Raw genomic sequence first — 56,439 nt, forward strand, 5'->3', positions numbered from 1 at the left:
ATGCCTTCCAAAGCGGATCCGCATGACGGGGAAAGGCCCGGCCTGCCGGGTATTGCCGGGGCTTCCGCATCCCTTCAGGGAGCCGCATAGGTCGGGCCGTCGCTTTTTCCCGATTTCACCCACGGCGTGCGCCTCGTTTCGCTACGGCATTCTTTGCGGCGGATTCCCTGCGCATAGAAAACACGGCTGTCCATCCAACACGTTACTTTGTGCTGTTATTGCTGTTCTTCTATGCCGTTCCAGTGGGGGCATCCTGCACAGGAATCGGTTGCGGCGGAAAGGGGATGCCGACAGAAGGCGTGTTTTATATTTGACAATAAAATTCAAAATCAATAATCTCCCGGAAGGAAACACTGCTGTGGCGGTTTGTGCCTATGCCGCATCTTATGGGCATCGTGGTTCCGCAGGAGGTTGAGTTGGCTTTTTCGTATAGACGGTGCGCACGGGTGTTGACGCTGGCTGCTGTGTCCGTGCTTGGGCTGGCGCTGCTTGTCCGGGCCCTCGTTGCTTTTGTTGAGGCGTTGGCCGTGCTTTGCCTTGCCGTGGTCGTGGCATCGCTGGTGCTGCCGAGAGGGATCAGGTGGTACTGGCGTCAGGCGCGGCGGGAAATCCCGCGTTTGCTGCGCAGCCTTGGTGATTTGCTGGATACTTCCTCAGCGGAACGGAAAACGGCGGCTGAAGGCCAAGCGGGAACAGAATGATTCGTAAGTTGTATCAGTTGAGAAACGGGCAGAGCGGCTTTGTCGCCGCCGTTGCCGCTACGGGCGAGCGTGCCCAGCGCTTTCGGGACATGGGATTGCTTCCCGGTGTCGGGATTACGGTCATGGGGCGTTCCCCGATGGGGGATCTCCTGTCCCTGCGTGTGATGGGGACTACGCTGGCGTTACGTGTGGCCGACGCTGAGGACGTTACCGTCAGCACGGATGACTGACGCCGCCGAGGCGGGCGCGCTTTTGAGGGGTGTGGGAGAGAGGCATTATAAGGCGTTTTCATGGGGCCATCCCCTTTCAGGATGAAGGGCCGGGCATAATGAAAGGCCGAGCATAAATCTCAAAGGCTCCCCCGCCATGCTCCCTGATGGAAGGCTGCGGCAAAAACAGGGCAATCTCATTTACATTTTTGAATGCTTGCCTATAGTTAATTAAGATTTTCATTATCAAAATAGAGATCGGCAATGGGCCGATCCTCGGCATAACCAAAGAGGAAGTTATGAACAATCGTTTTGGAACGACTTCGGACATGATCATTCAGACAGTGCAGGAAAAAGAAGGATGCGCTTGCCTCGCCATTGATGAGAAAGGGCTGTATCTGACCTCGCCGGAGTATGTGGATCGGCCCCTTGCCGATCCGAACCGTTACGCCGGAAACCGCAAGGATGTGGCAGCCCGGCTGGATGCGTTGAGCCTTGATGCGGCCAGCCTGTTTGAGCAGAACCAGCATCGCATCCCCAAAATTACTGGAGAAGCCAAGAAGAAAGTCAATCCCCTTAAGGCATCCAAGCGCAGCATGAAAGGCTGATGCCCGAAGTGCATTGGCACCCATAAAAGGCGGAAGGGAAACCTTCCGCTTTTTTATTTGGCCCTGTCATAGCATGTGGCCGTTTCATCTCCACCATATGGTGAAACTACCGGCTTTTTCTCCTGTTTTCCGTCGATGGGCTCCATGCTTGGGGCATTTCTTGGTTATTCCTTTGGAACTTCAAGAAAGAAAGCGTCAGCCATCCCCTATGGCATAGCCTTTAGCAAAAACTGGATAAGGGAAACGGCAGATAATCGACAAAGTACATTGGCTGGGGCTGCCGTTTCCTGAAAAGGCGGGGCCGGGGGCTCTGGAAATGCCCGATGAAGCCCGCGCGCAGCCGTTTTTATATCCATGCGCGGAAATTTATGTGCCGCATATAGCCTAGGGAATGGAACATACTGATGGGACAGGCGAAAAAAGCAAAGGGGCCGCATCGGGAACATCCGCCTGAGAAAATCTCTTGTGAGAATCTTTACTAGGGGGATGCAACAGGGTAAGGAATCAGCACGTGATATTGCCGTCCATGAAGATGGAAGGGGAAAGGTTCCGCTCCGCGTAAAGAGAGGCTCTTTTGAAGAGGGGGAATCTATGGCGCATTTTCTCACAGGAGGCATGTCGCGTTTTTGTTTTGAAAATGATTGCGGTGAAAGAAAGCAGCTCTTTTGATGCCTGTTTTTGATGGGATCAAAGCCGCATCAACGGGCTTTCAATGCCCTCAACGGCTTACTCCGGCTGGTGTGGGATTGCGTGTTGAAATGTCATTGCGCTAGGTCGTGCCGTCATTTTTAGGCTGTGTTATAGAAAATGGTTGATGCTTTTTCCTTGAAACCCCAAAGGGATAGCCGGAAAAACGCCTTAGCCGTGGCTCACGCCAAGGGGAAACTGGAAAAAAGGCTGTATTTTTCACCGCACTGTGGAGATGAAACAACCACATCCTAAACAGAGTCTGTTTTATATAATTATTTGAAATTATTAAAAATATTTTTTGCGTCTTAAAAATAATCAAATAATTTCAACATATTATATTAATTAACAACACGGCCTAGGGCCGGCGCATTTGATGGTCGGTATACGGCAACTGTTTTTTAACGTATTACTTGAAGGATGTTTGAACCACCATGAAGTACGCTTGGACGCTGGCGCTCTGTCTGGCGGCCCTGTGCCTTGCCGCCCCTTCCCATGCAGCCCCTCAGAAGGCGTTTCGGGATGCCCATGCGGATCTCATGTGCGCGGACTGCCACACCGGGCGGAAAAACCCGAAGCAGGCCGGGGAAATGTCCTGCGCCAAGTGCCATGACGCAGCGGAGACGGCCAAACAGACCGCCTCCCGTGGAAAGAAAAATCCCCATATTTCCCCGCATTGGGGAACGGAGGTTCCTTGTTGGGTCTGCCACAAGGAGCACGCCGAGGATTTGAATTATTGCCTCATCTGCCATACGTGGTGATGCGGGGCCTCATTATACTGTACGCGGAAACCCGATTTCCGTAAAAAATGGAATAACCCCGGAAGAGATCGCACGCGGCCCCGGCAGGCGCGGCGCTGGTTTTCCCGGCGAAGATCTCCCATCCCCAAGCCTCTGGAGGATGCCTATGTCCAGCGCCCCGGCCTCGCAGCCCGCTACGTCCAGCCCTGAAAAAGGAAGCGAACTGATTTACGGCCTTGAGTCCCACCCGCCTTTCGGCTCGTCCCTGCTGGCCGCCCTCCAGCACATTCTGGCCATGGTGCTCAGCGTCATGGCGCCGCCCGCCATCGTCGCGGGCGCGTTGGGCGTTCCCCCGGAGGCCATCGCCTACCTTGTCAGCATGTCCCTGCTGTTCGCGGGCATAGGGATCTGGTTTCAGGTATCCCGGCCCTTCGGCATCGGCTCCGGCATGTTGAGCATTCAGGCGACGAGCTTCGCGTTTCCCGGCACGCTCATCGCCGTCGGGAGCCTGCTCATGAAGGATCAGGGGATGTCGTGGGAACAGACGCTTTCGACGCTCTTCGGCGTATGCTTCGTCGGCGGGTTCGTGGTCATGGCGGGGAGCCGCATGATGTCGTTCCTGCGCAAGATCATCACGCCCACCGTGGCGGGCATCACCGTTATGATGATCGGCATCTCTCTGGTACGTGTGGGCGCGGTGGATCTCGCGGGCGGCTATGCGGCCAAGGCCGACGGGACGTTCGGAGACGTTTCCAACCTGTTCCTTGGGATGCTCGTCATCCTTTCCATCGTTTTGGCCAACCGCAGCAAAAACCCGCTCCTGCGCATGAGTTCGCTCATTGTGGGCATCCTTGTCGGCTTCGCAGTGGCGGTCGTTATGGGCAAGGTCAACTGGGGCGTCCTTTTCGAGCAGCATACGTGGTTCATCATGCCGGTGCCGTTCAAGTTCGGCTTTTTCGGTTTTGATTTGCACGCCTTCCTTGTCCTGAGCTTCCTTTTCCTCGTCATCGTCATTGAGGCCATCGGCGACTTGACCGCTACGAGCGTCGTTTCCGAGCAGCCCGTGCGCGGTCGCCTGTACCGCAGCCGACTTTCAGGCGGGATCTTGTGCGACGGGCTGATGACCACCCTTGGGGCCGTTTTCGGATGCTTCCCGGTGGCGACCTTTGCCCAGAACAACGGCGTCATCCAGCTCAGCGGCGTCGCCAGCCGCAAGGTGGGCAAGTTCTGCGGCGCGCTGTTTATCCTGTTCGCCCTGTTCCCCGTCATCGTCGTGTTTTTCCAGCTTCTGCCCCGGCCCGTGCTCGGCGGCGCGCTGGTCGTCCTTTTTGGGACGATCGCCTGTTCCGGCATCCGCATTCTGTTGCAGCATGACGTGAACCGCCGCGAATCCATCGTCGTCGCGGTATCCATCGGCGTGGGGCTCATGTCCCTGACCTCCCCGGAAGTTTTTGAACACTTGCCGCGTTTCCTCAAGATATTCTTTGATTCCGCCATCGTCTCCGGCGGGGTCACCGCCATGATCGTCCACCAGCTCCTCCCCAAGGGCATTTGCCCCTATGAGGGCGATGAGGACGATGATGACTGTAACCCCCATTCCGAATTTTTGTTCAACAAGCACGAATAAACCGTAGTTCCGCCGCCGTCCGGCCTTACGGATGGCGGCTGATGCGCTTGGGCATCACGAAAAGGCGAGGTTTCCCCTCGTCTTTTTTATTTGGGGAGGCTGCGCCACAAGAAATGGCTGGCGCTTTCTTGAAATTCCAAGGCCGTGTCATAAAAACGGTTGTCGTTTTTTCTTGAAGTTCCAAAGGAATAACCAGTAAAACGCCTTAGAGCGAATTAATTTGGCTGTGTCATAGGAAATGGCAGATGCTTTATTTTCCGAAATTCCAAGGGAATAACCAATAAAATCCACCAACCATAGAGTCCATTAACGGGGAAATGAGGGAAAAAGTCTCTCTCTCTCTCTCTCTCTCTTTCACCATACTGTGGAGATGAAGCAACCACATTCTATAACAGATCATCAATTTTAATATGTTACAATGTTAAAGTTCAAAACAGGCTCGATCCTGCATTGAGCAGTGTGAATAAATGGTGCTTATGCCTTCGCAGCGGCCGCCTGCTTCCCGCAGTCGGAAGAGTATTTTCAGCGTAAAAACGCTTTAAGCCGTGTTGTTAATTTGATATAACATATTGTAATTAATAAATTATTTTTTTGAGTTATAAAAAGGATTATTTTAATAATTTCAAACAATTATATATCAAACGACGGCACGGCCTCATCAATGATTCCGCCAAGGGGAGAATTGGAGGGGAAGGCTTCATCTCCACAGTACGGTGAAAAATAGAGCTTTTTTTCCAGTTTTCCCCTTGGCGGGATCCACGGCTAAGGCATTTTTCCGGTTATCCCTTTGGAGTTTCAAGGAAAAAAGCATCAACCATTTTCTATAATACGGCCATTCCAAAAGAATAATCAATAAAATGCCCCAAGCATGGAGTCCATCAACGGAAAACTGGAGAAAAAGTCTGTATTGTTGATATGAAACAGCATGCCATGATGAGCCTTTGGAGAAACGGGGCGGCCCGCAAGGGGCGGCTCCTGCGAAAGCCGCAAGATGCGCGGCATTGTGAGGGTGTCCCGCGAGGGAGTGGAGCGCCCCACTTTGATGCGATGTCCCTCCTGCGATAGTAGGGGGCCGAGAGGGAGGGGATCGCCTTCAGCAGAATCAGCGGCGTTTCGGTTTTATGATAATCCGCAATAGTTCAATGCAAAAGCAAAATGTTTCCGCAAAACGCCTCTGTTTTTCAGGGGTGGCCTCTGTACAGCCTTGGGGTCTCCTGTTAGAGCAAAAAAGGATTTTCCCTCACAATCCCTTTTTATCCGGCGTGTTCCGGAGATCCGGGCAGGCCGTGTGGGGCGTCTATGTTTGAATCCAGCTACCCCCTCGTTTTTTTGGCATGGTTCCTTGGAGGCTTCATCAATGGCGTCAGCGGGATGGGGGCGGCGATGGTCGCCTTGCCCATCGTGGCCTGCGTACTGGAAATGGGTGAAGCTGTTCCGGCTACCTGCCTCGTGGCGGTGGCCCTTGCGGTCTATGTGGCATGGATGTACCGCGCCTACGCGCGGGTAGCGCCGATTATCCCCATGCTGCTTGGATGTATCCCCGGCCTTATCGTCGGCGTGTACGTCCTGCGGGTAGTCCCCGGAATTTGGCTGCAGGGCGGCCTGGGAGCGGCGCTGATCGTATATGTGGCTTGGCAGGTGCTGCACCGCGCTGGTGGCGCGCACCCCGAAAGCGTGCGGGGCTGTGCCGTATCCGGGTTTGCGTCGGGCTTCGCCAACGCGGCGATCAGCTTCAGCGGGCCGCCCGTGGCGATTTACGCGCTCTATGTCGGGTGGGACAAGGACACCACACGCGGGACGCTCAGCCTGTATTTTCTCGGCACCAGCATTTGCACCTGTATTGTTCAGGCCGCCGCCGGGCTGTACACTCCCGTGGTGGTCAAGGCCGCGCTTTGGGGGATGCCCGGCGCGTTGATGGGGCTCGCCGTTTCCTTGCCCGTGGCCCGATTCGTCCGGGAAAGCGTTTTTCAGGGCATTCTGCTCGTCATGATTGCCTTCGCCGGGAGTGTTTGCATCATCCGGGCTGTGGAGGCTTTATTCTAAACAGAAGGGGAACGTCCCCGGCGGGCTCCCGGTGATGGTTCAGAGGAGGATATCTATGGAAATCAAGCAGGTACACATTGCGTATTTCAGCCCGACCGGGACGACGAAGCGGACGTTGCGGGCGGTGGCCGAGGGCTTCGGCTGTTCCGAACTTTCCGAAACGGATTGGGCCGACCCAAAAAGCCGCGCCGCGCTCCTGAAAACCGGGCCGCACGAGCTGGTGATCGCCGGGATGCCGGTCTATTACGGGCGCATTCCGTCGCCGTTCCATAAGGGGCTGCCGTTGCGCGGCGAGGGTACGCCGTTCGTGCCGGTCGCGGTGTACGGCAACCGGCATTACGACGACGCGCTTCTGGAGCTTAAAACGCTCGGTGAGGCGGCTGGGTGCGTGACGCTCGGCGCCGCCGCATTCGTGGCGCAGCACTGCCTCAACCCCGACATGGGCCGTGGGCGTCCCGACGCTTCCGATCTCGTGGCCATGAAGCGTTTCGGCAGTGCTCTGCGGGCCAAGGCGGATGGCCTTTCCGGTTCCATGCCGCCTCTGGGCGTGCCGGGGGCTGTCCCGTACAAGGAGTACAAGCCGACGCCGTTCGCGCCCGCGCTGCTGGATGCCGAAGCCTGTATCCGCTGCGGGCTGTGCGCCCGGACGTGCCCGGTTCGGATCATTGATTCCGAGACGTATGCCGTGGCCGAGCCGGAACGCTGCCTGTTCTGCTTCGGCTGCGTGCGCATCTGCCCGGCCGCAGCGCGCGGGCCGCGTCCCGAAGTCGCGCCCGTGTTCGCCGCCCAAATGGCGGGATTGGCGGCCCGATGTACGGAGCGCCGTGAGCCGGAGCTGTTCCTGTAGCGGACGGCTGTTCAACGGCATTGCCATAGGTATCGTGCCGTTCGGCGATTTTCAGCAAAAACTCTTTGGTTCAAATGCACGGCATTGCCATAGGATCATATTGATGGATAATGCGAGAACGAATCAATGCGTTCCTATGGCCTTTCCGTTGGAAGCCCGCACGGTGGAGACGGTTCCGGTGCTTGGCGGCCAGCGGATAAAGGCCCAACCGTCTGCCCCGGCGCAGCCCCAACAAACCGGGGTATCTCGGCGGCCTGCCGAAAACCGGAAGGGGCCGTCGCTCTGGCGTGCGGCTTCCCGTTCCCGTGAGATGGCGCAGGTGGGCCGCATTGCAGGCCGTATGGCGGGCTACGCCGTCATCTGCGGATCAAATCCATAAGCTCGGCCTCGCTCAAGGGCACGTCCGTGCCTTCGAGGACGTCGGCGGCGAGGGCGCGCTTGGAACGGTGGAGCTTGAGGATGGACTCCTCCACGGTTCCGCGCGCGACCAGCCGGTAGACGGTGACGGGGCGCTGCTGCCCAAGGCGGTAGGCGCGGTCGGACGCCTGATCCTCCACGGCGGGGTTCCACCACGGGTCAAGATGGATCACGTAGTCGGCGGCGGTGAGGTTGAGCCCCTGCCCGCCCGCCTTCAGGCTGATGAGGAAAAGATCGCCCTTGCCGGACTGGAATGCCGCCACAGCCGCCTGACGTTCCCGGTCGGGCGTGGAGCCGTCCAGATACTGATAGCCGTATCCGGCGGCATCGAGCAGGCGGCGGGCCTCGGAAAGGCAGCCTACGAACTGGCTGAATACCAGCGCCTTGTGCCTGCCCCGTACGAGTTCTTCCACCAGTTCCATAAAAGCCGAGAGCTTCGCGCCCGTAAGCTTGGTGCCGGGATCGATGAGCGCAGGGGCGCAGCAGGCCCGGCGCAGCTTCATCAGCTCGGTCAGGATGCTGAATTTCCGGGAGGCTCCGCCATCCTCCTGCCCGGCGGCCTCCAGCGAGGCGAGGGCGCTGCGGCGCAGCGCCTCGTAGAAAGCCCGCTCATCGTCGGGGAGATCCACTTCGATAACCTGTTCCGTGCGCGGGGGAAGCTCCGTAAGGACTTCGCTCTTGGTGCGGCGCAGGATGAAGGGCCGGACGAGCGCGCGCAGGGCTTGCCGGGCGGCGGACTGGCCTTCCGAAACGCCCTCCTCCGTGGACGGCGCGGATGCGGCGGCAAACCGTTTCTGGAACGACTGCCGCGTACCGAGCAGGCCGGGATTGATCAGGTTGAAGAGGCTCCAAAGATCCTCAAGGCGGTTTTCGATGGGCGTGCCCGTGAGCGCCACGCGGAAGGCTGCCGGGATCTGGCGGCTGGCCCGTGCGCGGCGGGTGTCGGCGTTCTTGAGCGCCTGCGCCTCATCGAAAACGGCCACCTGCCACTCGCGCCCGGAGAGGCATTTTGCCTCCGTGTGCAGCAGCCCGTAGCTTGCGATGAGCACGTCGCCGGGGCCGAGGGCCCCCACCTGTGCGGCCCGGTCGCCGGGGCCGAAACGGTGCACCGAGAGCGTGGGCGCGAAGCGTCCGAGCTCGTTTTCCCAGTTGTGGCAGACGGATGTGGGCGCAATGATGATCGACGGCCCCATCCCGGCCTGCGCCAGCAGCACGGCGATGGTCTGCACGGTCTTGCCGAGCCCCATATCATCCGCAAGGCAGGCCCCCGCGCCCCAGCGGGCCAGCCGGGACATCCAGACGTAGCCGTCAAGCTGGTAGTCGCGCAGATCCGCCCGCAGCGTCGAAGGCACGGCGGGCGTACCGCCGGGCTGACGGATGCGCCCAAGCCAGCTTTCCCATGCGGCGTCGCCCTTGACCTCCGCCCCGTCGAGCAGATCGCACACCGTATCCGCCGCCAGCGGATGCACCCGGAGGCTTGCGCCGTCGCGTTCGGCCAGCCGTTCCAGCCGATCAAGCTGCTGCCGGAACTGCTTGGTCAGGGCGAGGAACGCGCCGTCCCCAAGGGGCACGAAACGGCCTTTCGACTGCGCGAGGCGTTCCAGCACCTGCGCCATATCCAGCACCAGAGACTCGTTGACCGCAATCTGCCCGTGCAGTTGGAACCAGTCGCGCGAATGGCGCACGTCCACAGAGAGCCGCGTTGCCGAAACCTGCGGGCAGACCCGGAGCTTCTCCCCTTCGGGCCATTCCAGTTCCGGGCCCGCCTCTTCCAGTTCGAGAAGGCAATCCAAGGCTTCTTCAATATCTTCAATGAGCCACGGGCCGATGCCGCCGCGTCCGCGCAGCGTCGGGCAGCGCCGCGCGAGATCCCTCGCCGCGTGGGTTTCCTCCTCGAAATCCCGTTCCGTGCGTACGGTGCGGCCTTCGATCTCCGCCAACGGTGCCGCTGGCCCTTCGCCTGCCGGGAACGCCGGGGTATCGGGCATCCCGAACGGACGCACATACACCGCGGCTTCAATGCCCGTGCCGAGGGGACGCAGCCGCACCAGCAGCCGGATCGATGCGGAGACCTCTTCGGCCCGGATCACCGGGCGCACCACCCCCTCGTCCAGATTCCTGATCAGTTCCAGCACCCGCGGGCCGCCTTCCGTGGGGACGCTCAGCCCATGCTCCCCAAGCAGTTCGGCGGCGCCTTCCAGACGTTCCGGGAGATAATAAAGGATATAGGATCGCGGGGCGGCCTCCACGCACCGCATTTCCCCGCGCGGCATCCACCGCGAGAGCGCAAGGCTGTACCCGTTGCGCTCCTGCCGTACGACCAGTTCCACGGGCTTGCAGGCCAGCGAGATGGGCACGCGATCCGACGCCCGGAGCAGGTTCGGATGGCCCGCCAGCGCCGGAAGCGCCCGGTAGGGATCGGCCTCGCAGGTCGTGCCGTTCCACGACCGCGACCAGCGCAGGGTGGCGAGCACGGAACGATCCTGTTCGGTGAGCCAGTCCAGCGTTTCGGATTCCTCGTGCAGCCGCTTGAGGGAAACGGCGCGCCCGGCGCTCCAGTCCTCGCCTTTGGAAGACTGTTCCAGCGCCTCCACCCGGAAACGCTCGGTATCCACGAGCCATGCGATGCGCTTTTTGGCCTTCTCCTTTCCCACCGGCTGTTGCAGCCTGTGCACCAGCGCCTCGAAAACCCGTTCCCAGTTTTCGCGCCGATCCAGAAAATCGGTAAGCCGGACATGGCGGATGGGGAAGCCCTCGATCCACGCCTTCCACGGCCCTTGCGGGCGGAGGCGGGCCAGCGTTTCCGCGAACAGGCAGGCCGTGAGCGGGAGTATGCCTTTGAGCCGCTCGAACTGGCGTTCCGTGGGGCCGGCGTCGTGCGAACCGTCGTCAAGGCTGGCGTCCACGGCCCGGAAAACTGCCTCGGAAAACGGATCGGACGGCAGATCCTCAATGCGTTTGAGCATGGCGGCCTCAGAACGTCCGTTGGCAAGGCCGAGGAGCGCCTTTGCCGCCGCGAGCCCCTTGTAGGCGGGCTGGCGGGGGGACAGCTCGCGCAGCATGGCGGCGCATTCTTCGCGGAGTTCCGGCTGGTCGGCGCGGATCAGGGCCAGCGCGAAGCACAACCCGCCGGGGCCGGGGAGGAACGCCTTGCGCTTGCCGCTGGCCTTGCGGAAGCGCCTTTGGGCTTCCCGGAGCGGGGGCACGGCGTCCCCGCCTTCCAAAAAGGTGATGATGCCCTGAAACAGGGGGCCGCGGAATTCCGCCCTGTCGAGCAGCAGCGGCACGATCTGGGCGCGGGCTTCCGCGTAGCGCCCTGCAAGCGCATCGAACAAAATCAATCCCGGACAGGGGGGCAGATCCGCCAGCGAGGGGCGCAGCCGCGGCAAAACCTCCATGCAGTTCCGCAGGTTTTTGGTGATTGCCCCCGTTTCGGCGAGCGGGATGAGGTTGTTGGCGATCACATCCAGCCTTATGCGCGGCGGGAGTACGTCCAGCCAGCCCGGATCGGTGGGGGCATCGGCAAACTGCCCGGCGAAGGGGTGGTTGCCGCCTTCCTCCATCGCTTGCGCATCAAGCCGGGCCTTTTCATAGGCCCTGAGATCCCGTTCATAGACGGCAAGGCGCAACCTCAAGGCGGCGGTATGGATGCCCGCCCCCCTTTCCAGCACCTTCCGCACCGCCGGGGCCATGCGTTGCAGGCCCTCCATGCAGAGCTCATGCTCGAATTCCGCAACGACGCGATCCTTGCCGTCGGTAAGCCCTATCTGGTGCAGCGTATGGAGTGCGGCTCTGATGTCCCCGGCGTTCCATGACTGCCCGCGCGGGGGCCGGACACCCGCTTCGCGCAGGCATTCCGGCAAAAGCGAACGCGAGAACCCGCCCATTACGGCCTTGAGCTGGAGCAGCAGCCGGTACGGTTCCGACAGCTCCATGTACCGCTGCCGCAGGGATTTGAGTGGATTCATGGGAGCTCCTTGGGTGGTGGGAAGGGCGGGGGAGGGGAGAAGGCCCCTTTGTAAAGGGGCCTTCTCCCCTCCCCCGAACCCCCTCCCCTCATCCCCTAAACTTTTCGACTTTATCGAATCCCTGTTCCCCGTTTTTGCTGTGGATGAAGAGCCTTTGGGGACGTTGCGGGTGGCTGTAACATAACAGCTGCTCGATAAGGTCATTTCTTGAAATTTCCGATAAAGGACTGATGGAATGTTTCAACTATGAAGGACATCAAAAGAAAAGGCCCGTCATAGGCTGTGTTGTTTCATCTCCGCTCCTAAACTTTTCGGCCTTATCGAATCCCTGTTCCCCGTTTTTGCTGTGGATGAAGAGCTTTTTGGGACGTTGCGGGTGGCTGTAACATAACAGCCGTTCGATAAGGTCATTTCTTGAAATTTCCGATAAAGGACTGATGAAATGTTTCAGCTATGAAGGGCATCAAAAGAAAAGGCCCGTCATAGGCTGTGTTGTTTCATCTCCGCTCCTAAACTTTTCGGCCTTATCGAATCCCTGTTCCCCGTTTTTGTTGTGGATGAAGAGCCTTTGGGGACGTTGCGGGTGGCTGTAACATAACAGCCGCTCGATAAGGTCATTTCTTGAAATTTCCGATAAAGGACTGATGAAATGTTTCAGCTATGAAGGGCATCAAAAGAAAAGGCCCGCCATAGGCTGTGTTGTTTCATCTTTACAGTGTGGTGAAAATGCCGCCTTTTTTTCAGTTTTCCGCTGATGGGCTTCTGGTTGAGGCATGTTATAGGTATTCCTTTGGAACTTTAAGAAAGCATCAACCCTTTCCTGATAAAAAAGTTTATAAAAATATTTCCTTTCACCATGTTATGTGAATATATCAATCGTGTTTCCTGATAATGCCCTGCGGATTTGTAAAATTGTTCAAAAGAGCAATCGGCCAAAAGCGTAATTGGCTGTGGAAGCGGAAGCGATGCCCATCTAGCCGGATACAGTGCCGTTTTATATGGTGAAGGGAATGCCATTCCAAAATGATTACGGTATTTCGTTTTAGAAGAGCACAATATGACTGCATATCGTTTTCGTAAGGCCCTGTCATAGTATGCGGTTGCTTCATCTCCACAGCGCGATGAAAACACAGCCTTTTTCCCCAGTTTTTCCCTTGGCGGAGTCCGCGGTTAAGGTATTTTGTCGGTTATTCCTTTGGAACTTCAAGGAAAAAAGCATCAACCGTTTTCTATGGCACGGCCTTTCCTGAAGGCGGCTATGCCCAAATTTTCAAACGTACCCAACGGCTCTCAAAAACAATTGTTGCGTTTTCTTCGCTCAGGTACAAACGGCGGTCGGCCCTTTACGCCAAACGGAGCCGGCCTGACGCCCGCATACGAAAGTCTTTGGGGTGGGAGAGGGGAGGTTTGGAGGGGAGAGGGAGGGACTTTCTCCAGAAAGTCCCTCCCTCTCCCCTCCAAGTCTTCTCTTCCTTCCGTCCGCCCCTACATCCCGTCCCTCCTCATCAGCTCCGCGAGGCGGCGGGCGATTTCAAAGTCGGCGGGATAGTTGATGTTGAAAAAGGGCAGGGCCTCCGAGCGCGAGTAGGGGACGTGGGTGCGCAGGGCTTCGGGGATGACCACGCTGAACTTGCGGACGCCCTGTTCCCACGCGGCGTCGAACCAAGGCAGGCACGCGGGTTCGTATACCGCGACCAGAGCTTCGATAAACCCCGTTTCCTCTTGCTGATACGTGGTCATGATGGTGCCGGGCAAACGGGTTTCCCGCGCATCGAGCAGGCGGCGAAGCGTCGGGCCGTCCATGAACGGCAGATCGCAGGAGAGAACCAGCAGGGGTTGCTGTAGGCGGCGCAGGGCCGAATAGACCCCGCCGAACGGCCCTTGGCGATCCACCTCGTCGGGGATGGCCTTGAAAGGGGCGGCGTCTTCGGGCGCGCGGCAGGAAACGAACACGCCGTCAGTGAAGCCGCCGAGCAGCTCCACCGTGCGCTCAAGCATGTCCTTGCCGTCGCCGTGAATCGAGAGGCGGAGCTTGTTCCGCCCCATGCGGGACGACAGGCCACCCGCCATGACTATTCCGTACACGATGTCTCCTCGGCGCTGCCTGCCAAGAAGGTGGGGATGCGCTGATATGTGACTCTGTGTATCATATTCTCGTCTGGAGGCAAAACGGTCGCGGAAAAAGGGCTGTCTCGTGATAAAAAGAACAAAAAGGGCTGGGCGAATTCTTTTTTTCAAAAAAAGTTTCTCTGGGCAAGGGACGGAATCGCCGCGGGGATGGAAACCGGCAAAGGGCGGCGGACGGTGTAAAGGTTTTTGAGGGCGGATATCGGCCTTTTCCGAGGCTGCGTCATAGAAAATGGTTGATGTTTTTTCTTATAAAAAGGCTGTATTTTCACCGTGTTGTGGAGATGGGCAACCACATGCCATGACAGGGCCTTTCTGAAAGGGCCTGCCGCAGAATATGCTTCTTTTCTCTCAGCAGTATATTGAAAATACAGATTTTTCTCAAATTTTCCGTTGGATGACCCAGATGCCCCACGGCTGAGGCATTTTATTGGTTATCCCTTTGGAATTTCAAAACATAAGGCATCAATCGCTTCCTGTGGCACAACCTTTTGAAAGGCTCTGTCATGGCATGTGGTTGTTTCATCTCCACAGTACGGTGGAAAACACAACCTTTTTTCCAGTGTTCCCATTGGCGGAATCTAGGGCTAAGGTATTTTTCCGGTTATTCCTTTGGAATTTTAAGGAAAAGGGCATCAACCATTTTCTAGGACACAGCCTCCTGAAACAAGGCGGCTTTCCACAAAAGGAAGCCGCCTTGTTCCATAAACGGGAACCCGCTATGACGGGGTTAGTTCAACGTCTTTTCAGCAACGGCCGGAGCCTTGGGATCCTTTTGAGCCTTTTCGTGACAGGGCAAGCAACCCTTCTGGAACCCTGTGTACTGCTTGCGCTTTTTCATGTGGCAGCCGTAACAGGAGTGATCGCTGTCCTTGGCGTGGAACGCCTTGAAGAGGCTTGGGGCAACGCCGTCGTCGCCACGGGGCACTGAATGGCATTCCTCGCTCGCGCCGCAGGTGACGTACTTGGCGTCGATATCGGAAGGCAGTGCATGGTGGCAGGTCTGGCAGCGGACGCGGCGATGCGACGAGTGGTTGAACACGACGTCCATCTTCTGCTTTCCGCCGGTGGCCTCAAGGATGATGGGGTTGCGGATGGCTTTGCCGACCTCCTTGATATCGCTGACGCCTTTGGGTTTTTCGTCATCATTGGCGAAAGCGGGGACACACAGGAGACAGGCCACGGCAAGGGTCAAAAGTTCCTTTCTCACGTTTACAACTCCGGGTGCTGAGGACTAAGCCACAGGTCGGCGCAGTTTCGCAAAAAGCTGGCGGCGCGTCATCGGGTCGGCGTCGTTCCGGGCGAATACGGCGAACTTGTGGTACAGATTGGGATCTTCTGCATACAAGTATATCACGTGAACAATGCCGTTGTCACCTAATACTGCATTGGGAAAACGTTCTTTAACTTCCGCAAGCCGCTGTTCGGCGAGGTTTTCCATGTCTTCCCGTTCTCCGAAATTCATGCATCCGGTGGGGCAGGACAGGACGCACGCGGGGAGCATGCCCTGATGCACCCGGTCGTTGCAGAAGTCGCACTTGTGGATCTGCTTCGTTTCCGGGTCGATACGCGGGATGTCATAGGGGCAGGCTTCGCGCACGGCCTGTCCGTCGAGCTGGGCGGTCAGGGGCGTGAACAGCACCGCGCCCGTGTTTTCGTCCTGCACGATGGCGCCGTCGATGGTCGAAGCGGTCATGCACGGGGCCAGCTCGCAATGGCGGCATTGTTCAGGGAAGAACAACATACGAAAGTCCTTTCCCTTGCCCACTTCGCGCATGTGTACGGTTTTGTAGGTCACGCTGGACAGATCCGGCGGGTTGGTGTGTCCGCCGCGGTTGGTCGTTTCCTCGGCGGGCAGGTTTTTCCACTGCTTGCACGCGATCTGGCATCCGCGGCAGCCCGTGCAGCGCGTCAGGTCGACAAAAAAGGCTTTCGCCATGATGGACTCCTTTATCGGGGGAAGGGAGGAGGGAAAAGATTGGAGGGGGGAAGGGGAACCCTTCTGGAGAAGGGCTTCCCCTTCCCCCCTCCAAACCTCCCCCTTTCCCCTCCTAAGACTTTTATAAACGGGGCGGGCGGCGTTTGGGGCGGCCCGGCGGGTTTCCCTCGGCGGGGGTCCCCCGGAGCCGCTGTTTTTTGTTACGTGGTGGAAGGGCCGTTGCAAACGGTAATGGCTTTTCCGCCCGGCAAAATTTTTGCCATGAACATTTTTTCGGTTGCCCGGAGGGAGATTTACTAGGGAACCTTTGCCTTTCAGCCGTCCAGTCAACGCGGCTCCCGCCGCGCCGCCTCCCCACCAGTCAAAGTTTTTGCGGATGGGGAGCGAGCCGTTCGGCAGGTTTGGGGGAGGGGGCTTTTTACAAAAAGTTCCCTCCCCCGGTTTCCCCATCCCCTTAAGACTACTCCGGCAAATCCTGATCAGGCATCTTCTCAATGTTGACCATGAAGGCCTTGGATTCCGGTATGGCGGAGTTTGGGTCGCCCACGGCTGCGGTGAGAAGGTTCGCGCTGTCGCCGCCACGCTTGGGCACCAGCCAGCCGAAGTGCCACGGAAGGCCGATCATATGCACGGTCTTGCCGTTGGCGTTCATGGGCTGGAAGCGGTTGGTCACGATGGCCTTGGCAAGCAGGCTGCCGCGCGCGCTGCTGACGCGCACCACGTCGCCGTTGCCGATGCCGCGCTTCTTGGCAAGTTCGGGATCAAGCTCCGCGAAGACCTGCGGTTCGGCTTCCACCAGCCACGAGCAGCGGCGGGTCATGAGGCCCGTCTGCCAATGCTCGGTGACGCGGTAGGTCGTGCCGATGAACGGGAAGCGCTCGTCAGCCACCGCCAGCACTTCGCCGATGGCCTTGAAAGCCACGGGGTTGCTGCGCTGCGCCGAGAAGGCGTGCTTCTCGAAGGGCGATTCCATCGGTTCGTAGAACTCAGGGAGCGGCCCGTCTTCGCGGCCCGGCCCGAAGAGCGCGCCCTGGCCGTCCTTCTGCATGATGAAGGGGTATTTGGTGCCGGGATCGCCGCCGCCGTCCACCACGTCGCCGACCCATTTGCCGTCACGCCACTGGATGACCGGCTTGTCCGGGTTCCACGGGCGGCCCTGCTTGTCCACGGAGGCGCGGTTGTAGATGATGCGGCGGTTCATGGGCCACGCATAAGACCAGTTCGGGAACAGGCCGATTTTTTCCTGCTCCGGCGTCTGCGTCTTGTCGCGGCGGGCCATCATGTTGCCTTCTTCCGTCCACGAGCCCGCATGCAGCCAGTTGCCGCTGGCGGTGGAGCCGTCGGCCTGCAGCATGGCGAAGGCGGGAACCTGCTGCCCGGCCTTGTACTGCCTGCCGCCGATGGTCACGTCGCGCAGGAAGTAGCCGTTCATGACCTTGGCGGTGTTGGCGGGAGAGAACTCATGCCCTTCCATCCACTTGTCGATGCCGAGGCCAAGGATCGGTTCGGGGAAGGCGCCGCCCTGCTCCTGATAGAGCTTGCGGATGGCGAGCATCATTTCGACCATGATGTCGCCGTCGGGCTTGGTTTCGCCGTAACGGTCGGGGCCGGCATAGCGCCACTGCATCCAGCGGCCTGAGTTGGCGATGGAGCCTTCCTTTTCGATGGACGTGCAGCAGGGCAGGAAGAAGACTTCCGTGGCGATCTTGGTCGGATCATTGCCGGGGCCGCGCCAGAACGAACCGGTTTCGTTGTCGAACAGGTTGACGTTCACCAGCCACTTGAGCTTTTCCATGGCCTTGCGGCTTTTGTTGGCGTTCGGGCCGGAGCAGGCTGGGTTCATGCCCCACGCGAACAGGCCGTCGAGCTTGCCTTCGTTCATGCGGTCGAAGATGGACATCCACATGTAGTCGGTCCGCTTCTTGTCGGCGTCAAGGCGCGGGACATAGCTGTAGGCCACGTCGGGCGTCACGCCGGGATAAAGCGACATGAGGTAGCTCGCCACATACTTGGGCCGGTTGCCCCACCAGTTCACGCTCTTGGGATCGCTGGTCTTGGGCGTGGTGGCGTTGTAGTCCGCGAGGGTCGTCAGCGTGGAGGTCGGCACGGGCAGGTAGCCGGGCCAGACGTCCGCGAGCAGGGCCTGGTCGGTGGAACCCTGCACGTTGGATTCGCCGCGCAGCGCGTTGACGCCGCCGCCCGCCACGCCGATGTTGCCGAGCAGGAGCTGGATGATGGACATGGCGCGGATGTTCTGCACGCCCACGCTCTTCTGAGTCCAGCCCATCGCGTACATGATGGTCCCGGCCTTGTCGGGCGCACCGGTGGACGCGAAGGCCTCATAGACGCGAAGGAGGTCTTCCTTGGGCGTGCCGGTGGTTTCGGATACCTTGTCGAGCGTGTAGCGGCTGTAGTGCTTCTTGAGAAGCTGGAATACGCAGCGCGGGTGCGAGAGCGTTTCGTCGCGCACGGGGACGCCCTTGGCGTCCATGTCGAACGCCCACGTTTTTTTGTCGTAGCTCTTCTTGTCGGCGTCGAAGCCGGAGAAGAGGCCGTCGCTGAACCCGAACCGCTCGCCGACGACCGTGGGGCCGTTGGTGCTGTCGACGACGTATTGTTTGAAGTATTTGCCGTTGCTCAGGATATGGTTGATCATCCCGCCGAGGAAGGCGATGTCCGTGCCCACGCGGAGCTGGACATAGAAGTCGGCCTTGCTCGAAGAGTGGGTGAAGCGCGGGTCTACGCTGATGACCTTCGCGCCCTTGTCCTGAGCCTTGAGCACCCATTTGAAGGAAATGGGATGGTTTTCGGCAGGATTGCTGCCCATGATGAGGATACAGTCACTGTTCGCCAAATCGTTCCAGTGATTCGTCATTGCGCCGCGTCCGAACGACTCTGCCAGAGCCGTAACAGTGGCGCTGTGTCAGAGGCGCGCCTGGTGTTCGATATACACCAGGCCGAGGCTGCGGAGGATGGACTGATAGGCCCAGCACTCCTCGTTGTCCATAGCGGCGGAACCGAACGAAGCCATGGCTTCGGTGCGGTTGACGATCTGCCCCTTGCCGTTCTTTTCCGTGAACGACTTGTCGCGGCTTTCCTTGACGCGCTTGGCGATTTCCTCCATCGCCCATTCCCAGTCCACCTCTTTCCATTCGGTGGCGTAGGGGGCGCGGTAGAGGGGCTTCTTGGGGCGCTGGTCATTGACGGTGAGCTGCCAGGTGGAAGCCCCCTTTGGGCAGAGGGAGCCTTCATTGATCGGGTGATCGGGATCGCCCTCGACGTTGATGGCGCGGCCCTTGCCCAGCGGGTTGCCGGACGTGCTCGTGCTGACGATGAGCCCGCAGCCCACGGCGCAGTAACAGCAGATGGAAGTGGTCTGTTTCGTCCACTTGAGTTTGAATTCCTTGGCCTGCGCAAAAGCGGGGCGCAAGTTGAACCCAAGCCCGGAAACGGCGCCTGCCAGCGCGGCCCCAAGGCCGAACTTCAAAAAGCCTCGGCGTGATACGCTCATGGTGATCCTCCCGGTATTGGGCGGAACCGGTGGCTCCGCCGCAGGAATGCCGATATATGCTTGACTGAGCATATATAGTTTAAATCATTGTATGATTTGGTTACGGATACCCTACTGCTAGTCCAGCGTGGGCCTTGTGTCAATCCTGTTTCGGGGAAAAAGGCGCTTGTGGAAATATTCCTTTGCAAAGCGGAAAAGAAGATGAAGGAAAAGGCGGTGTTCCCATAAAAAGGGGGTATCCCGCAGAAGGCGATGGTTCCCCTGCAGTGAACCAATTCAAGGCGCACCGGTCAGGATGTCGCCGCCAACAGGGATGGCCGGAGGGCCAAGCCCCGGATATTGCTGGTTGCGCGGGGGGAGAGAGTGGCATAGACATGATGGGCAAATCATGGGATGCCTTGCGTCTGAGGCAGGGTTTTTGCCGTAGGGAAAGCACTGAAAAAGGGTGGGGCGGCCGTTTTCCGCCGTATGGGCTGGAGTCTGGAGCCGGTTGCCGGGCTCTGGCGAAAACGGCCCCGTATGGCTGGGCCGCGTGAGGACATCCCGCCGTTGGGGAAAGGAAGGCTGAAAGATGAATCCCTTTGAGAAGGTACTGAGCGCCGTGCGGCAAAAAAGGCCGCTGGTGCATTTTATTACCAATTATGTTACAGTCAATGATTGCGCCAACATAACGCTGGCTTTGGGAGGTTCGCCCATCATGGCCGATGATCTGCGTGAAGTGGAACAGATCGTCGGGCATTGTTCCGCGCTGGTGCTGAACATGGGGACGCTCAGCGAGCGGACGTTGCAATCCATGCTGGCGGCGGGGAAGGAAGCCAACAGGCTGGGCCGCCCCGTGGTATTTGATCCCGTGGGCGTGGGGGCTTCACGTTTTCGTAATGAAACCGCAGAAATGCTGCTCCATGAAGTCCGTTTTGACGTCATCAAGGGGAATAGTTCGGAAATCGCGTATCTGGCGGAAGGGAGCGGCACAACCAAGGGGGTGGACGCGAACCTTGACGCCCTGAGTACGGAAGGCAATCTGAACCGGCACGCGGATCGTGCCCGGAAGGTCAGCGCCCGGACAGGCGCGGTCATCGTGATCAGCGGCCCCATCGATATTGTTGCGGACAGCCATGAGGCATGGGCCATCCGTAACGGGCACCCCATGATGGCCAAGATTACCGGGACGGGTTGCATGTCGGCTGGGATCATCGGCTGCTGCGTGGGGGCGAACCCGCAAGCTCTCCTGTCGTCCTGCGCCTGCGCCATGTCGGTTATGGGGGTCTGCGGGGAGCTGGCGTATGAGAGGCTGCTCCCCGTGGAAGGTGGTTCGGGCACATACCGTGTCTTTCTGATGGACGCCGTAAGCAGGCTGGACGGCGTGACGCTGACCCGCAGGAGCAGGGCGGAACGGCTGCGGATCTGAGGCTTCGCAGGACTGGAAGGCCCGCTTCGTACCCGGTCGTACCCGGAGGGGGAAAACGTCCCTGTGAGAACAGAAAGGTCTTATTCCAAACAGGGCTGTAAACAACCGGTTCCAAAACGTCCCTGTGAGAACAGAAAGGTCAACTTCTGCACCCGCTTCGTACACTGAGGGGAGAGCGGGGGCGTATGCCCGCCGCCTTCATGCGGGGAACCTTGGGGGGGGAATCGGGTTTTGCCGTATGTGGGGCTCCTCACTCCGATAGGCGATGAGCCCCCAACCACCTTTGCTATGGGGAGTTTCTTCAAGGAATACTTGAACGGGAGGAAAGGAACCCTTTGCCGCAGGGATGGGGTTTTCCGGTGTGCGTGAGGCGTGGCCACCGGCCATGACGGTTCACTTTCCAGCGTGCAGTTTTTCCGGTGTGAGTAAGGCGTGGCCCTGCGTGTGGGCCAACGGTGTCGGCTGGACGGGCGTGGGAAGCTCCGATGAGGCGATTTCGGCCTTTGGATACGGCAGGGTGCCAAAACGTCTTGCGCTGGCCCTGTTGGGCCGTTATGGATGGAACCGATCAACGGCGGGTGCCCCCCTTGGCTCTCGCCCTTATTCTTGAGGCGTCGGCCCTGTGCCCGCGCACGGGAGGATAGATGGAAGCGTCGAAGAGCGACAGTTTGGTGAAGAAGTTCGCTGCCCTTGAAAATAAGACGTGGTTCCCGCAGGAACTTTTGGAACTCGTAAAGGCCGTATGCCGCCTGCAGGGTGAGGTGAAGGCTTCGTTGGCGGTTTCCGTCGATCCGGCATTGGTTTGCGGCGATCTGGAGCACCGGCAGGGCGCGCCGTTGCTGGCGAGGGAGCAATTCCCCGTCGATGCGGCGGGGGCTGAAAAGCTTTTCCGCGCTATCCTGGAAGTGGCGGAATCCCTGCCGCAGCTCCGCACGACTTCCCAGCTTGTCCGGGATAAGCTGATCCGGGGCGACATCCGGCCGGAAGAGCTGTTCCGCGCCTACATGCTGGAAAACGCCGACCCCTTTGAGGCATGGGCCAAGGAAGCGCCCGACGCGCCCAACCTGCTGCCGTTCCTTGTGTACAACGGCATGGAGCCGTGGCTTGAAGCGGCGGGGGAAGCGCTTTCCGCCGCCTATCCGCAGAGCGACGTTTGGCAGCACGGGCACTGTCCGGTATGCGGGAGCCCGGCGTTTATCGGGCATTTGAGCGGCCCGGAACCGTCACGCAACGAGGGCCGGGACATCAACAAGGGTGGAAAGCGGCTGCATACGTGTTCGTACTGCCGGACGACGTTCCGGGCCAAGCGTATCCAGTGCCCGTTTTGCCTTGAGGAAGATGCCAAGAAACTGGACTACTTCACGGCGGAAAACGAGCCGGGCTATCAGGTCCATGTTTGCCGCTCGTGCAAGAGTTACATCAAAATAACTGACTTCCGCGAATTTTTCGGCCGGGAGAGCATCCCCGCGCTGGACGATCTCGAATCCCTTCCCCTCGACATCGCCGCCCAGAACGAAGACTTCCACCGGGTTGCGCCTTCGGAATGGGGGCTGTAAGCCACACCTATGCAAATAAGGCCGTACCGCCTGTTCCGCAAAACGGATTGGCCGCAGCCACACGCGCACAAATAGGGGATGATCCCACGCATCCCTTTGAGCCTCGTGCAGCTTTAGGATGCGGGGCGTACCTTGTGGAAAAGTATCCGTTATGGGATGGATATTGTCATTTTTTCATATAATCAGGCGGCCTAGCTCCATTATTGCGGGGATGGGCCGTTTTTTGAGGGGCACGTCAAACCGGGTGATAGGCGGAGACATTCGCTGTTGCAATGAAAACAATATTTCAACCATATGAAATTCAAAATGAATTTTTAGAAAATCATCAAAGGGGCGAATGCCGCGATAGGCGTCGCGCCGGAACGGGAAGGCGCGAGCTCATCGAAGGCCCACAACAGGAGCCGATGCGCCTCCATCCTGGCCAGATCATTTTTAACCGAGCGAAGGCCGGCGGCATCACGGAAACCTTTTTCTTGACTCCGTCCGCGCCTCTCGTATCCTTTTGCGGGAACGCACGCGCCGTTTCGGAACAGGCGGGGGGGCGGGCGTTGTTCTTGCTATCCTCTTTCCCAAAGGAGCTTCCATGAATATCGCGCTGGTGGCGCACGACAACTGCAAAAAGGATTTGGTCCGGTGGGCGCGGGAGCACGTCAATGAGCTGAAAGGACATCGCCTGACCTGTACGGGGACGACCGGACGCCTCATAGACGCGGCGTTGCGCGAGCTGCTTGGTGACGAAAGCCCATCGACTCCCGTGGAATGTTTGAAATCCGGGCCGCTCGGAGGCGATCAGCAGATGGGTTCCCGTATCGCGGAAGGCAAGATTGACGCCCTGATTTTCTTCTGGGATCCGATGTTGGCCCAGCCGCATGACGTGGACGTCAAGGCTCTGCTGCGTATTTCCAATCTGTATAACATCCCCACGGCTTGTAACGTTGCCACAGCGAACTGCCTTGTCTCGTCGCCTGCCTTCTTACAGGAACATCAATCGACATACGATTTTTCCGAATATACCGAGCGTTCGCTTCGTTAGGGCGGGATTTCCTTGGGGCGGTGCGGGCCGCCGCTTCCCGTGAGGCGTCTTAGAGGGGGTTCCCTGTGAGGCGCCTTGTCTTTTGGGGGACGTTGCTTTTGTGGAAGGCCTTGTCATGGTATAAGGTTGTTTTGTTTCAGCAAGATGCTGAAAATAGATGCTTTTTATTCAATTTTTCCGCTGGTGGGCTCCATGATTGGGGAATTTTATTGGCTATTTCTTTGGAATTTCAAGAAATAAAGCATCAGCCGTTTTTATGGCACAGCGTTGTGGAAGACAGGATAGGGCGGATGGGCTGGCCCTCCCCTCAGGTACCTCCCGCTGTACGGCTAGGTTGGCGGTTGCGGACAGCCCATCTCAATGCCGAATATTTTTAGGGCGGCTCTGACATTCCCCTTTGTGGATCGTATGATCCATTAACATATAGAGATATATGAAAATAATAAAAAATATAGAATATGACATTCTTATATTATCTCATAATCTTAATGATTATGTTAATTTATATACCTATTCCTTTGCTTAACTATACGGCAATACATACCTTTCAACATAACAAACTCCTTTGCCTTTCATGCCCCGCCTGTGCAAAAGCAGTTCCCACTATGCAACGGCGTGGAGAGCCAAATTTAGAGTTAGGTTATACATCCTTATGAAAATTTTTTAGGTTTTGTCGTCGTGTTACATATAATTATATGAAATTATTGGAAATATTTTTTTGCGACTTAAAAATAGCTAAATAGTTTCAATAGATTATATCTGATTGACGACACGACCTAAGGCTGTGTCATAGAAAATGGCTGATGCTTTTTCATTGAACTTCCAAAGGGATAACCGAATCAAATGTCTGGCTATGGATTCCGTCAAGGGGAAAATCGGGGAAAAAGGCTGCATAGCCACCGCCTTGTGGAGATGGAACAACCATATACTATAACAGAGCCTTTCTCAAAAACGACAGGCCCACGCTCACCATGAGGGGCCTGTCGTTTTTTGGGGGGCTGGTGGGCAGCGCATACCGCCAAGATTTTGGGTCAGGCGGCGGGAGTCCCGTTTTCGGGAGGGTTACCGTTGCCTACGGGATTTACGCGATGCCTTGTTTTTCTTTGTTGGTAATGATGGTTGGCTGTCCGGTTGCCGCTTGGCGGGGACAAAGACGGGTACGGGGGAAGCGGCAGGGGAGGCCAGCGCGTCTGCCCCGAACTCCGCAATGAAAATTTGCCAGACGGTCACGAACAGTACGGCGAGCGTGGGCCCCGTGACGAAACCGTCCATGCCGAAAAAGACAAATCCCCCCAACGTGGACAGCAGCACGAGGAAGTCCGGCAGCTTGGTGTCCCGGCCGACAAGCAGCGGGCGGAGAATATTGTCGGCGAGGCCGATCACGGTGGAGCCGTATACCAGCAGGATGCCGCCGTCCCAGTAATTGCCCGTAAGCAAAAGGTAGACGGCCACGGGCCCCCAGACGAGCGCCGCGCCCACAACCGGGATCAGCGCCAGTGCCGTCATGACCACGCCCCATAGGAGCGCCGCGTGGATGTCGAGGAACCAGAAGATGACCCCACCGAGCGCGCCTTGCGCTGCGGCGACGAGGAGGCTGCCTTTCACCGTCGCCCGCGTGACTTCGGCAAACTTGCGGAAAAGCAGCTTTTCGCGGTGATCCCCGAAGGGCAGGGCCTTGATGAGGAGTTCCTGGATCTTGGTGCCGTCCATGAGCAGGAAGAACGCAATGTAGAGGACGAGCGCCAAGTTGGTCAGGAATCCCAAGGTGTTCTCGCCCAAGGTAACGGTATTTTTGGCGAGGAAGCTGCTGGCGGAAAGGGCCGCTCTGGTCAGGAGGCTTTTGATGCGTTCAAGATCGTACCCGGCGTAGTGGAGCCAGTCTTGAAGGAACGGATAGGAATCTTTGATCCGGTCGATGTAACCGACAAAGGAATTTTGATCGGCGTGCAGCCTTTGGTAGAGGAGGGTTGCCTCGACAATGCAGTTATAGAGGATGTACGAGAGAGGAATGATGATGAGGACGAGGCAGAGAAGAATAGTTATGAGTGATGAGAGGATACGTCCCATACGCCATTTTTCGGAAATGGTTCTGTAGACGGGATGGAAAAGGATGCCGATTGTCGCCGCCCAAAAAATGACGTCGAAGAAGGGCAGCATCATCCAGAGAAAAAGGGCCGTAACCCCGATAAGCAGGGCCAGAAAGGAGCAGTCTTCCGTTTTCCGATTGGCTGTCAGCATAATCTCACAAGGGTTGGGGTGAATGGGGCGGGCGGAAAAGCCGTCCGTACGGAGGGGAAACCGATGTATTTTTCTTTATTGCTGGCAAGAGGTCAATCCGTGAAACGGCAATGCGCGTTGCAGGGGCCCCGGCGCAAATCCCGTTCGGAAACAAGGAAGGCTTTGTATAGTTTATGGTTGTTTTATCTTCACAGTATGGTGAAAATACAGCCTTTTTCTCCGGTTTTCCTCTTGGCGGGAGCCACGGCTAAGGCATTTTTCCGGTTATCCCTTTGGAATTTCAAGAAAAAAACATCAACCATTTTCTATAACACAGCCATGAGGAAAGGCTGTGTACCGGGTATAGCTATTCTCGTAATGTGACAATAGTTGCCATTCAAAAGCCCTATTAGGAATCTGGTTTGTGTATGCGGAAGGGATACCGTTTGTTCATTATTTTTGTCTCAGCAGGTACGTGATTCATATCTTTTGCGCATCCTCTGGATCGGCGGAGCGGGATAAAGGCTTTGGCTGCGTCTTCCCCTCTACAATAAACAATAAAATGGCGCATGATGGACTCAGAGTCCAGTGATACCTTCAGTGTCGGCAGAGTTGCCTCCGTTTCCTTTGCAAAAGGCTGTGCCCCAGAAAATGGTTGATGCTTTTTTCCTCGAAATTCCAAAGGGATAACCAGAAAAACGCCTCGGCTATGGATTCAGCCAAGGGGAAAACTGGAGAAAAAGGCTGTCTTTTCACCGTGCTGTGGAGATGAAACAACCACACACTATGACAAAACCTTTTCAGTACGCCTGACAACAAAGGGGATGGGAAAGATTCCCATCCCCTTTCTGTGAAGAGGCCAAGCCGAGAGCAGTCGGATTTCCGGCCCGTTCAGCCGACAAGCTTGGCGTAGTCTGCGGCGGAGATGCGCCCGCCCTCATCGGCGTTGTCGGGTTTGATGCGGACGAGCCAGCCTTTACCATAGGGATCGTCATTGAGGAGTTCTGGGGTATCGGCGAGGCTGTCGTTGATTGCTGCGATTTCGCCGGAGATAGGGCTGATCGCGTCGGAGGTGATTTTGACAGACTCGATGGAGGCGCAGGAGACGCCCTGTTTGAAATGGTCGCCCACGGCGGGGAGGTCCACGAAGATGATGCCGCCGAGTTGATCTTGCGCGTAGTCGGTGATGCCCACAAGCATGGTGCCGTCGGCTTCGGGCTTGGCCCACAAGTGTTCGGCGTGGTACGTGCGGTCGTCGGGATAGGTAAGGCTCATCGCTTTTCTCCTTTGAAGATTGTTATGCTTCGGTCACGCTTACACGGGGGGCACGGATGGCGGCGGGGAGGATTTCGTCCAGCGTGGGGTGCCCGAACATGACTTCATGCAGCTTTTCGGGGACATATCCGCCGACCATGAGCAGTTGCGCCACGGTGACGAGGTGGGAGACGCCGTGCCCGACGGCGGCGATGCCCGCGATGACGTCGCCGTCCCAGACCACCTTGACGAAGCCGCCGGAAGCGCCCGCGGCCTGCGCGATGGGATTCAGGGTCAGCGGGGCCTGGGACACGGAGACGGCCTTTCCGGCGGCGAGCAGGGCCTTGGCGGTCTGTCCGACGCGCATGACTTCGGTGCTGCCGTAGATGCAGGACGGCACCGGGCCGGGCACATACGCGCCATGCTCCTGCCCCAAAATCCGGCGGGCGACGTATGCGCCCTGATGATCGGCTGCATGGGCCAGCAGTGTGAGCCCGTTCACGTCGCCGATGGCGTACACGCCTTCGGCGGCCAGCAGGTGTTCATCCACTTCCACGAAGCCTCGGCGTTTCAGCGCGCAGCCTGCCTTTTCGCAGCCGAGCCCGGCGGTGTTCGGGGTCCGGCCCACGGCGACCAGCGCCTTGGAGGCGGTCAGCACCCGGCCGTCGCCGAGAGTCAATTCGGCCTGCCCGTCCTTGGTGACCAGCGATTTCGCCATCACGCCCGCGATGCAGGTACGGCCCGCCTTGCCCAGCGTGCGATCCAGTTCCTTTGCGATATCGTTGTCTTCCGTAGGCGCGATGTGCGGCGCGGCTTCCACGATGGTCACCTTGGTGCCCATCAGGCCGAAGAAATCGCCGAGTTCGAGGCCGATGGCCCCGGCACCCACGATGATCAGGCTTTCGGGCACCTCAGGGAGGTTCAGGATGCCGGTACTGTCGAGCACGGCGGCGCCGTCGGGAGCCAGCCCAGGAAAAGATGCGCTGGACGAACCGCAGGACAGGATGATGTCGTCAGCCGTCAACATTTCTTCTCCAGCTTCGGAGCGGATCGCTATGTGCCCTTTTCCCGCGATGACGCCGTATCCCTGATACAGGGTAATCCCCGCGGCGGTCAGGGCTTTGGCGAGGGCCTGGCTCGATCCCTTGATGAAACGGCCCACACGGGCCTGCAACGCCTTGTAGTCGATGTCGATGCCTCCCTTCATGGTTCGCAGGCGTTCCTGCGCCCTGAGCATGGCGAGCGGAGCCGTCGCGCCGAGCAGCATCTTGGTGGGGATACAACCGCAGTTCAGGCAGGTGCCGCCCCAATGGTTGTCCTCAATGATCGCGACCCGTTTGCCGCCCGCCGCCAGTTCCTTCGCCGCCGTCGTGCCGCCGGGGCCGCCGCCGATAATGAGTACGTCGTAGTGCATGAGTTGCCTCGCTTTGGATTTGGGGCGTTACCCGCTTATCAAAAGGGTATGGAAGGAGAGGCGGACGCGACGCGCCAGCCGGAACCTTCCCCAAATCCCGTCGCCCAGTTTTTCCTAAACAGAGACAATCCGGGAAAACAGCCGACAGGGATCCGATGAGGTTAAAAGCAGTTGAAGAGGGGGGAAGGGGAGCTTTCTCCAGAAAGTTTCCCTTCCCCTGATTCGCTTTCCTATTTCTGAATATCGGCCTTGAACAGAAATTCGCGGGACGCGGAGCGGTACTTGAGCAGCATGGGATCGGTCACGGGCTCAAGGCCCTGCATACCCTGAGGCATATCGGGCGTCACGGACGCGATGGCATAGGGAAGCTGATGGTCGCCGCAGGCGTCGAAGACCATGCGGGCTGCTTCCCCGGCTTCGTCGCGGCTCGGCCAGCGCGCGCCGCCGTCCCCGGGGATCGGCGCGGCGAGGAAGCGGATTTCATGATTCGGGAACGCCTTGACCCGTTCGATGGTCTTGGCAAGCTCCTCCTTGGAAGGCGACGCACCGAACAGGATTTCGTACACGGAGGTCGGGCCGTGGATGTTGAGCTGGACCTTGGCGAGCACATCGAGGCCGGCGAGCCGTTCGAGCAACGCCGGGTTGCGCCCGTCCGTCTGCATGCAGACCGTGAGCCCGCCCTTGGCGAGCTGCTGCACCAGCTCGACGAAATGTTCCTCCTCGGCGGCGGGGCACTGCGAAAGATAGAGGCCGGAAATCCAGCCGTGCAGGAGATCGCTGCGCGTCACCGCGCCTTCGAGCGCATGGCCGGACAGCAGATAGGCGATGATTTCGCCGGACCCTTGTTTGATCACCGTGCCGTCGTCGAACAGCGGGAACTCCACGCCTTCGGGATTACGGTAGATGGCCTTGCGGTTGGCACGGTAGAAGGCGTTGAAAGTCGGGGCGTCGGCCTTGAAATCCACCGCGTCATAGGCGATCCGGCGTTCGGCGAGAAAACCCTTGACGATTTTGCACCGCAGGCAGTCCGGTGCCGTATACAATGTGATGCTCATGGCTGCTCTCTGAAAAGAGGCGGGGAAAGCTCCCCGCCTCGGGTTGTCTTGTTACTTGTCGGTCGGGTCTTCCACGGAAGCCACGCACAGGGCGTTGCTGCCTTCGTACGGCACGCACCCTTCAACGCTCACTTCCTTGTCGCGATCACCCAGGGCGGCGGCGCCGGGGACGCGGAAGGTGGCAACGTCCAGCGGCCTGATGGGGGTTTCGGCGGGCTTGGCGGCCTGCGGGACCCATTCGTACGGAACGCGGTAGGCGCGGTAGGTCATGTTCATGGGGACGAACGTGCCCTTGTAGGGAGAAATGAATTCCCACACGATCTTGTGGTCGGGCGTCACTTCAAAGACGCGGCCGTCGGAACCTTCGGTGATCAGCGTGTTGCCGTTGGGCAGGCGCTGCATGCCGCTGATGAAGGGGCTGTAGAAGCGGTTGCTGTCCATCGGTGCGAGGAAACCGGCTTCGCTTGGGGTGTACTGCCACACGATTTTCATGGCCACGGGATCGATTTCCAGCACGCGGGAATAGTCGCGCAGCGCCGCCTTGACGCCGGTGGGGGCGCCGGGGTTCGGCACGTCGTAGCCGCCCCATCCGCCGTTGTCGAACACGAGGATGTTGCCGCCGCCGGGCAGGGTATGCGGGATCATATGCGCGTGGTGCTGCCCGATGATCCAGCCGATGGCCTTGGCTTCGGGGCTGTTGTCGTAATCGGGGCCGAGCTTCCACACGATCTTGCCGGTCGCCTTGGAGATGATGAAGATGATGTTGGCTTCGCGTCCGTCCACGATGATGTTGTCGGGATGGAAGCGTTCGTCGCCCGCGTCATACCACTTGTTCGGGCCGAGCACGGACATGGAGTTGATGTGCATCCAATCGCCCATGCCTTCGGGCTGTGTGGGGCGGTAGTTGGGGTTGCGGGCGAGGGTGTTCTTGGGGCCTTCGCGGAAACCCATTTCGTCGAAATGCTCGTTGCAGTTCCATTCCCACACGATGTCGCCATCCCAGTCCACTTCGAGGATCACGTCGTCGAGGAGCTGCTTGTCGGAAATTTTGGGATTACGGGCGTTGCGGTGTGCGAGGATGAGGGTGTTGCCGGAGTCGGTCTTGGGTTCCATGCCGGGCGCGTAGTAGCCGGTGGTGCTGCCTTCGCGCTGGAAGTCGTGATGGTAACGGGCCATCCAGCGGCCGGGGATGCCGGGATCGTCGATGTATTCGTTGCGATCGAACTTCCACACGATGTTGCCGTCCCAGTCCACTTGAATGACGTCAAGGCCATCCTGCACGCTGTACTTGCCGCTGCGGCGTCCGCGGCTGGTCATCAGATAGCCGCCGGGGAAAATCTTGTTGGGCATGCCGTGGACGCCCTTCCAGACGTTCACTTCGCGGCCGTTCATATCCATAAGTACGGCGCCGACTTCCTGCGCCTGAAAGATCGTGAAACCGTTCCAGCACTTTTCAGGATCGTATACGGTAACGCCGGTGGGGTAGATAGTCGGATGACCCATAACTGACTCCTTGATTTCGCTGTGATGGGAGAGAATGCCTCTTCGTATGACCGGACGCTAGCACCGGTCCGGGGGCGGCGCTGTTGCGTTTGTTACATTTGACGCAAAAGAATGCGTTTCAAGCCTCATGTCGGCCTGAAACGCATCAATCATGGTGTGTTCACATCCTTTTCGGAAGGCTGTGTTATAGAAAATGGTTGATGCTTTTTTCCTTGAAACTCCAAAGGGATAACCGGCAAAATGCCTCAGCCGTGGATCCCGCCAAGGGGAAAACCGGAAAAAAAGGCTGTATTTTCATCGCACTGTGGAGATGAAACAACCATAAACTATAACAGAGCCTTTCGGAAAATACGGGGCAAAGGGGCCCCGAACGGTTTCTCCACACACGTCCGTACAGGGCCTTCCATAGGGAAACGCCGCGGGCTTACCTCATCGCCAGTTCCAGAAAACGATCCATATCAAGGATGTATACCTCGTCCTTGGCATACGGCCCGATGATGGATTCCTTCTCCAGTTCGCGCAGCGCCTTGTTCAGGGTCACACGGTGAACGCCGAGCAGGTTCGCCAGTTCCTGTTGGTTCAGGCCCGGCGAAACGCACGGCGCGTTGTCTCCGTCCCGCACCCGCAGCCGTAGGAACCGGCAGATGCGCGAGGGCAGCTCCTCAAGGCTCAGGCTGACCGACTGATTGCACAGCACGCGGACCTTGGAGGCCAGCGATTGCAGCAGTGCCAGCGTCAGTTCCGGGTAGTGGGGGATGATCTCGTGCCGTACGCAATCCTGTGAAAAAGCGTACACTACGCAGTCCGTTGCCGCTACGATGGAACTGTGCGCGGGCACCTCGTCGAAAAATGGGGTTTCGCCCGTGACGCCCCCCGCGGTCATGCACATGAGGATTTTTTCCCGACCGTCCAGCGTCGTCCGCATCAGCCGCACTTCGCCCTGATACAGAAAATACAGGTACGCGCCCTCTTGCCCGCCGTGCATGATCTCGGATCCCTTGTGGAAGATCAGGCGGTTGCCGAGATGGAGCACCTGCCGCCACACGCCCGCTTCGGGGGGAATATGGGTAAATTCTATCAGTTTCGCTTCGTTCGTCTCCACATCTGCTCCTTGTCTGCGGCTCACCTCCCCCTTTACGGATATGCCCATTGTCACTCAGGGGAAAGCATTTTTACAACAGCAGATTATACACTCTTTTGCGCTACAGCAACGCATTTCCTTCCTGCCGTACCGGTCTTTTTCGACGTCGGGACGATAAAAAAACGTTTCTTTGAGAAAAATGTAGCAACCGTTACATCATGCCTTTCCTCTTCCCGTTAGAGTCTCCTTAAGTTTTCAGTCAACCCTCTGAAGGAGAAGAGGCATGAGTTCGCCAACCCTGGGAGCACGCGGAACGCTGGCAGTGAAGTGGATCATATCCATTGCGATCCCCATTATCGTCTATTTCCTCATTCCCATAGACGGTCAGGCCGTTACGTATGAGATGGCCATGTTCCTCGCCATCACTACGTGGGCGGTCTGCATGTGGGCGATGGACGCCATGAACGAAGTCGCCGTGGGGCTTGTCCTCCCTGTGCTGTACATCGTCCTGTGCGGCGTGAAGCAGCAGGTGGTGTATTCGCCGTGGCTCTCGGAAGTGCCCATCATCGTCATCGGCGGGTTCGCGCTCGGCAAGATTCTCCAGGAAACGGGCCTCGGCAAGCGCATCGGCCTGGCCTGCGTGCGCTGCATGGGCGGCAGCTTCGTCGGCACCCTCATTGGTATCACCCTCGCCGTTTCCATCGTCGCCCCGCTCGTTCCGGCCATCACCGGCAAGGCCGCGATTTTCTGCGCCATCGGCATCAGCCTGTGCGACGCGCTGGACTTCAAGCCCAAGAGCCGCGAAGCCACCGCCGTCATCCTGACCTGCTGCCTCGCCGTGGCTTCGACCAAGCTGTGCTACCTTACCGGCGGCGCGGATCTCGTGCTCGGCATGGGGCTCCTGCACAAGGTTTCCGGCATCAACACCGCCTGGATGGAATACGCGATCCACAACTTTCTGCCGGGCATGCTCTATACCGCCATGTCCGTCGGCCTCGTGATGCTCATCCTGCCTTCCAGAGTGGATCGGCAGGCCCTGCGCGCGACCCTTCAGATCAAGTATCAGGAACTCGGCCCGGTCACGCCCGAACAGAAGCGCGCCGCCCTGCTCATGCTCGCCACCCTCATCCTGCTCGCTACAGACAAACTGCATGGCGTGGCCGCCGGTCTGGTGCTCATCGGGATCACTTTCGTGGCCTTCCTGCCCGGCGTCCGGCTGCTCGACGGCCCCAAGTTCAGCAAGATCAACTTCGCGCCCCTGTTCTTCATCATGGGCTGCATGACCATCGGCAGCGCGGGCGGCTTTCTCAAGGTCACCGGCTGGATCGCCGGCATCACCCTGCCTTATCTGCACGGCATGAGCGATACCCTTGCGGGGCTCGCGGCCTATATCCTCGGCGCGGGAGCCAACTTCCTCCTGACCCCGCTCGCCGCGACCACGACCATGACCTCGCCGCTCGTGGAACTCGGCATGCAGATGAAGATGGATCCGCGCGTGTTGTTCTATTCCTTCCAGTACGGCCTCGACAACTACATCTTTCCCTATGAATACGCTGTCATCCTGTATTTCTTCAGTTCCGGCTACATGCTGTTCAAGGACATGCTCAAGGTGCTCGCGGCCCGCATGATCCTGACCGGCGTATTCCTGTTCTTCATCGCCATCCCCTTCTGGAAGATGGTCTTGTAACGTCCTTCAGGGGAGCAGGGAAGGGGTTCCTGTTCCCTACGCCAACATCAGCCCCCTAGGGAGGGGGAGAGGAGAAAACGGTATGTGCAAGCTCACCTCACTGGCTACGGCCCTGTTGTCCCTGTTCCTGCTTTGGGCCCCGGCGAACGCCTACGAGGCCATCAACGGCCCGCTCGGCCTGCTGTCCTACGACAAGGCGAAAGCCTACGATGGCTATACGCTGTTCACGCCCCACACCAAGGTATCCTCGTGGATTGTGGACAAGGTTCCGAATCCCGGCAGCAAGACCACTTATCTCATCGACATGGAAGGAAACGTCGTCCACACATGGAAACACGACAACGCCGCCTTCTACGCGGAACTGCTGCCCAACGGCAATCTCCTGCGCGCTGAAAAGATCGCCGGAAGCCCGGTGAACTTCGGCGGCTGGTACGGTCTGCTCCGCGAATATACGTGGGACGGCAAGGTAGTTTGGGAATACAAGGTCAGCAACTCAAGGCAGATCGCCCATCACGGCTTTGACCGTCTGCCCAACGGCAACACTGCCATCCTGATCTGGGAAAATAAGACCTACGACGAAGCCCTCGCCAAGGGCCGCGATCCCAAGGACCCCGCCCTCAGCCGCAACGGCATGGCCGCGCCCGGACAAGGCCCCGACGGGCAGCCTCTTCAGGGCATCTGGCCCGATGCGATCATTGAGGTGACGCCCAAGGGGGAAATCGCATGGGAATGGCATGTGTGGGATCACATCGGCACCGGCCCCGATCAGATTGATATCAACTGGCATCTGCCCCTGAGCATGGGCTATTTCGCCCGCGCCGACTGGACGCACTGGAATTCCGTCCGCTACAACCCCAAGACCGACCAGTACGCCGTCAACTCGCGCGACTTCGGGGAAATCTACATCATCGACCGCAAGACCAAGAAGATCGTCTGGCGTTTCGGCAACCCCGCCGCCTATGGCATGGGCAAGGCCCCGTCCGGCTATCATGACGACGGCGATCAAATTCTGTTCGGCTCCCACGATGTGGAATGGCTGCCCAACGGCAACCTCTCCATCTTTAACAACGGCACGCACCGCTCCAGCGCCAACCGCAGCACGGTGATGGAGATCAACCCCGCCACCAATCAGGTAGTGTGGCAGTATCAGACCAAGGATCACAACAGCTTCTACTCCGACTTCCAGTCCTCCGCCCAGAAGCTGCCCAACGGCAACTGGCTGGTGACCTCTACCAACAACGGGCACCTCTTTGAAGTCACTCCCGACAAGCAGATCGTCTGGGAATACGTCAATCCCATTTCCGTGGATGACAAGCCTTACTGCGTGAAGCGCGACGACGCCCCCGAAAATCAGGTGCACCGCGCCTACCGCTACGGCAAGGACTTTCCCGCATTCGCAGGCAAGGATCTGAAGCCGCAGGGCAAGCTCGCCGCCGGATGCCCCGACTGGTACAAGCTCATGGAATACAAGCCCGCCCCCGGCTACGGCCCTGCCAAGAAGTAACCCCTCGGACATGCGCGCCTGAACGGCGGCAGGCCCCGGCTTTACCCCAAGCCGGGGCTTTTTGTATAGAAAGAAAACCTCCCGCTAGGCGGGAGGTTCCGAAAAGCTTACAGCTTTGTATATGTTATAAAAACTCCTTTTGATTTGTCAGTAAAGCTTGCGGTCTGGCAACTGCAAGCAGCAACAAATCAAAAGGAGGTCACAATGAGTGGTGTGACAATTCTCGAAGTGGAATGCTGCCCGGATCATGTACATATGCTGCTACCGCCTAAGATGAGCGTGTCTGGATTTGTGGGGTATCTGAAGGGTAAAAGCAGCCTGATGCTGTATGAACGGTTTGGCGATCTGAATTCAAATACCGCAATCGTGAATTCTGGTGCCGGGGCAACTACGTGGATACGGTAGGCAAGAACAAAGAGAAGATTAGGGATTACATAAAGAAACAGCTGGAAGAGGATAAACTGGGTACGCAGCTTTGCCTTCCCTACCCGGGTAGCCCGTTTACGGGCCGCAAGTAACAGAAATGCCGATGCCAGATTCGCTATGCGGCCTGTTAGGGCACTGCTGGTAACAGAGCCCTACAGGCGCATATGAAGAACCACCGGCTAGGCCGGTGGGTTCCTTTTATAGATACTCAGATTTTAAAAATCTATTGTCTATTCAACGAAAGACAAACGATACCCTTCAAAGGAGTAGACATATGCGCGCTATCAGCAAGAAGGCCCAGAAGGTCATGAACCGGATCGTGAAATTGCTTGGCAAGAAGGATTACCTCAAGATCGACAACGCCCCCGGAGTATTCATGCCTTTGTTTGTTGACCGTACCGGGGACAACACGTTTGCGCTGGCGCACTCACGAGCTCTTCTTTCATCTAAATTTCTTTGAAAACCTGTAGTAGGATCTTCATCTCGTGAAATTACAAAGCAGACTTTAACTAGTATATCACTTTCCATAGTGAAAGAGTAGAATTTGTGTTTTCCTTGAGTGATCAGACTTACCGTTGAAATTGTAGTAGTCTCCATATGTTACCCCTATATCGGATATTTATAAATTTTACTATATAAAAATTATATAGTAATTGCTATTTCTTTTCAATTCCCATTTCAACCTCACCTACGTCATACGCTCGTTGTATTTCACCTCGATTCCGTCCTCCTTAGCTCCAAGCCACCGGGCGGCGAGCTTCCGAGGGCTTCCGCGCTGCGGCTGCGCCGGGCGAACCTGGCAAGCTGCGTGTCGAGCTGCGTTTTGTCGAGGGCTTTGGACTCGGCGGACTCTCCCACGGCGGATTGCGGACGGACCATACGGGGGGCGATTTCCCGCACGCTGGCCTCGTCGCGGGCAAGGGCTTCGGCCTGCGCTTGAAACGCGGTGCCCGACGGCTCCACGTACTGCGCGGTGATGCCGCCCGGTTCCGTGCTCATGAGGGCGTTGGAGCTGGCGACCACGAACGTGTCCCAATGCTCTTGGCTTACGCCGCCCACATTGAGCAGAGGGACGGCCCGGTCGAACAGCATCTTGTCGAGTTCCGAGTCCCGCCTGTAGATGCGCAGGATCAGGGACAGCACGTCATCCGTGGCGGGGAGCCCGGTCATGGGGGAAGTCGGCTCGAACAGGAACGGCACCAGCGGTACGGCGCCGAGCCCGTGTTTGCGCTCGCCGTCCCCGGTCAAGGCGTACTCGGTGTTTTCCTTGTCCTTCATCGGGCGGCGGTAGCGCATCCACGAGTCCCGCGTCCAGACGGTCAGGGTTTCGTAGCGGAGCGGGGCGGCGAAGGCTGCGGGGTGTTCCATCTCCTCGCTGTGGACGACCGCCCACGCGAGGCCCTTGGCGTCCATCCCCCAATCCCACACGTCATAGGGGCTGATGGAGGTGAAGTAGGGCACCGGACGGCGACCGCTGGCCTTGTCCCCCGCCACTGTTTCCCCTTTCTTTTGTTCCATGTCCACGATGACGAACCTCGCCCCGCCTGCCGCCGCGAGCCGGGTCACGTCCGCGAAAAAGGCGTCTGCGGTCATGCCGTACCTGTCGGTGTCCGCCTCGATGGGGCGGAGGGCGTCGGGCAAAATACGCTCTGGTCGCCCCTCGTTGATGAAGCTGGCAAACACGTCCACGATGGGGGCCGCGAAGTTGCGGTAGGTGGCCCGGCTCGCCCGGATGTCGTATTGCTTGTCCGATTCGTAGGTATGGCGCGTCAGATAGGCCCTGTTTCCTTCGAACCGTTCCCCATCCTCGTAGAGATCCATCGCCTTTCGGCGCTTGGTGGAGGATGCCGCGTACAGTGGGTGTTTCTGCTCGTAGCTGCTGTTCATTGTCGCTTCTTATCCGTGCGAGCTTCCGAAGAAGATTTCGCGCTTTTTGAACATGGTTGCATAGCGGGTTTCGTCGAGGGCGTGATCCTCGAATTCCGTGTCGATGTCGTCCGGGATGTGCTCGTCGCGTGGCGCGGTGGGCAGGGTGCGGATCAGCTCGGTGCAGGTGTTGAAAACGTAGAGCAGGGGGGCTTCCCCTTCCGCCCATATCCGTTCGCGCATCTGTTGCTAGCCCGTGATGCGGGAATTGTCGGCGCGCACCCACCGAACGTCTTCCGAGGCCATGTTGTCGGCAATGCTCGGCCCGTCCGTGCTGGCATAGATGGTCGGGTCCGCCGGGCCGGGATGTATGGTGATGCCCATGTACTCCCGCATGGTTTTTTCCCGCTTGACGATGCCCTTCGCCACTTCCCGGCTGGACATGCGGAACCCCTCATTGGGGACGATGCGCCCGGCGCTGCCGTGCCGTCCGCGATGGCCCACCAGCCCACGGAGAAGGGGTGCGAGCTGCCCCTGTCGAACGACCGGAAGCAGTACCAGCTTTTGGGGACGGCGAACGGCCTGATGACATTCCGATCAGGCGACCATACGTCCCCGAAGAACGCCCCGGCGACCACGTTCCAGTCGCCGTTGAGCCATGCACGCCGGAGGTTGTCGTCCGTGATGGATTCCAGACGAAGGAGGTACTTCGGGTCCGCCTCGATGAGGTGCTTGTTGTCGTAGATGGTGGCGGGGATGAATACCCGCTTGCTGCCCGCGGCGTCCGTGATGGGCGTGAAGGGCGGGTCGGGATCGATGAAGTACCGTTTGACCCACAAGTGCCCGACGCCGAGCGGGTTGGTCGTGCAACGGATGAGCTTGGGGGCCTGTGGGTTGCTGGAGCGGCAGAAGCCCTTAGCCGTCTCGTACACGTCCATGCTCGGCTGATTGCAGATCTCAGCGAAGCCGACGAACGGATATTCATGGCCCTGATAGTTCTCCATGTCCGCGATACGCTTGGCGTGACGGAACCGGAGCGTTTCACCGTCTGGAAAGCTCCACGTCATAGCCGTCGATCGGAATTTCGCGCCCTTGATGATGGAAGGGAAGAAACGTTCAGACTTGCCGACGATCTCCTCAAGCTGCTTGTAGGTGTGCCTGAAGATGATGCCCTTCCAAAATTCGCGCAGTCCTTGCCCTACGAACTAGAGATAGTCCATCAGCAGGGAGTCCGTTTTCCCCGGCCCGCGTGCGTCGCCGAACAGGACTTCAGGGAAGGGGCAGGACAGGAACAATGCCTGAGGGAGAGAGTTTGGCTGCCAGATTATTGGGAGGCCACGGCTGTCCATGCTTCCTCCGAAAAGAGGCCGGGAGAGACGAGCACGCCCGTCTGCCTGCCGTCATCGGCGTCACCCTCTCCTTCAAGCCGGGCGATGCTCTCCGAAACCCGGCGGATCTGATCCTGAACAGCGGTCAAGACATTCTCCAGACACTCCATGTACCGGGCATGGCTCTCGCTCTGGCTCGTGGTGGATCGGTTCCGTCCGCCTTCTTCGTTTGCTGCGCTCCAGTGAGCAACATGGCAGGGAGAAGGAGTTCTTTCCCTTGACCATTCATTATTCCGGTGGGCGTTCCGGCAATCTCCTCGGCGTCCATCGCCTTCTTGATCCGGCGCAAAATACGCAGCTCCCGCATTCGCAGGGTCTTGAGGGTTTCCCTGAGCGTCGTCAGAGGATTGATGTCCAAACTGTCGCGATAGGAAAGTTCCTCCGGCGTCATGGTTGAGGCGAGGATCGTCTCGTACTGCCCGGTCTTGAGGGCATTCTTCGAGCCCTTGGGGGCACCATCCTTGCGGCGGGAGGCTCCCCCGTGCATGTAATAGACCGTCTGCCCGTGCATGGCGGCACGGCGGCACCGTTCGCCGGTTCGCTTACTCTTTGCCGTACATTGACCCATCACACACCATCATGAGGGTTATTCCCCACTGTCGACGCCAAAGCGCCGGGATTTGAAAAACGACCGTGAAGTAAAAGTCCGCACTCTGCGCTTCCTGCATGTCCTTCATGCTGTCGGCCCGGTGGTTGCGTACCTCGCGGATTTGCTCCTTGGTGGCGGTGACGTCCTCGGTGTCCTGAAACAGTGCGGAGAAGCGAGGATCCCCGTCGAACATCATGACCGCCGTGGATTCGGTAAATCCCAATTCTTCGGCAGTGAACCCGTCTACCTGCATCAGGTTGCCGAGCATACCGACATCCCAATCTCCCTGAGCATCAGGATTGTTCAGAAATACGTTGGACTGTTTTTCTTCCCGGTCCGTCAGAGCCACCACGGTTATGCGGAGCTGATAATCCTTGGCCTCCGGATACTTCTCGTTGTAGTCGAGTGCCTTGAGCTGCTGGTGCCCTGAAACGATGTTTCCAGTACGCTCGTTCCAGATGATGGTTCCGAACAGGCCGTGCTTTTTGATAAAGGCGCGGAGACGCTTTTCCGCCCTCTCCCCAATGATGCGGGGATTGTAGGGTACCTCTTGGATCTGGGAACGCAGGATGTACCGCTCCTCACCTTTCTGAAATTTGGTCGCGGCGACGCTCATGTCGTACCCTCCTGTTTCTTCGCAAACACATACTGCGCCAAACTGACGCCCACGAGCGGAAACCATGATTCGATGTGGGCGTAATCCTCCGGGTAGACCCGACGGATCGCGGCGAGATCGTTTCCCATGAGTGATTGGAAGGAAAAGCCGAGGTGCTGCGTTTCCGGGGCGACCTTCAGCCTGTGATGCCGGATGTAGGCTACACGTCCGACTTGTTCCAGTGCGCGAGGGGGAAAAACTGCCCTCGTTTGGGATTCACCACGCCGCCGTCGCCCTTGATCATGGCCCGGCGTACGATGGAGTCCGCGATGCGTTCCCCTACCGCGATCCACCAGACGCCGGACTTCGACCGGGCGTAGGTGTATACATCGAGGAAGGAGATGATCGGCACGTCGAAATCGTATTCCCGGAACGTACCGTACCGGGGCCATTCCGCGAGCATGGGATGCGGCACAATCACGACGGGAACCCTGTAGCGACGCTCAACCCAGTCAAGACACGCCCGCTGGAACGAGAGTATCGGCCCAAGCCGCATGAAGACGGGCTGATCCTCTTGAAATACCGTGCGCACAGGTCAAGAGTCACAGCCGAGTCCTTGCCCCCGGAATAGAAGACAAGAACCCGGTCTGTGATGTTCGCAGCGGCCTTGATGCCGTCAAAGAGAAGGGTCGTGGCCGCCACTATGGATTAACCCCCGGAGCCGCCCATACTCTTGCGGCGGAGCTTGTTCCGACCGCGGGAACCGAGATCGGATCGGAAACGGTGTCCGTCAGTAGTCCCGCCAGTGGAGTAGTGGCGGTGCCCTATCGTGCCGGCAGCCTGACCAGCAGTTTGCGTCTTGGTCATAGTGTTTCTCCTTTTTCAGAGTGGATGTTCATTGCCTCAGCCGAAATATGTGAGCCGCTTATCCCGCGATCCAGCGCGAAAGGACGTTCCCGGCCGCTCCTGCCGCAGCCGCTACAGCCACGAGCGCGGCCATGCCCCCGGCCCGGCGGTTTTCGGCGGCTTCAAACGCGGCAACGCGGGTTTCGAGCATGGACATGCGCTTGCCGTGGGCACCCAGGTTTGAAATGACCACATCGTCGATACGCTCGCGCAGTCCGGCAAGTTCGGCCTTGACCGCAGACAGTTCGGCCTTCACTTCGCCGAGATCCCGCAACATCTGTATGTCGTCGCTCATTGCGCTTTCTCCACACCCTTGATCCACAGAAGCAAGTTCCCGGCCTCGCCTGCGGACGGCAAGTCCGAAACCGAGCGGGCCGAAGTCAGGGCCGTGACGGGGAAGTGATGTGCGGGCCGTCCTCGACTTCCTCACCTCGTGCGTTGAACTCATCAAGATGTGGCTTCGCCAACGGTACGGCGAACGCCGCGCTGCTGATCGTGAGGCTGATCGCGCTGCTGTTTGTGATGACGCCGGCGGCGAGTGGGTGCGCTCGATGGGCGGAACCGACCGCCGCGACAAGCCCGGCCCCCTTGACGCCGGGGCGGTCGTGACGGGTGAGTGGTCCTACACCTACCGGGGCGAGACGTTCACCGAGCCCGGCGAATGGGTGCACCTGCCCGCTGGCGAGGCCGGGAACCTGCTCCTGTGGATCAGGGGCGTTGAGGAGGCGCAATGAGCGACGATGTGCAGCTTGTCCGTGAAATCGGGGAAGTGAAGGCCGAACTTTCCGGGCTCAAGGCCGAAGTCGCGGGCACCAACCAGCGCCTCGACGACATCGTGATTACGCAGCTCAAGGATCACGGCAAACGCATCGCCGGGCAGGATGTCCGTATTTCGGCACTTGAAGCGGCGGAGAACAAACGCGCCGGGGGAATGTCCGTGCTTGCCGGCGTGGCTGCGGCGGCAGGCAGCCTCGGCGCGCTCATCATGAAGCTGATCGGCCCGATGTGAGCAGGAAACATCCCCATGTGTGTGAGGAAGCTCCATTTCCGTGAAGACGAATGCCGTGGGGATGACAGGCTGGCACGGTAATATCATCACTGTAATGGACACCTACGCGCTCCAGCGCCGGCTTCTTCAGGCGGAACTTCTTCCAACGGAAAAGCTTGTAGGTATGGCGCTCGCCCTGCACATGGACAAACGGACCGGAAAAATCCGCGTGCGGCAGGAAACCGTCGCGCAGGAGTGCGGCGTGTCTGTGCGGACAGTGCGCAGGGCCGTTGCTGCGCTCGTATCCTCTGGGGTGTTCACCTCCACGGCAACCGGACGCTCCTCGGTTTTGGCTGCCGGTTCTGGAAAGAGTACTGGAAGAGTGGACCGGCCACCGGTGTCCTATCAGACCGGTCATCGGTGTCCGCATTTGAAGAGGAAAAGGGCCCCCTGGGAGTATGATTTGGCGTACAGCACGAGGCCGGAGGAAGAGGAGAAACGGGGGCATGAAAGGTTCTTGAGGGAACGGGAAGAGCGCAGGCCAAACGGGGGGTGCGACGATGGCGGCACGATTTGATTGGGAATCCATCCGGGCCGAGTACGAAGTAGGGGCGAGCCAGTCCGATCTGTCCAAGCGGTACGGTGTGAGCCGGACGGCCATCCAAAAGCGCATCCGGGCCGAAGGCTGGGGGCAGGACATTTCCGGCACCGTGAACCGCAGGCGGAGGCCAAGGTTGCGGGCGTGGTTGCAGGCTGCAACCCTCAAAAAAAGGCCGAAGCCTTGGATCGCGCCGCCGAAGCCAAGGCCGCCGTCATCACCCGCCATCAGCGGGAGTGGGATCGGCATCAGGCCATTATGGATGAGGCGTTGTCCGAAGGCAGCTTCGACAAGGCCAAGCTCGCCAAGATTACCGCCGAGACGATTAAGATCCGGCAGGAGGGAGAGCGCAAGGCGTGGGGCATCGTGGACAAAACCGCCTTGGATCACACTTCATCCGACGGTTCCCTCTCTCAGCGTCCGGTGGATCTCTCACGCCTCTCCCCGGACGAGCTGCTTCGCCTGACGAAGGAAGCCTTCAAAACGCCGGATCATGAGTAGCCCAGCCATCCTTGCCGACATCAGGAAGGCGCTGGCCCGGAGTTGCCTCGCGGCCTTCGTGCGCTACACCATGCCCGGCTACAAGATGGGATGGGTGCATGAGGAAATCTGTTCCGAGCTGGACGCCTTCCTTGCCGATGTCGTGGCCGGACGTTCCCCGCGCCTCATGCTGACCATGCCGCCCCGCCATGGGAAAAGCGAGCTGGCCTCCCGCCGTTTCCCGGCCTACGCCTTGGGCCGCTACCCCGATCTCTCCATTATTTCCACAAGCTACGCCGCCGACCTGTCCTCGCGCATGAACCGCGACGTGCAGCGCGTCATCGACAGCCCGGAATACCGGGAGCTTTTCCCCGGCACGGCGCTGTACGGCAAGAACACCCGCACCATCGGGGACGGCTCCTACCTCCGCAATTCGGACATATTCGAGGTGGTGGGGCACGCTGGCTGCTACCGTTCCGCTGGCGTGGGCGGCGGCATCACGGGCATGGGCGGGCATATCGTCATCGTTGACGACCCATTCAAAGATCGGGCGTCCGCCGATTCCCCGACCATCCGCCAGAACGTCTGGGACTGGTACACGTCCACGCTGTACACGCGCCTCGCGCCCGGCGGGGGGGTGCTCATCATCAATACGCGCTGGCACATGGCCGACCTTTCCGGGCGGCTGCTTGAGGCCGCCGCACGGGGGGAGGGCGACTACTGGCGCGTAGTGAACTTCCCGGCCATCGCAACGGAGGACGAGCCCCACCGCAAGGCCGGGGAAGCCCTGCACCCGGAACGCTACCCGCTGAGCCAGCTCCTTGCCATCAAGAAAGCCCTCGGCACACGCGACTGGGAGGCCCTATACCAGCAGCGGCCCACCCCCGACGGGGGCAACATTTTCAAGGCCGAATGGTTGCGCTTCTGGCTCCCCAAAGACCTGCCGGAACAGTTCGACCAGCTTCTTATCTCGTGGGACATGACATTCAAGGACGGCGACGATACCGATTTTGTTGTTGGGCAGGTGTGGGGCCGCAAGGGGGCCGACCGTTACCTCCTCGATCAGGTCCGGCGACGTATGGGGTTTACGGACACGGTCGCCGCGTTCCGGGCGCTTGCCGCCAAATGGCCCGGCGCCACCCGCAAACTTGTGGAGGACAAGGCCAACGGCCCGGCGGTCATCGACGCGCTGAAACACGCAGTTCCCGGCATCATCCCCGTGGAGCCGGACGGCAGCAAGACGGCCCGCGCCCATGCCGTGACCACGTTCTTCGAGGCCGGGAACGTCCTGCTCCCGCACCCTGAGCATTGCCCGTGGGCGCGGGAGTATATCGCGGAACTGACGCAGTTCCCCGGCGCGCCCCACGACGACCAGGTGGACGCCACAACGCAGGCCCTCCGCGACTTCGATACCAAGCGGCCTATGTCCATCAACCCCGCCATCATTCAACCGCGTATGAGCCTGCGGAAGATTGGGGGGATTTGACGGTGGCCTTTGGCGAAAACGGGATTTCCAGATTAGGGAGGCAGGAATTCGATTCCCATTTTTCTCAATACAGCTTAGACTATGCCTGAAAGACGGCAGCATAGTGAAAAAAAACGGAGGGTCCTATGCTTCATGCCATTTGGTCTGGAAAAGCCCGCAGACTCAAAATAGAAGGCTTGGTGGAGCCTGCTCCTCGTTGGAGAGATATCTTTCATAGCAATGAGGATTTGTTGACGGCTACGGTTTTTGAGCGGCTGGCCTACCTTTCCGACGCCGTTTTCAGGCAGCTTATTGCTTTTATGACCGGAGAAAGCGGCGGGACGGGATTCTCCCTCAATGAAATTTCTTTCTGGCCCTGTTTGAAGGGTTGCCCCAATCGTCATTGGGTGGAGCCGGATATTATCATGCTTTTAGAAGAAAGCCTGGTAGTCATTGAGGTGAAACCGCCGAATGGGGGCGGATGGCAGAACCTGGAGCAATGGAAAAACGAAATAAGGGCGGCTGTGGCGGAATACCGCAATTCGGTTATAAAGCGTCTTTATTTCATCCCGCTAGGGAGAAACTGCTCATGGAGCGAAGAAGATATTGCCTCTGCAGCAACTTGTGCTGCGCCATTCAAGGCGACTATCCATCCGTTGGAATGGGAGCCATTCGCTCAGGCTTTGGAAAATTTGGATGCCGAAACGCCGCAGGATAAGCGCATTCTTGGGGACATCAGACTGGCCTTTGAGCTGTTCGGCATTTGTGGGGAGGGTAAAAGGATTTCTGCGGAAGCTCTCCTGACTTTTTGCAAATCGGTGGATCTTAATTTTAACTACGTTGACTTATTGAAAAAGCATCAAACTTCTTAGAAAATGTCATCGCGTATTCCAAGACGATGCCAACATTATCTATGGATGCCATCAGGCAGATTTTTTTTGATATCCGCAACGGCAAATCTTAGAGGAGAGGAACGGATGCAAACCCCGGAGAACCATCTTGTCTGCCAGCTCCAGACGGCACATCGCCTCTGCGCAGGATTTTACAATATGTTTTTTCATTCTCTGTTTAATGCTGTTGAAAGGGAGGGATTTATCTATCATTTTTGGAGCCCTACAGAAACCGATCCTCCCCATTTTAAGGATGAGGATCCTCGGAAGCATTGGGAATGGGATTATATCCCGGTATATGCTTCCCAATATGCTTTTTTAAATTACAAGTATAATGATTCCACTCGGAAAGAAAATAGGATACTTATTGTTAAATTTTATATGGATGAGAGTTTTTCTTCTTCTAACAGAACGTCAGAGGAAAAACCCGATCCGCTTGAGGGTGAGCCTGGCAAGGCTATTCTTCAGATAGGGCTTTATCGTCCAGTTGATACTAAGAAAGCTACGTTTGAAGAGTTATGGAAGCAATCCGAATATCCTGAGGAAGAAGAAAGTTGGGGACCAGTCACCGAGGGACCATCTGTTGAGGCTTGTTTTAAGATGGTTTTTTTGGAAGATTTTATCCGGAACCCCGGCATAATCACAGAATGGATTCAAAATGCAATGAGGAAAGCTTGCTGAAATTTTTTGTGGCAGGGTAAAAGTATCAGGTTTGTTTTTGCCCCTTTATAATCTTAGGAGGCCTCTCTTTGCAGGGGCCTTTTTCGTCCGTATAAGAAACGGGGTTGCATTCTTGCAGTAGAAAACGTTCCGTCAAGCCCCCGAACCTTGTTCACGGTGTAAATTCTTCTTCGCTCATAGCATGATGCACCCATGAGCAAGAAGCGCACTTATCGCCATGCTACCTCCATAGCCCCGCAAGCCGTGCCGCCGTCGCGCCGTCTGTCACTCTCCCCGGACGTGCGCGGCGGCCTTGCTCAACCCTTGCCGCCTACGCCCGACGACATCAGCCGGATGTACGGCCCTGCGAAGACGCTCGGCGCGCCCGAAGAGGTGCAGCTTGCGATGGACGCGCGGCTTGCGGATTCCGGCGTCTACTCCCTGCTTCAGCATTCGCTTGAGCTTGGGGTTGGGATTGCGCCGCAATTCATGGGCTACGGCGTACTTCAGAACCTTGCCCAGAACGGCCTGATCCGTGCCTGCGTCGAGACGGTGTCCGACGACATGACCCGCGCATGGATTGAGTTCAAGCGCGAAGGGGAGGGCGGTGATGACGCTTTGCTTACTGACCTCGCACAGGCTTGCAAGAGATTGGGGCTCCAGCGTCTTTTCCACGAAGCGACGGAGCTTGTAGGGTACGAAGGCGGCGCGTTCCTCTTCATCGATACCGGGGCCGTCGGGAAAGAGCTGGAGCTCCCGCTGAACATCAGCCAGTACTCGGCGGAACTGAACCCCGGCGGCCTCCTGCGCTTCGTCGTCATCGACCCAGTGAACGTCTTCCCCGGCGATTACAACAGCCTTTCGCCGCTTGAGCCGGACTACTTTCGCCCCCGCTGGTGGTGGGTGCTTGGGCAGCGTGTCCATGCTTCCCGGCTTATCCGGCTGGTGGCGAACGAATGCCCGGTGCTGCTGCGGCCCGCATATAACTTTTTAGGCATCCCGCAGGCACAGATACTTTGGGATTACGTGCTGCACTTTCAGGAGTGCCGCGCGGCGGAAGCCCGGCTGTTGACGAAGTTTTCGTTAACCGTCTTCAAGACGAAGATGGACGACATCCTGTACGCGGCCGGGGGCACGGCGCAGCTTGATACCCGCATCCGGTACATGATCCAGTCCATGACGAACGACGGCGTGCTTGCCGTGGACAAGGAAACGGAAGAGGTGGTGAAGCTGGAAACGCCGCTTTCCGGCGTGACCGACATCGTGCGCCAGTCCCTTGAAATCCTTGCCGCCCTGAACCGCACCCCGGCGGTCAAGCTGCTCGGCATCAGCCCGTCCGGGTTCAACGCCACGGGCGAATCGGACATCCGCAACTACTACGACCACATCACGAGCCAGCAGGAAAAAGTCCTGCGCGACGGCATCAAAAAGGCGCTCGACTGTATCCAGCTCCACCTGCGCGGAACCATCGACCCGTCCGTGACGTTCGACTTCGCGCCCCTCGGCGGGGAGGACAGGGCGGCCCTTGCGACGCTCCAGAAGACCAAGGCCGACACCATCGCCGTCTACATGGATCGGGACATCATCTCTCAGGAAGAAGCCCGGCAGTCCCTTGCCAGTGACCCGGACAGCGGCTTCTCCGACATAGACCCGGCGGAAGTGCCGCAGGGCAACGGAATGCCCGACGTCCTGCCGGAAGCCGGGGAAGGGACCTTGATGCCCGACATCGACGACGTGGACAAGGCCGGGGCCGTCTACGACGCCGCGTGGGACGAGGATGTCTGGCGTACCGCCGAGAACGGGAAACGGTATCAGATCGACACTGAAACAGGCGAGATCAAGAAGGGGAATGTGGGGCAGCCCGTCGTCAACCGGGAATCACGTCCCGTGGAGTCCTCCAAGCCGGACACGGCCCGTTATGAGGTCTTGGTGCGGGAGCACGGCGGTGACCACAAGAAGGCTGCGCATGCTTATTTCCGCGAAAAATTACAGGGGCGGCATGTCACCGCGCAGACGGATAATGGGCCGATAGAGGCGTGTTTTACCGGGGCAAGTTGGAAGGAACTCAAAAAAGATATGGCTATCGATCCGCTTAAGGCGGAGCTTGTTCCGCATTTGCCGGAAATCATCGCTACAGGGCGTTATGAATCCTCCACCCCGATGCATTTTCATCCCGACGTGTCCGTATTCCATTCATATACGAAAAGCGTTTCCACCTCGGAAGGTGAAAAGGAAGCCATTGTCGATATAGCGGAACGGCCCATGCGAGAACCCAAGCACCTTGTTTACAATCTCACACGGGAGGGGACTCGACCCTATACGGATCGAAGGCAAAAAGAATCGGCGCTTTCAGGAGCGATCCGTGGGCAAAACCACGGGAACCTGAAAACGCCGACTCATGGCAGCGATGCTGCTTTCAAAAGAAATATAGCTCCTTTCTTCGAGATTGTAAATATCCGTTTCGCCAATGAGGAGTAGGCATGGCTAAAATCCTCCGCGCCATCAAGCCCAACGCGGGCATCCGGGCGAAATACCGGAAGCGGATGGTGTCGCTTCTCGACGAGATGCAGCGTTCCGTCGTGTGGTGGCTGCGCGCCGAGTACAGGAAGCAGGAAACCCGCATAGCACAGGATGCGTCCCCGGCGAGTGACCTGCAAGACCGCCTCAAGCGCCTGTTCCGGTACTGGACGAAGCGGTGGAGGGAAAGCGCGGAGATTTTCGCGCGGGAGTTCGTGGGCAGTACGAGGCGGCGCACGGAAGCCGGGATGAGGCAGGCGTTAAAAGACGCGGGCTTCACGGTAAAGATGAAGGCCAGCACGCGGGCCATGAATGATGTGGAACGGGCGTTGCTACTGGAAAATTACAATATCATCAAGTCCATTCCACAGCAGTACATTACCGAAGTTACCGGGCTTGTAATGCGTTCAGCCAGCATGGGCCGTGACGTGGAGTTTCTCGCCGACGAACTCCACAAGCGGTACGAAATCACCCGGCGCAGGGCCGAATTCATTGCCCGCGACCAGTCCAACAAGGCGACCGAGGCCCTTAAGCGGGTGCAGGACAAAGAGCTCGGCATCACCGAAGGCATCTGGGTGCATGTGCCGGGAAAGAAGACAAGCCGCCATACCCATCAGCTCATGAACGGGAAAAGGTTCGTCATCGCGGAAGGGCTCTACGACTCTGACGTAAAGCGCAAGGTGCTTTGCGGCGAGCTTCCGGGGTGCCAATGTACGTATCGGGCCGTCATCCCTGAATTTGGAGACTAATCTATGCATCAAGGCAAAGGCGTCGCCTTCGACGCGGCCCCCTCGCAGCGGACGACCGACGAGAACGGGTTCCTGCACGTCGGGGCGTCGCACATCACCAAAGCGGCGGTGAACCCCTATTACGGGCGGGAGGTTCCGGGCTGGCAGGAGGCCGGGCTTGACCCTGAGGCCGTCTACTACGGCCTGCGCGACCCGGAAGAACTTCAAGCGTCGCTTGAGACATGGGCCGGGCTGCCGCTGCACATCGAGCACCATATCGACAGCGCGGAAGAACCGCAGAAGCTCACCCGCGTGGGAGCGGTAGGCACGGGCGCGGTCTGGAACCCGCCGTATGTGGATGCGCCGCTGACCGTGTGGGACCGGGCCGCCATCGACGCCATCGAAGACGGCTCCTTCCGGGAACTCTCCTGCGCCTACCGTTACGACCCGGATTTCACGCCGGGCAGCTACGAGGGCATCCCCTACGATTTCATCATGCGGAACATCCGCGGCAACCACGTCGCGCTGGTCGAGGAAGGGCGGGCCGGGCCGGACGTGGTGGTGGCGGATTCTCATCCAACTTCAACGAAAAAAGGAACGCTTATGGGCACGTTCAAGAAATGGTTTCGGGGCGCGCAAGACGACAACCCGGACATCGAAAAGCAGGAAGTGGAGCTTGCGCAGGCCATCATCGACCTGCACAAGGTCGACCCCGTGACAGGCGAAATCGTGGATGTCACCGAAGACGAGGACAAGGCGGAGGAAATCCGCAAGCTCGTCGGTGAACTGTCCGCCAAGCTCGATCCTGAGGACGTCAAAAAGCTGAAGGATGCCCTCTCCGATCTGGCCTACTCCAAGGCCACGGGCGACGGGAAAGCGGAGAAAAAGGAAGCGATGGACGAAGACGCCAGGAAAGCTATGGACACCTGCGGGCTTGATGCGGAGGATCCCGCCGAATCCCGCGCCTTTGCCGAAGGCGTGAAGTATGGCGAGGAACTGGAGCGCAATCCGGACGAACGCAGGAAGCTCGACCGTGAGCATGAGTCCGAGGGCATGAAAAAGGCTATGGATGCCTGTGGCCTCGACGCAGAGAACCCGCAGGAGAGCAAAGCCTTTGCCGAGGGCGTCAAGTACGGTGAGGAGTTGATCCGGGATCCTGAGGAACGGCGCAAGCTCGACCGTGAGCATGAATCCGAAGGCGAACGCCGCGAGCTCGGCAAGGACGAGGACAAGGACGCGGCCATCAAGCGCATCCTCGCTGCCGTCCCCGGCCTCACGCCGGAACAGCAGAAGAAGCTGACCGACTCACTGCAAGACCTCGCCTATTCCCCGGCGACCGGAGATGAAGACCCGGACGGCAAGGGAACCGCTCAGGACAGGGCATTCCGTCGCCGTGGTCCCCGCCCCCTCACCGCGATGGACGCCGCCCGCATCAAGGCCTCCGCAGTTGCCGAAGCGCAGGAGCACATGCGGAACCTCACCCGTGCCGTGCGCGACGTGCGCGGGCTGGTGGGCGAGCTTGACCCGTTGTCCTTCGACTCCGCGTCCGACGTTTACGGCTACGCGCTGGAGCAGCTTGGGGAGGAACCCCGCAAGTATCCCCGGCAGGCATGGCCCGGCATGATCGACATCCTCCGCAAGCAGAAGGCGGCCCCTTCCATCGCCCGCGACGCGGCCCCCGTCGGGCGCATGTCCGGCAGCTTCGCCGGGCTTTCCAACATCACCATTGCCGAATAGGAGGCACACCATGCCTTTGCAGTCCCAAGTCAATATCTCCGTCGCTCCCGGCATCGCTGGCGACAAAGCGACGCCCGACCAGAGCATCTATACCCCGCTCAACCCTCTGGCGGCGGTGGCCCTCCCCGTGGGGCGCTTCGTCTTTCCGGTCGTGGATTCCGGCGTGATCGACAACACGCGGGCCACCAACGTCGCGGGTGAGGCCACTGCCGTGCTCGGCTTCGTGGAGCGCGTCATCAACTACGTGAACTACGAATTGCTTTCTGACGGTACTTTGACCGTCCCGGCAGGCTCGAACCTCACCGTCGCTGTGAAGGGCGACTATTGGGCCGTTTCCACGACCAAAGCCACGGTGGGGCAGGCCGTCCTTGCCTCCACCGCCGACGGTTCCATCAGCACCGGGACGCCCGACGGTACGCACATCGATACGGGGTGGGTCGTCAAGACCCCCGGCGAAATCGGAGAACCGATCATCATCAGCAACTGGGGACAGGCCGCAGCGTCCGGCTCCGGCGGCGACACCTCGAACCTGATGCAGAAAGATTTCAGCAACGCCACCGGTGCGCTCGGCGTAGCCAACGGCGGAACCGGCGCAACCACTGCGGAACAGGCCCGCACCAACCTCGGCGCAGCCGCCGCCGGAGCGTAGGAGGAACGTTATGAACCCGACATTTGAACAGGCCAGGCGCTACGGCTTCGTCTTCCCCCATGCGCGCATGTGGGCCACGCCCGAAAACCGCGCCCGCATCGCGCAGGACGCCGCGCTCATCACCACGCCGAATACGACCGTCCCCGCCGAACTGCTGGCGTATATCGACCCGATGGTCATTGAAATCCTGACCGCGCCCCGGCGCGCCCGTGAAATCTTCGGGGAAGAGAAAAAAGGCGATTGGACGACCCCGTACATGAAGTGGCGCGTGGACGAAATGACCGGGAAGACCGAGCCGTATTCCGACTATGCCAACGGCACGACTTCGGGCGTGAACTCGGAATGGCAGACCCGCGTGCAGTACGTCTTTCAGACGTCCATCACCTACGGCGATTTTGAAGTGGAGATGTCGAGCACGGCGAAAGTCAACCTTGCGGCCTCCAAACAGCGCGCGGCGGCCAACGTCATCGACATCGACCAGAACCGTTTCTACCTGCTCGGCGTCGCCGGGAAGGAGATTTACGGCATCCTCAACGACCCGAACCTCCCCGCCGCCATCACCGCCGAGGCCACGGGCACGGGCAGCTCCACGAAATGGGCCGACAAGACCACGGTGCAGATCTACAATGACGTCCTCGCCCTGTTCGCGCAGCTCTCCGAGCAGTCCAGCGGCCTCATCGACAAGGATACCCCGCTGAAACTCTGCCTCTCCCCCGAACTGGCCGTGCGCCTCGGCGCGGCTACCGATTTCAACGTGTCCGTGCTGGACATGCTGAAGCGGTATTTCAGCCGCATCGACATCGTGACCGTCCCCGAACTGCACAGCATGACCGCCGGGGAAACCATGTTCCTCATCGCCCCCGAAGTGAACGGGCAGCGTTCCGGCACGCTGGCCTTCGGAGAAAAGATGCGTGCGGGCCGCGTCGTGCCCGACCTGTCCAGCTTCCGCCAGAAGTTCGTCGGCACCACCTACGGCGGCATCGTGCTCATGCCCTTTGCGTTCGCTCAAATGACCGGCATGTAGAGCCTCCCCCTTCCCCCATGCGAAAGCCCCAACCGCCTGTTTAACGGTTGGGGCTTCTTTGCATCTTTGGGAGCTGCTCAGTAATGATAGCGGCATTGGAGTACGATCAGGGCTTCGCTCTTTTCGTCCAGCTTATAGACGAGCCGATCCTCCTGATTGATGCGTCGTGACCAGCATCCGGCAAGATCGAACCGGAGCGGTTCCGGCTTGCCCAGCCCTTCAAAAGGATTCCGCATGGCATCGCGCAGCAATTCGTTGATCCGTTTGACCGTGCGCTTGTCCGCATGCTGCCAATAGAGGTAGTCCTCCCACGCCTGCGGCGTCCATGTAAGCAGCATGCTCAATCCTCCAGCTCATGCGGCATGGCCTTGCCCGCATCGGCGGCCTGCATCGCTTTCCTGAGCCGCGCGGCGTTGGCGGGTGAACGGAGCAGATACGCCGTCTCCATGATGGCGTTATAATCCTCAAGTGACATCATGACCACAGAGGGCGATTTTTGCCGAGTAATGATGACCGGCTCATGGTGATCGCAGACGCGGCTCATGGTTTCCGCAAGGTTCTGCCGGGCTTCGGAGTAGGTAATGGCCTGTGACATGACGCCTCCTTTGTTTTTGTACAATAATATGTACAAATAAGGCAGGCGTCAAGAATAAAAGGCGGCTCCGAAGAACCGCCTTTTCTGCAATATTCTTTTCTCGTTAGAATCCAATCCAGCCGAAGCCTTTGGCCATGATCGCGGCGAGGGCAAAGGCTATGGCGAACTGCCATCTGAGCAGATCATATTTGACCTTTTCAATCTCAGTCCGTAAGCGGGCTTCGGTTTCCTTTACCTCGCCACGGACTTTTTCCGTCTCTCCACGGATCTTCTCGATTTCTACCGTCAACCGCGCTTCGGTTTCCTTCATTTCGGCGCGGATTTTTTCAGTTTCCCCGCGAACCTTTTCCAGTTCGACTTGTAAACGCAACTCGGTTTCGCGCAGGTCTTCTTTGGTCGCGGACTTATCCTCACGCTTTTCCAGCACCTCGACAAGAGCGTCGAACTGCTCGGCAGTAAACGCTTTTTCCAGTTTTTTCCCGGTATCGAACAGCAACATGGGGGAATCCCTCCGTTGGTAAAGTCTTATATGATTCATGCAGGGTTGCCAAGGATTACCCTGGCATCATCCTGTTCGAGGTCTTCGCGGCACGGATTGCCGCTCTCATTGCGGATATTCCCTCGTCAATCCACGTCTGGGCGTTGTACGAGTTGGATTGCAGGATACCGAGAAGCGGATCCTTCGAGATGTTCTGCCTGGGGCATACCCGGTTCAGCAGTTCGGGATAAGTGCTCCCCTTAACGCGTAGGAGTTCCTTGACGAATTGGTGGAGCCGGGAGCGGATTTCCCCAGCGAATTCGATCCATTCCTGTTCGAGGCGTTCAAGCTCCTTCACCCGGTCGCGGTATAGTGACGATGCGGTGGGAAGCGCCGGAGCGGGGATTGCGGATTCCGCCGTGGGTATGGCGTTGATGGCGCGGACGCGGACGGAAAGCAGGAACTCGCGGGCGTCCGGCATAAGCCGGGCCGGGAGTTGCTTATATTCGGCAATGCGGAAATGGCGGTTGAACTTGGCCCATATCTCGGCGCAGGCCTTGCCTTGCACCGCGGCGGGGTAGGTCGAGAGCTTGGCGTCTACGATGAGCTTGAGCTCGGCACGTTCCGACGCGTTGATCAGCTCGTCGTTGAGCGTCACGGGCTCGGCAACGGGCACCCTGTCGCCGTACTGCTCGATCACGTCGAGCACCCACTTGCGGAACGCCTTTGCTACCGGAGTCCGGGCGAACATGGCGAGAAGGTGGCAGCCGCGCAAGCTGAAGATGCGGGCGCGACCTTCTACGCCAAACTGACGGTCTACGCTGATTTCAACCATTTGAGTCATCTCTGAGGTGAATTCATCAGCGTTTCTGTAGTAAAGACGACTCAAGGTATCCTCTCGGGCGTACCCTAACGCGGTGGCGATTTCAGAAGAGCGGAACCAAGGTTGATTGTCGCGAGTGATGGGGGAGAAAATGAAATCGTTGAAGCAGAGAGACTGTGACATGTGCCACTCCTGTTTGTTGGAATTGGCACCGCCTACGAATGACGATGCCGGGTGTTCGTAACCGCCAAACAGGAGCGGCTCCCCGCCTTTGGGCCGAAGCCTTGGACATATCAGGGACACCCGGCATCGGGAAGATGCAAGTATAGCAGAAAACCAAAGTCAAAAAGAGTCTTGACTTCGGCAAAAGGGCACAAAAAGAGCCATACTATCGGGTGGCGTTATCCGCCTGTTTGGGTGTTACGAGCACCGTGGGAAGACAACGCCATACTTTTATGAGACTGTCAAGCGTTTTTGTAATGTTATATTGCCATCTAGACAGCCTTCTCTACAGCGAGTATCGTCAATAAATCTTTAGGGTCTTCCCCACACGTGTGGGGGTGTTTCCAGGGCCCACGGTTACGACACAGGGATCGGGCCGTCTTCCCCACACGTGTGGGGGTGTTTCCCCACCGGAATTATACACCTCTTCGAGTTCGGGGTCTTCCCCACACGTGTGGGGGTGTTTCCTGTCGCTGGATAGCGGGCATATTGATGAATTGCTATTGTATTAGCCCACACCCGGAGTCAATGTCCGTAGGACATACCACTACCACGAGGATAACAAATCTTGGCAGGGCAAAAAAACATGTTTCGGGGTTGGTTACCAGCGAAGGTGTTTTGAAGTACCGTAGGAAAAGAACAGCGCAAAGCGCAGAAAATGTAAGGGGCAAAATAGTGGCGTTGCCTGCATCTGGATGTTCTTCATCATTGGCGGGCAACGCCACGTTGGAAAGTTTTATTTGTTATCGTATTTCAAGGCCGTAGCCCGGATTCGATCCGCAAAGGGAATAATATCTTCCAGTTTTTCGATGTCTTCCTTTGCGTCCTTATTCTCCCCATCAAACAGTCCGACCCTCCACTGTTTTCCGTTGAAATACAGGCGGCACAGAGGCTTGAGCCTGTTGTCGTCAAGAAGGATGGAGCAGTAGCTGATGCTGTCCCGCATGGCTACGCGGGCCGGATCAACGGTGCCCACCAGAAGCGATTTGACAAGGTAATACGCTTCTTTTTCTTCCTCAGTGGTGACTATGCGCGAATCCTGCTCTTTTCCTTGTGGGGCATCTTCGGATTCTATCTCTACAATTTCCGGTTTCTGCTGCATCATGGCATTTTTCAAGCGGTCGTTGATGCGGTCGTTGATGAACTGGTCAAGCGCAGCGGTAAGAATTGGAGTGAAGCGATCCAGAACGTTTTGCGTGATACGTCCATCATACGTCTGGCCGATGAAAAAGCGCGCGAAATCTTCGTGCGGCTTTTCCATTTGTTCGGACATGAGGCGTTTGAACTCTCGGTTGTACTTGAGTTCGTTTGCCGCGCTCATGCAGGCATCCCGATCAAACTTGCCCTTTGCCAGTTTGCGCAGTTCCGGGAGCAGCATTTCGTCCATATCGTCAAGGACGAACTCCATATAGGGCTTGCTGTCCATTTTGTTGGCTGTTTCAAGATCAGAATAGAACCGGTAACGGTTGCCGTCCGTCAGGATGGCAATGGGGGCTTCCGTTCCGTGGAAGTAAAGCTGGAGCTGGTTGCAGTGCTTCATGTCGAGAGACGTGCCCAAAGCCTTGCACTCCAGAAGAAGGATAGGCTTGCCGTCCACAAGAATCGCATAGTCCACGCGGGCGTCCTTATATTCGCCGATGGGGGCTGAAAATTCGGGCACGACTTCCGCAGGATTGAAA

53 protein-coding genes and 2 pseudogenes (2 of these 55 only partly in view) are annotated in these 56,439 nt (G+C 58.5%); 28 read left to right on the forward strand and 27 right to left on the reverse strand.

Annotation, left to right across the window (positions count from 1 at the left end):
• Nucleotides 1–123: the 5' end (the start) of a hypothetical protein gene (locus tag AC6I1V_RS15030; protein WP_486854194.1), read on the reverse strand. The gene continues 189 nt to the left of window position 1, outside the view; only the first 123 of its 312 coding nucleotides appear in the window; the start codon lies at nucleotides 121–123; the stop codon falls past the left edge of the window.
• 251 nt (nucleotides 124–374) lie between these two features.
• On the opposite strand from AC6I1V_RS15030, the gene AC6I1V_RS15035 reads away from it, so the two are divergent.
• The 8 genes from AC6I1V_RS15035 to AC6I1V_RS15070 all read left to right on the forward strand — a co-directional run bounded on the left by AC6I1V_RS15035 (nucleotide 375) and on the right by AC6I1V_RS15070 (nucleotide 7,841).
• Nucleotides 375–701 carry a hypothetical protein gene (locus AC6I1V_RS15035; RefSeq protein ID WP_302554288.1) on the forward strand — a complete coding sequence of 109 codons (327 nt, stop codon included), beginning with the start codon at nucleotides 375–377 and terminating at the stop codon, nucleotides 699–701.
• Entirely contained in the window at nucleotides 698–931 is a 234-nt protein-coding gene (locus AC6I1V_RS15040) for a FeoA family protein (RefSeq protein ID WP_337430799.1), read from the forward strand. Before AC6I1V_RS15035 ends, AC6I1V_RS15040 begins: the two co-directional genes overlap by 4 nt.
• 278 nt (nucleotides 932–1,209) lie before the next feature.
• Nucleotides 1,210–1,518, forward strand: coding sequence for a hypothetical protein (locus tag AC6I1V_RS15045; protein ID WP_302554290.1), 309 nt, complete (start codon nucleotides 1,210–1,212; stop codon nucleotides 1,516–1,518).
• Between the two features lie 1,121 nt (nucleotides 1,519–2,639).
• On the forward strand, nucleotides 2,640–2,966 hold the full coding sequence (locus AC6I1V_RS15050; protein ID WP_486854193.1) for a cytochrome c3 family protein: 327 nt from the start codon (nucleotides 2,640–2,642) through the stop codon (nucleotides 2,964–2,966).
• A gap of 145 nt (nucleotides 2,967–3,111) precedes the next feature.
• Nucleotides 3,112–4,572: a nucleobase:cation symporter-2 family protein gene (locus AC6I1V_RS15055; RefSeq protein ID WP_482333607.1), complete on the forward strand. Its 1,461-nt coding sequence runs from the start codon at nucleotides 3,112–3,114 to the stop codon at nucleotides 4,570–4,572.
• Between the two features lie 1,299 nt (nucleotides 4,573–5,871).
• Entirely contained in the window at nucleotides 5,872–6,615 is a 744-nt protein-coding gene (locus AC6I1V_RS15060) for a sulfite exporter TauE/SafE family protein (protein ID WP_486849455.1), read from the forward strand.
• Nucleotides 6,616–6,670: 55 nt separating this feature from the next.
• The gene (locus AC6I1V_RS15065; RefSeq protein WP_479858730.1) at nucleotides 6,671–7,462 is read left to right on the forward strand and encodes a 4Fe-4S dicluster domain-containing protein; all 792 of its coding nucleotides are present in this window, start codon (nucleotides 6,671–6,673) and stop codon (nucleotides 7,460–7,462) included.
• Nucleotides 7,463–7,565: 103 nt separating this feature from the next.
• Nucleotides 7,566–7,841, forward strand: coding sequence for a hypothetical protein (locus tag AC6I1V_RS15070; RefSeq protein WP_486854192.1), 276 nt, complete (start codon nucleotides 7,566–7,568; stop codon nucleotides 7,839–7,841).
• On the opposite strand, the gene AC6I1V_RS15075 is transcribed toward AC6I1V_RS15070, so the two are convergent.
• The 5 genes from AC6I1V_RS15075 to fdnG form a co-directional block, all read right to left on the reverse strand.
• Nucleotides 7,819–11,847, reverse strand: coding sequence for an SNF2-related protein (locus AC6I1V_RS15075; RefSeq protein ID WP_486854191.1), 4,029 nt, complete (start codon nucleotides 11,845–11,847; stop codon nucleotides 7,819–7,821). The two genes, AC6I1V_RS15070 and AC6I1V_RS15075, sit on opposite strands and share 23 nt — an antisense overlap.
• Before the next feature lie 1,485 nt (nucleotides 11,848–13,332).
• Nucleotides 13,333–13,932 (reverse strand): molybdenum cofactor guanylyltransferase, encoded by a 600-nt coding sequence (gene mobA / locus AC6I1V_RS15080; protein ID WP_302554381.1) that lies wholly within the window; start codon nucleotides 13,930–13,932, stop codon nucleotides 13,333–13,335.
• Between the two features lie 772 nt (nucleotides 13,933–14,704).
• Nucleotides 14,705–15,184 carry a cytochrome c3 family protein gene (locus AC6I1V_RS15085; RefSeq protein WP_302554380.1) on the reverse strand — a complete coding sequence of 160 codons (480 nt, stop codon included), beginning with the start codon at nucleotides 15,182–15,184 and terminating at the stop codon, nucleotides 14,705–14,707.
• Nucleotides 15,185–15,208: 24 nt separating this feature from the next.
• On the reverse strand, nucleotides 15,209–15,913 hold the full coding sequence (locus AC6I1V_RS15090; protein WP_302554379.1) for a 4Fe-4S dicluster domain-containing protein: 705 nt from the start codon (nucleotides 15,911–15,913) through the stop codon (nucleotides 15,209–15,211).
• 460 nt (nucleotides 15,914–16,373) lie between these two features.
• The gene (gene fdnG, locus AC6I1V_RS15095) at nucleotides 16,374–19,424 is read right to left on the reverse strand and encodes a formate dehydrogenase-N subunit alpha (RefSeq protein WP_486854000.1); all 3,051 of its coding nucleotides are present in this window, start codon (nucleotides 19,422–19,424) and stop codon (nucleotides 16,374–16,376) included.
• A gap of 571 nt (nucleotides 19,425–19,995) precedes the next feature.
• On the opposite strand from fdnG, the gene thiM reads away from it, so the two are divergent.
• From thiM to AC6I1V_RS15115, 4 genes are all read left to right on the forward strand, one after another.
• Nucleotides 19,996–20,832, forward strand: coding sequence for a hydroxyethylthiazole kinase (gene thiM, locus AC6I1V_RS15100; RefSeq protein WP_486854001.1), 837 nt, complete (start codon nucleotides 19,996–19,998; stop codon nucleotides 20,830–20,832).
• 644 nt (nucleotides 20,833–21,476) lie between these two features.
• Nucleotides 21,477–22,388: a formate dehydrogenase accessory protein FdhE gene (locus AC6I1V_RS15105; protein WP_486854002.1), complete on the forward strand. Its 912-nt coding sequence runs from the start codon at nucleotides 21,477–21,479 to the stop codon at nucleotides 22,386–22,388.
• Between the two features lie 583 nt (nucleotides 22,389–22,971).
• Nucleotides 22,972–23,421, forward strand: a complete 450-nt coding sequence (locus AC6I1V_RS15110; protein WP_302554178.1) for a methylglyoxal synthase — start codon at nucleotides 22,972–22,974, stop codon at nucleotides 23,419–23,421.
• A 65-nt stretch (nucleotides 23,422–23,486) separates the two neighbouring features.
• Nucleotides 23,487–23,798 carry a hypothetical protein gene (locus AC6I1V_RS15115; protein WP_497737168.1) on the forward strand — a complete coding sequence of 104 codons (312 nt, stop codon included), beginning with the start codon at nucleotides 23,487–23,489 and terminating at the stop codon, nucleotides 23,796–23,798.
• Nucleotides 23,799–24,483: 685 nt separating this feature from the next.
• Here AC6I1V_RS15115 and AC6I1V_RS15120 read toward each other — a convergent pair.
• The 6 genes from AC6I1V_RS15120 to AC6I1V_RS15145 form a co-directional block, all read right to left on the reverse strand.
• Entirely contained in the window at nucleotides 24,484–25,659 is a 1,176-nt protein-coding gene (locus AC6I1V_RS15120) for an AI-2E family transporter (protein WP_486854003.1), read from the reverse strand.
• Nucleotides 25,660–26,529: 870 nt separating this feature from the next.
• Nucleotides 26,530–26,913 carry a glycine cleavage system protein GcvH gene (gene gcvH, locus AC6I1V_RS15125; protein ID WP_302554704.1) on the reverse strand — a complete coding sequence of 128 codons (384 nt, stop codon included), beginning with the start codon at nucleotides 26,911–26,913 and terminating at the stop codon, nucleotides 26,530–26,532.
• Nucleotides 26,914–26,935: 22 nt separating this feature from the next.
• A complete protein-coding gene (locus AC6I1V_RS15130) occupies nucleotides 26,936–28,306 on the reverse strand; it encodes a dihydrolipoyl dehydrogenase family protein (RefSeq protein ID WP_486850537.1) in 1,371 nt (456 codons plus the stop codon).
• Nucleotides 28,307–28,536: 230 nt separating this feature from the next.
• Nucleotides 28,537–29,361 carry a hypothetical protein gene (locus tag AC6I1V_RS15135; RefSeq protein ID WP_486854004.1) on the reverse strand — a complete coding sequence of 275 codons (825 nt, stop codon included), beginning with the start codon at nucleotides 29,359–29,361 and terminating at the stop codon, nucleotides 28,537–28,539.
• A 51-nt stretch (nucleotides 29,362–29,412) separates the two neighbouring features.
• A complete protein-coding gene (locus tag AC6I1V_RS15140; protein WP_482333138.1) occupies nucleotides 29,413–30,864 on the reverse strand; it encodes an aryl-sulfate sulfotransferase in 1,452 nt (483 codons plus the stop codon).
• A gap of 424 nt (nucleotides 30,865–31,288) precedes the next feature.
• Entirely contained in the window at nucleotides 31,289–31,966 is a 678-nt protein-coding gene (locus AC6I1V_RS15145; protein ID WP_302554493.1) for a Crp/Fnr family transcriptional regulator, read from the reverse strand.
• Between the two features lie 262 nt (nucleotides 31,967–32,228).
• On the opposite strand from AC6I1V_RS15145, the gene AC6I1V_RS15150 reads away from it, so the two are divergent.
• The 4 genes and pseudogenes from AC6I1V_RS15150 to AC6I1V_RS15165 all read left to right on the forward strand — a co-directional run bounded on the left by AC6I1V_RS15150 (nucleotide 32,229) and on the right by AC6I1V_RS15165 (nucleotide 36,022).
• On the forward strand, nucleotides 32,229–33,632 hold the full coding sequence (locus AC6I1V_RS15150; protein WP_302554492.1) for an SLC13 family permease: 1,404 nt from the start codon (nucleotides 32,229–32,231) through the stop codon (nucleotides 33,630–33,632).
• A gap of 82 nt (nucleotides 33,633–33,714) precedes the next feature.
• Nucleotides 33,715–35,136: an aryl-sulfate sulfotransferase gene (locus AC6I1V_RS15155; RefSeq protein WP_486854005.1), complete on the forward strand. Its 1,422-nt coding sequence runs from the start codon at nucleotides 33,715–33,717 to the stop codon at nucleotides 35,134–35,136.
• Between the two features lie 213 nt (nucleotides 35,137–35,349).
• Nucleotides 35,350–35,654 (forward strand): annotated as a pseudogene (tnpA, locus tag AC6I1V_RS15160) (IS200/IS605 family transposase); the annotation flags it as partial.
• A gap of 182 nt (nucleotides 35,655–35,836) precedes the next feature.
• Nucleotides 35,837–36,022: a hypothetical protein gene (locus tag AC6I1V_RS15165; RefSeq protein ID WP_486854006.1), complete on the forward strand. Its 186-nt coding sequence runs from the start codon at nucleotides 35,837–35,839 to the stop codon at nucleotides 36,020–36,022.
• Nucleotides 36,023–36,273: 251 nt separating this feature from the next.
• On the opposite strand, the gene AC6I1V_RS15170 is transcribed toward AC6I1V_RS15165, so the two are convergent.
• From AC6I1V_RS15170 to AC6I1V_RS15215, 10 genes and pseudogenes are all read right to left on the reverse strand, one after another.
• Nucleotides 36,274–37,449, reverse strand: coding sequence for a DUF4055 domain-containing protein (locus tag AC6I1V_RS15170; protein WP_486854007.1), 1,176 nt, complete (start codon nucleotides 37,447–37,449; stop codon nucleotides 36,274–36,276).
• A gap of 9 nt (nucleotides 37,450–37,458) precedes the next feature.
• Nucleotides 37,459–37,671 (reverse strand): hypothetical protein, encoded by a 213-nt coding sequence (locus tag AC6I1V_RS15175; RefSeq protein ID WP_486854008.1) that lies wholly within the window; start codon nucleotides 37,669–37,671, stop codon nucleotides 37,459–37,461.
• Between the two features lie 6 nt (nucleotides 37,672–37,677).
• On the reverse strand, nucleotides 37,678–37,932 hold the full coding sequence (locus AC6I1V_RS15180; protein ID WP_497737169.1) for a hypothetical protein: 255 nt from the start codon (nucleotides 37,930–37,932) through the stop codon (nucleotides 37,678–37,680).
• Between the two features lie 173 nt (nucleotides 37,933–38,105).
• A pseudogene (locus tag AC6I1V_RS15185) lies at nucleotides 38,106–38,618 on the reverse strand (hypothetical protein); the annotation flags it as partial.
• 283 nt (nucleotides 38,619–38,901) lie between these two features.
• On the reverse strand, nucleotides 38,902–39,384 hold the full coding sequence (locus AC6I1V_RS15190) for a hypothetical protein (protein WP_486854011.1): 483 nt from the start codon (nucleotides 39,382–39,384) through the stop codon (nucleotides 38,902–38,904).
• On the reverse strand, nucleotides 39,359–40,021 hold the full coding sequence (locus AC6I1V_RS15195) for a ParB N-terminal domain-containing protein (RefSeq protein ID WP_486854012.1): 663 nt from the start codon (nucleotides 40,019–40,021) through the stop codon (nucleotides 39,359–39,361). The genes AC6I1V_RS15190 and AC6I1V_RS15195 overlap by 26 nt, the downstream gene beginning before the upstream one ends.
• Nucleotides 40,018–40,149: a hypothetical protein gene (locus AC6I1V_RS15200; protein ID WP_486854013.1), complete on the reverse strand. Its 132-nt coding sequence runs from the start codon at nucleotides 40,147–40,149 to the stop codon at nucleotides 40,018–40,020. Before AC6I1V_RS15200 ends, AC6I1V_RS15195 begins: the two co-directional genes overlap by 4 nt.
• Nucleotides 40,150–40,220: 71 nt before the next feature.
• Complete coding sequence (locus AC6I1V_RS15205; RefSeq protein ID WP_486854014.1) at nucleotides 40,221–40,592, reverse strand: hypothetical protein; 372 nt, start codon at nucleotides 40,590–40,592, stop codon at nucleotides 40,221–40,223.
• Nucleotides 40,593–40,708: 116 nt separating this feature from the next.
• Nucleotides 40,709–40,867, reverse strand: a complete 159-nt coding sequence (locus AC6I1V_RS15210; RefSeq protein ID WP_486854015.1) for a hypothetical protein — start codon at nucleotides 40,865–40,867, stop codon at nucleotides 40,709–40,711.
• A 58-nt stretch (nucleotides 40,868–40,925) separates the two neighbouring features.
• Complete coding sequence (locus tag AC6I1V_RS15215; protein ID WP_486854016.1) at nucleotides 40,926–41,201, reverse strand: hypothetical protein; 276 nt, start codon at nucleotides 41,199–41,201, stop codon at nucleotides 40,926–40,928.
• 109 nt (nucleotides 41,202–41,310) lie between these two features.
• On the opposite strand from AC6I1V_RS15215, the gene AC6I1V_RS15220 reads away from it, so the two are divergent.
• The 12 genes from AC6I1V_RS15220 (at nucleotide 41,311) to AC6I1V_RS15275 (ending at nucleotide 52,642) form a co-directional block, all read left to right on the forward strand.
• Nucleotides 41,311–41,640, forward strand: a complete 330-nt coding sequence (locus AC6I1V_RS15220) for a hypothetical protein (protein ID WP_486854017.1) — start codon at nucleotides 41,311–41,313, stop codon at nucleotides 41,638–41,640.
• Nucleotides 41,637–41,915 (forward strand): hypothetical protein, encoded by a 279-nt coding sequence (locus AC6I1V_RS15225; RefSeq protein WP_497737170.1) that lies wholly within the window; start codon nucleotides 41,637–41,639, stop codon nucleotides 41,913–41,915. The genes AC6I1V_RS15220 and AC6I1V_RS15225 overlap by 4 nt, the downstream gene beginning before the upstream one ends.
• A gap of 40 nt (nucleotides 41,916–41,955) precedes the next feature.
• On the forward strand, nucleotides 41,956–42,471 hold the full coding sequence (locus AC6I1V_RS15230) for a helix-turn-helix domain-containing protein (RefSeq protein ID WP_497737171.1): 516 nt from the start codon (nucleotides 41,956–41,958) through the stop codon (nucleotides 42,469–42,471).
• Nucleotides 42,472–42,636: 165 nt separating this feature from the next.
• Nucleotides 42,637–42,993 (forward strand): hypothetical protein, encoded by a 357-nt coding sequence (locus tag AC6I1V_RS15235; RefSeq protein WP_486854336.1) that lies wholly within the window; start codon nucleotides 42,637–42,639, stop codon nucleotides 42,991–42,993.
• Nucleotides 42,986–44,458: a phage terminase large subunit gene (gene terL, locus AC6I1V_RS15240; RefSeq protein ID WP_486854337.1), complete on the forward strand. Its 1,473-nt coding sequence runs from the start codon at nucleotides 42,986–42,988 to the stop codon at nucleotides 44,456–44,458. The genes AC6I1V_RS15235 and terL overlap by 8 nt, the downstream gene beginning before the upstream one ends.
• Nucleotides 44,459–44,583: 125 nt before the next feature.
• Nucleotides 44,584–45,309: a hypothetical protein gene (locus AC6I1V_RS15245; RefSeq protein WP_486854338.1), complete on the forward strand. Its 726-nt coding sequence runs from the start codon at nucleotides 44,584–44,586 to the stop codon at nucleotides 45,307–45,309.
• Nucleotides 45,310–45,414: 105 nt separating this feature from the next.
• Entirely contained in the window at nucleotides 45,415–46,008 is a 594-nt protein-coding gene (locus AC6I1V_RS15250) for a PM0109 family protein (RefSeq protein WP_486854339.1), read from the forward strand.
• A 192-nt stretch (nucleotides 46,009–46,200) separates the two neighbouring features.
• On the forward strand, nucleotides 46,201–48,465 hold the full coding sequence (locus tag AC6I1V_RS15255) for an anti-CBASS protein Acb1 family protein (protein ID WP_486854340.1): 2,265 nt from the start codon (nucleotides 46,201–46,203) through the stop codon (nucleotides 48,463–48,465).
• A 2-nt stretch (nucleotides 48,466–48,467) separates the two neighbouring features.
• Complete coding sequence (locus tag AC6I1V_RS15260) at nucleotides 48,468–49,253, forward strand: phage head morphogenesis protein (protein WP_486854341.1); 786 nt, start codon at nucleotides 48,468–48,470, stop codon at nucleotides 49,251–49,253.
• A gap of 3 nt (nucleotides 49,254–49,256) precedes the next feature.
• Nucleotides 49,257–50,969, forward strand: a complete 1,713-nt coding sequence (locus AC6I1V_RS15265) for a DUF2213 domain-containing protein (RefSeq protein WP_486854342.1) — start codon at nucleotides 49,257–49,259, stop codon at nucleotides 50,967–50,969.
• Between the two features lie 10 nt (nucleotides 50,970–50,979).
• Nucleotides 50,980–51,618, forward strand: a complete 639-nt coding sequence (locus tag AC6I1V_RS15270; RefSeq protein WP_486854343.1) for a structural cement protein Gp24 — start codon at nucleotides 50,980–50,982, stop codon at nucleotides 51,616–51,618.
• A 10-nt stretch (nucleotides 51,619–51,628) separates the two neighbouring features.
• A complete protein-coding gene (locus AC6I1V_RS15275) occupies nucleotides 51,629–52,642 on the forward strand; it encodes a major capsid family protein (protein WP_486854344.1) in 1,014 nt (337 codons plus the stop codon).
• 77 nt (nucleotides 52,643–52,719) lie between these two features.
• On the opposite strand, the gene AC6I1V_RS15280 is transcribed toward AC6I1V_RS15275, so the two are convergent.
• From AC6I1V_RS15280 to AC6I1V_RS15300, 5 genes are all read right to left on the reverse strand, one after another.
• Nucleotides 52,720–52,980, reverse strand: coding sequence for a Txe/YoeB family addiction module toxin (locus AC6I1V_RS15280; RefSeq protein WP_486854345.1), 261 nt, complete (start codon nucleotides 52,978–52,980; stop codon nucleotides 52,720–52,722).
• Nucleotides 52,981–52,982: 2 nt separating this feature from the next.
• Entirely contained in the window at nucleotides 52,983–53,237 is a 255-nt protein-coding gene (locus AC6I1V_RS15285) for a type II toxin-antitoxin system Phd/YefM family antitoxin (RefSeq protein ID WP_486854346.1), read from the reverse strand.
• 103 nt (nucleotides 53,238–53,340) lie between these two features.
• The gene (locus AC6I1V_RS15290) at nucleotides 53,341–53,736 is read right to left on the reverse strand and encodes a CCDC90 family protein (RefSeq protein ID WP_486854347.1); all 396 of its coding nucleotides are present in this window, start codon (nucleotides 53,734–53,736) and stop codon (nucleotides 53,341–53,343) included.
• Between the two features lie 55 nt (nucleotides 53,737–53,791).
• Nucleotides 53,792–54,721 carry a BRO-N domain-containing protein gene (locus AC6I1V_RS15295; RefSeq protein WP_486854348.1) on the reverse strand — a complete coding sequence of 310 codons (930 nt, stop codon included), beginning with the start codon at nucleotides 54,719–54,721 and terminating at the stop codon, nucleotides 53,792–53,794.
• A gap of 775 nt (nucleotides 54,722–55,496) precedes the next feature.
• On the reverse strand, nucleotides 55,497–56,439 hold the 3' portion of the coding sequence (locus tag AC6I1V_RS15300) for a type I restriction endonuclease (RefSeq protein WP_486854349.1). Its footprint extends 128 nt past the window's final position; only the last 943 of its 1,071 coding nucleotides appear in the window; its start codon lies beyond the right edge, outside the window; the stop codon is at nucleotides 55,497–55,499.

The sequence above is a fragment of the Bilophila sp. T19-St14 genome (genome assembly GCF_059728385.1).

What these genes read in the sequence shown, in the direction of transcription:
- AC6I1V_RS15290 (WP_486854347.1), bottom strand. Translation starts at nt 53,736, where the DNA reads ATGTTGCTGTTCGATACCGGGAAAAAACTGGAAAAAGCGTTTACTGCC.
- AC6I1V_RS15050 (WP_486854193.1), top strand. Translation starts at nt 2,640, where the DNA reads ATGAAGTACGCTTGGACGCTGGCGCTCTGTCTGGCGGCCCTGTGCCTT.
- AC6I1V_RS15200 (WP_486854013.1), bottom strand. Translation starts at nt 40,149, where the DNA reads ATGGGAAACGATCTCGCCGCGATCCGTCGGGTCTACCCGGAGGATTAC.
- AC6I1V_RS15275 (WP_486854344.1), top strand. Translation starts at nt 51,629, where the DNA reads ATGAACCCGACATTTGAACAGGCCAGGCGCTACGGCTTCGTCTTCCCC.
- AC6I1V_RS15070 (WP_486854192.1), top strand. Translation starts at nt 7,566, where the DNA reads ATGGATAATGCGAGAACGAATCAATGCGTTCCTATGGCCTTTCCGTTG.
- AC6I1V_RS15120 (WP_486854003.1), bottom strand. Translation starts at nt 25,659, where the DNA reads ATGCTGACAGCCAATCGGAAAACGGAAGACTGCTCCTTTCTGGCCCTG.
- AC6I1V_RS15135 (WP_486854004.1), bottom strand. Translation starts at nt 29,361, where the DNA reads ATGAGCATCACATTGTATACGGCACCGGACTGCCTGCGGTGCAAAATC.
- AC6I1V_RS15045 (WP_302554290.1), top strand. Translation starts at nt 1,210, where the DNA reads ATGAACAATCGTTTTGGAACGACTTCGGACATGATCATTCAGACAGTG.
- AC6I1V_RS15060 (WP_486849455.1), top strand. Translation starts at nt 5,872, where the DNA reads ATGTTTGAATCCAGCTACCCCCTCGTTTTTTTGGCATGGTTCCTTGGA.
- AC6I1V_RS15295 (WP_486854348.1), bottom strand. Translation starts at nt 54,721, where the DNA reads ATGTCACAGTCTCTCTGCTTCAACGATTTCATTTTCTCCCCCATCACT.
- AC6I1V_RS15280 (WP_486854345.1), bottom strand. Translation starts at nt 52,980, where the DNA reads ATGCTGCTTACATGGACGCCGCAGGCGTGGGAGGACTACCTCTATTGG.
- AC6I1V_RS15255 (WP_486854340.1), top strand. Translation starts at nt 46,201, where the DNA reads ATGAGCAAGAAGCGCACTTATCGCCATGCTACCTCCATAGCCCCGCAA.
- AC6I1V_RS15250 (WP_486854339.1), top strand. Translation starts at nt 45,415, where the DNA reads ATGCAAACCCCGGAGAACCATCTTGTCTGCCAGCTCCAGACGGCACAT.
- terL (WP_486854337.1), top strand. Translation starts at nt 42,986, where the DNA reads ATGAGTAGCCCAGCCATCCTTGCCGACATCAGGAAGGCGCTGGCCCGG.
- AC6I1V_RS15165 (WP_486854006.1), top strand. Translation starts at nt 35,837, where the DNA reads ATGCGCGCTATCAGCAAGAAGGCCCAGAAGGTCATGAACCGGATCGTG.
- gcvH (WP_302554704.1), bottom strand. Translation starts at nt 26,913, where the DNA reads ATGAGCCTTACCTATCCCGACGACCGCACGTACCACGCCGAACACTTG.
- AC6I1V_RS15170 (WP_486854007.1), bottom strand. Translation starts at nt 37,449, where the DNA reads ATGAACAGCAGCTACGAGCAGAAACACCCACTGTACGCGGCATCCTCC.
- AC6I1V_RS15195 (WP_486854012.1), bottom strand. Translation starts at nt 40,021, where the DNA reads ATGAGCGTCGCCGCGACCAAATTTCAGAAAGGTGAGGAGCGGTACATC.
- AC6I1V_RS15130 (WP_486850537.1), bottom strand. Translation starts at nt 28,306, where the DNA reads ATGCACTACGACGTACTCATTATCGGCGGCGGCCCCGGCGGCACGACG.
- AC6I1V_RS15105 (WP_486854002.1), top strand. Translation starts at nt 21,477, where the DNA reads ATGGAAGCGTCGAAGAGCGACAGTTTGGTGAAGAAGTTCGCTGCCCTT.
- AC6I1V_RS15110 (WP_302554178.1), top strand. Translation starts at nt 22,972, where the DNA reads ATGAATATCGCGCTGGTGGCGCACGACAACTGCAAAAAGGATTTGGTC.
- AC6I1V_RS15055 (WP_482333607.1), top strand. Translation starts at nt 3,112, where the DNA reads ATGTCCAGCGCCCCGGCCTCGCAGCCCGCTACGTCCAGCCCTGAAAAA.
- AC6I1V_RS15140 (WP_482333138.1), bottom strand. Translation starts at nt 30,864, where the DNA reads ATGGGTCATCCGACTATCTACCCCACCGGCGTTACCGTATACGATCCT.
- AC6I1V_RS15285 (WP_486854346.1), bottom strand. Translation starts at nt 53,237, where the DNA reads ATGTCACAGGCCATTACCTACTCCGAAGCCCGGCAGAACCTTGCGGAA.
- AC6I1V_RS15210 (WP_486854015.1), bottom strand. Translation starts at nt 40,867, where the DNA reads ATGACCAAGACGCAAACTGCTGGTCAGGCTGCCGGCACGATAGGGCAC.
- AC6I1V_RS15190 (WP_486854011.1), bottom strand. Translation starts at nt 39,384, where the DNA reads ATGGGTCAATGTACGGCAAAGAGTAAGCGAACCGGCGAACGGTGCCGC.
- AC6I1V_RS15035 (WP_302554288.1), top strand. Translation starts at nt 375, where the DNA reads ATGCCGCATCTTATGGGCATCGTGGTTCCGCAGGAGGTTGAGTTGGCT.
- AC6I1V_RS15040 (WP_337430799.1), top strand. Translation starts at nt 698, where the DNA reads ATGATTCGTAAGTTGTATCAGTTGAGAAACGGGCAGAGCGGCTTTGTC.
- AC6I1V_RS15155 (WP_486854005.1), top strand. Translation starts at nt 33,715, where the DNA reads ATGTGCAAGCTCACCTCACTGGCTACGGCCCTGTTGTCCCTGTTCCTG.
- AC6I1V_RS15150 (WP_302554492.1), top strand. Translation starts at nt 32,229, where the DNA reads ATGAGTTCGCCAACCCTGGGAGCACGCGGAACGCTGGCAGTGAAGTGG.
- AC6I1V_RS15075 (WP_486854191.1), bottom strand. Translation starts at nt 11,847, where the DNA reads ATGAATCCACTCAAATCCCTGCGGCAGCGGTACATGGAGCTGTCGGAA.
- AC6I1V_RS15090 (WP_302554379.1), bottom strand. Translation starts at nt 15,913, where the DNA reads ATGGCGAAAGCCTTTTTTGTCGACCTGACGCGCTGCACGGGCTGCCGC.
- AC6I1V_RS15175 (WP_486854008.1), bottom strand. Translation starts at nt 37,671, where the DNA reads ATGCGCGAACGGATATGGGCGGAAGGGGAAGCCCCCCTGCTCTACGTT.
- AC6I1V_RS15260 (WP_486854341.1), top strand. Translation starts at nt 48,468, where the DNA reads ATGGCTAAAATCCTCCGCGCCATCAAGCCCAACGCGGGCATCCGGGCG.
- thiM (WP_486854001.1), top strand. Translation starts at nt 19,996, where the DNA reads ATGAATCCCTTTGAGAAGGTACTGAGCGCCGTGCGGCAAAAAAGGCCG.
- AC6I1V_RS15265 (WP_486854342.1), top strand. Translation starts at nt 49,257, where the DNA reads ATGCATCAAGGCAAAGGCGTCGCCTTCGACGCGGCCCCCTCGCAGCGG.
- AC6I1V_RS15270 (WP_486854343.1), top strand. Translation starts at nt 50,980, where the DNA reads ATGCCTTTGCAGTCCCAAGTCAATATCTCCGTCGCTCCCGGCATCGCT.
- AC6I1V_RS15065 (WP_479858730.1), top strand. Translation starts at nt 6,671, where the DNA reads ATGGAAATCAAGCAGGTACACATTGCGTATTTCAGCCCGACCGGGACG.
- AC6I1V_RS15245 (WP_486854338.1), top strand. Translation starts at nt 44,584, where the DNA reads ATGCTTCATGCCATTTGGTCTGGAAAAGCCCGCAGACTCAAAATAGAA.
- AC6I1V_RS15215 (WP_486854016.1), bottom strand. Translation starts at nt 41,201, where the DNA reads ATGAGCGACGACATACAGATGTTGCGGGATCTCGGCGAAGTGAAGGCC.
- AC6I1V_RS15225 (WP_497737170.1), top strand. Translation starts at nt 41,637, where the DNA reads ATGAGCGACGATGTGCAGCTTGTCCGTGAAATCGGGGAAGTGAAGGCC.